At 56.3% G+C, this 57671-nt stretch carries 51 protein-coding genes and 3 pseudogenes (1 of these 54 running past the window's edge); 29 read left to right on the forward strand and 25 right to left on the reverse strand.

The window, feature by feature from the left end:
• The first annotated feature begins 271 nt into the window (after window positions 1-271).
• The gene (locus DU506_RS09035; protein ID WP_220254335.1) at window positions 272-1714 is read left to right on the forward strand and encodes an ATP-dependent DNA helicase; all 1443 of its coding nucleotides are present in this window, start codon (window positions 272-274) and stop codon (window positions 1712-1714) included.
• Window positions 1715-1883: 169 nt separating this feature from the next.
• On the opposite strand, the gene DU506_RS09040 is transcribed toward DU506_RS09035, so the two are convergent.
• Window positions 1884-2897, reverse strand: coding sequence for an isocitrate dehydrogenase (locus DU506_RS09040; protein WP_114486615.1), 1014 nt, complete (start codon window positions 2895-2897; stop codon window positions 1884-1886).
• A gap of 383 nt (window positions 2898-3280) precedes the next feature.
• Here DU506_RS09040 and DU506_RS09045 point away from each other — a divergent pair, with 383 nt between their 5' ends.
• Both DU506_RS09045 and DU506_RS09050 read left to right on the forward strand, forming a co-directional pair.
• Window positions 3281-3547: a hypothetical protein gene (locus tag DU506_RS09045; protein ID WP_114486616.1), complete on the forward strand. Its 267-nt coding sequence runs from the start codon at window positions 3281-3283 to the stop codon at window positions 3545-3547.
• Between the two features lie 56 nt (window positions 3548-3603).
• Window positions 3604-3861, forward strand: coding sequence for a hypothetical protein (locus tag DU506_RS09050; protein ID WP_114486617.1), 258 nt, complete (start codon window positions 3604-3606; stop codon window positions 3859-3861).
• Between the two features lie 171 nt (window positions 3862-4032).
• On the opposite strand, the gene DU506_RS09055 is transcribed toward DU506_RS09050, so the two are convergent.
• On the reverse strand, window positions 4033-4524 hold the full coding sequence (locus DU506_RS09055; protein WP_114486618.1) for a hypothetical protein: 492 nt from the start codon (window positions 4522-4524) through the stop codon (window positions 4033-4035).
• 6 nt (window positions 4525-4530) lie between these two features.
• Window positions 4531-4872, reverse strand: coding sequence for a TraR/DksA family transcriptional regulator (locus DU506_RS09060; protein ID WP_114486619.1), 342 nt, complete (start codon window positions 4870-4872; stop codon window positions 4531-4533).
• A 268-nt stretch (window positions 4873-5140) separates the two neighbouring features.
• Between DU506_RS09060 and DU506_RS09065 the strand changes: the two genes are divergently transcribed.
• A complete protein-coding gene (locus DU506_RS09065) occupies window positions 5141-5845 on the forward strand; it encodes a TVP38/TMEM64 family protein (RefSeq protein ID WP_114486620.1) in 705 nt (234 codons plus the stop codon).
• On the opposite strand, the gene DU506_RS09070 is transcribed toward DU506_RS09065, so the two are convergent.
• The 6 genes from DU506_RS09070 to DU506_RS09095 form a co-directional block, all read right to left on the reverse strand.
• Entirely contained in the window at window positions 5818-8052 is a 2235-nt protein-coding gene (locus DU506_RS09070; protein ID WP_114486621.1) for a glycosyltransferase, read from the reverse strand. The genes DU506_RS09065 and DU506_RS09070 overlap by 28 nt on opposite strands.
• A 97-nt stretch (window positions 8053-8149) precedes the next feature.
• Window positions 8150-8617 carry an S-ribosylhomocysteine lyase gene (locus DU506_RS09075; protein WP_114486622.1) on the reverse strand — a complete coding sequence of 156 codons (468 nt, stop codon included), beginning with the start codon at window positions 8615-8617 and terminating at the stop codon, window positions 8150-8152.
• A gap of 94 nt (window positions 8618-8711) precedes the next feature.
• Window positions 8712-9932, reverse strand: a complete 1221-nt coding sequence (metK, locus tag DU506_RS09080; protein WP_114486623.1) for a methionine adenosyltransferase — start codon at window positions 9930-9932, stop codon at window positions 8712-8714.
• A 39-nt stretch (window positions 9933-9971) separates the two neighbouring features.
• Entirely contained in the window at window positions 9972-11129 is a 1158-nt protein-coding gene (cfa, locus tag DU506_RS09085; protein WP_114486624.1) for a cyclopropane fatty acyl phospholipid synthase, read from the reverse strand.
• A gap of 196 nt (window positions 11130-11325) precedes the next feature.
• Window positions 11326-12180, reverse strand: coding sequence for a universal stress protein (locus DU506_RS09090; protein WP_114486625.1), 855 nt, complete (start codon window positions 12178-12180; stop codon window positions 11326-11328).
• Between the two features lie 13 nt (window positions 12181-12193).
• Window positions 12194-13684, reverse strand: a complete 1491-nt coding sequence (locus DU506_RS09095; RefSeq protein ID WP_114486626.1) for a SulP family inorganic anion transporter — start codon at window positions 13682-13684, stop codon at window positions 12194-12196.
• A gap of 644 nt (window positions 13685-14328) precedes the next feature.
• Here DU506_RS09095 and DU506_RS09100 point away from each other — a divergent pair.
• Window positions 14329-14751 (forward strand): CBS domain-containing protein, encoded by a 423-nt coding sequence (locus tag DU506_RS09100; RefSeq protein ID WP_114486627.1) that lies wholly within the window; start codon window positions 14329-14331, stop codon window positions 14749-14751.
• 64 nt (window positions 14752-14815) lie between these two features.
• On the opposite strand, the gene DU506_RS09105 is transcribed toward DU506_RS09100, so the two are convergent.
• From DU506_RS09105 to DU506_RS09115, 3 genes are read right to left on the reverse strand one after another with little or no spacing between them, the layout of a single operon-like run.
• A complete protein-coding gene (locus DU506_RS09105; RefSeq protein ID WP_114486628.1) occupies window positions 14816-16933 on the reverse strand; it encodes a HelD family protein in 2118 nt (705 codons plus the stop codon).
• Between the two features lie 56 nt (window positions 16934-16989).
• A complete protein-coding gene (locus DU506_RS09110; protein ID WP_114486629.1) occupies window positions 16990-18606 on the reverse strand; it encodes a peptide chain release factor 3 in 1617 nt (538 codons plus the stop codon).
• A gap of 54 nt (window positions 18607-18660) precedes the next feature.
• Window positions 18661-18882 carry a hypothetical protein gene (locus DU506_RS09115; RefSeq protein ID WP_114486630.1) on the reverse strand — a complete coding sequence of 74 codons (222 nt, stop codon included), beginning with the start codon at window positions 18880-18882 and terminating at the stop codon, window positions 18661-18663.
• 230 nt (window positions 18883-19112) lie between these two features.
• Between DU506_RS09115 and DU506_RS22930 the strand changes: the two are divergent.
• From DU506_RS22930 to DU506_RS09125, 4 genes and pseudogenes are all read left to right on the forward strand, one after another.
• Window positions 19113-19157: pseudogene (locus tag DU506_RS22930) on the forward strand (hypothetical protein); the annotation flags it as partial.
• A gap of 76 nt (window positions 19158-19233) precedes the next feature.
• Window positions 19234-19287, forward strand: a pseudogene (locus DU506_RS22470) (hypothetical protein); the annotation flags it as partial.
• 3 nt (window positions 19288-19290) lie between these two features.
• Window positions 19291-20055 (forward strand): S16 family serine protease, encoded by a 765-nt coding sequence (locus DU506_RS09120; protein WP_235825493.1) that lies wholly within the window; start codon window positions 19291-19293, stop codon window positions 20053-20055.
• Window positions 20056-20135: 80 nt separating this feature from the next.
• A complete protein-coding gene (locus tag DU506_RS09125) occupies window positions 20136-20759 on the forward strand; it encodes an MbcA/ParS/Xre antitoxin family protein (protein WP_114486631.1) in 624 nt (207 codons plus the stop codon).
• A 186-nt stretch (window positions 20760-20945) separates the two neighbouring features.
• Here the strand turns inward: DU506_RS09125 and DU506_RS09130 are convergent, their stop codons facing one another.
• On the reverse strand, window positions 20946-21182 hold the full coding sequence (locus DU506_RS09130; protein ID WP_114486632.1) for a helix-turn-helix domain-containing protein: 237 nt from the start codon (window positions 21180-21182) through the stop codon (window positions 20946-20948).
• 99 nt (window positions 21183-21281) lie between these two features.
• Here DU506_RS09130 and DU506_RS09135 point away from each other — a divergent pair, with 99 nt between their 5' ends.
• Window positions 21282-21893, forward strand: coding sequence for a hypothetical protein (locus tag DU506_RS09135; protein WP_114486633.1), 612 nt, complete (start codon window positions 21282-21284; stop codon window positions 21891-21893).
• A 32-nt stretch (window positions 21894-21925) separates the two neighbouring features.
• Entirely contained in the window at window positions 21926-23269 is a 1344-nt protein-coding gene (locus DU506_RS09140) for a DEAD/DEAH box helicase (protein ID WP_235825489.1), read from the forward strand.
• Between the two features lie 557 nt (window positions 23270-23826).
• Here the strand turns inward: DU506_RS09140 and DU506_RS09145 are convergent.
• The 3 genes from DU506_RS09145 to DU506_RS09155 form a co-directional block, all read right to left on the reverse strand.
• Window positions 23827-24042: a PA3496 family putative envelope integrity protein gene (locus tag DU506_RS09145; protein ID WP_114486635.1), complete on the reverse strand. Its 216-nt coding sequence runs from the start codon at window positions 24040-24042 to the stop codon at window positions 23827-23829.
• 183 nt (window positions 24043-24225) lie between these two features.
• On the reverse strand, window positions 24226-24663 hold the full coding sequence (locus DU506_RS09150) for a PAS domain-containing protein (RefSeq protein WP_114486636.1): 438 nt from the start codon (window positions 24661-24663) through the stop codon (window positions 24226-24228).
• Window positions 24664-24870: 207 nt separating this feature from the next.
• Window positions 24871-26184, reverse strand: coding sequence for an MFS transporter (locus DU506_RS09155; RefSeq protein ID WP_114486637.1), 1314 nt, complete (start codon window positions 26182-26184; stop codon window positions 24871-24873).
• A 90-nt stretch (window positions 26185-26274) separates the two neighbouring features.
• Here DU506_RS09155 and DU506_RS09160 point away from each other — a divergent pair, with 90 nt between their 5' ends.
• Window positions 26275-26544, forward strand: coding sequence for an Rdx family protein (locus tag DU506_RS09160; RefSeq protein WP_114486638.1), 270 nt, complete (start codon window positions 26275-26277; stop codon window positions 26542-26544).
• Window positions 26541-27422 carry a DMT family transporter gene (locus DU506_RS09165; RefSeq protein WP_114486639.1) on the forward strand — a complete coding sequence of 294 codons (882 nt, stop codon included), beginning with the start codon at window positions 26541-26543 and terminating at the stop codon, window positions 27420-27422. The genes DU506_RS09160 and DU506_RS09165 overlap by 4 nt, the downstream gene beginning before the upstream one ends.
• A gap of 32 nt (window positions 27423-27454) precedes the next feature.
• On the opposite strand, the gene DU506_RS09170 is transcribed toward DU506_RS09165, so the two are convergent.
• Complete coding sequence (locus tag DU506_RS09170; RefSeq protein ID WP_114486640.1) at window positions 27455-28141, reverse strand: arylesterase; 687 nt, start codon at window positions 28139-28141, stop codon at window positions 27455-27457.
• Between DU506_RS09170 and DU506_RS09175 the strand changes: the two genes are divergently transcribed.
• The 4 genes from DU506_RS09175 to glyA all read left to right on the forward strand — a co-directional run bounded on the left by DU506_RS09175 (window position 28140) and on the right by glyA (window position 34410).
• Window positions 28140-28904, forward strand: coding sequence for an ABC transporter ATP-binding protein (locus DU506_RS09175; protein WP_114486641.1), 765 nt, complete (start codon window positions 28140-28142; stop codon window positions 28902-28904). The genes DU506_RS09170 and DU506_RS09175 overlap by 2 nt on opposite strands.
• Window positions 28901-31489, forward strand: a complete 2589-nt coding sequence (locus DU506_RS09180) for an ABC transporter permease (RefSeq protein WP_181870725.1) — start codon at window positions 28901-28903, stop codon at window positions 31487-31489. The genes DU506_RS09175 and DU506_RS09180 overlap by 4 nt, the downstream gene beginning before the upstream one ends.
• Window positions 31490-31589: 100 nt before the next feature.
• Window positions 31590-33002 carry a hypothetical protein gene (locus tag DU506_RS09185; RefSeq protein WP_114486642.1) on the forward strand — a complete coding sequence of 471 codons (1413 nt, stop codon included), beginning with the start codon at window positions 31590-31592 and terminating at the stop codon, window positions 33000-33002.
• 142 nt (window positions 33003-33144) lie between these two features.
• Entirely contained in the window at window positions 33145-34410 is a 1266-nt protein-coding gene (glyA, locus tag DU506_RS09190) for a serine hydroxymethyltransferase (RefSeq protein WP_114486643.1), read from the forward strand.
• A 342-nt stretch (window positions 34411-34752) separates the two neighbouring features.
• Here glyA and DU506_RS09195 read toward each other — a convergent pair whose 3' ends face one another.
• Entirely contained in the window at window positions 34753-34989 is a 237-nt protein-coding gene (locus DU506_RS09195; protein ID WP_235825490.1) for a hypothetical protein, read from the reverse strand.
• Window positions 34990-35889: 900 nt separating this feature from the next.
• Between DU506_RS09195 and DU506_RS09205 the strand changes: the two genes are divergently transcribed.
• A complete protein-coding gene (locus DU506_RS09205; protein ID WP_235825491.1) occupies window positions 35890-37140 on the forward strand; it encodes an O-antigen ligase family protein in 1251 nt (416 codons plus the stop codon).
• 165 nt (window positions 37141-37305) lie between these two features.
• Window positions 37306-37641 carry a hypothetical protein gene (locus DU506_RS09210; protein ID WP_114486645.1) on the forward strand — a complete coding sequence of 112 codons (336 nt, stop codon included), beginning with the start codon at window positions 37306-37308 and terminating at the stop codon, window positions 37639-37641.
• Window positions 37642-37807: 166 nt separating this feature from the next.
• Here DU506_RS09210 and DU506_RS09215 read toward each other — a convergent pair whose 3' ends face one another.
• Genes DU506_RS09215 through DU506_RS09230 form a run of 4 tightly spaced genes read right to left on the reverse strand, consistent with a single transcriptional unit; the run spans window position 37808 to window position 41167 of the window.
• Entirely contained in the window at window positions 37808-38803 is a 996-nt protein-coding gene (locus DU506_RS09215; protein WP_114486646.1) for a site-specific integrase, read from the reverse strand.
• A gap of 14 nt (window positions 38804-38817) precedes the next feature.
• Window positions 38818-40356: a DEAD/DEAH box helicase gene (locus DU506_RS09220; RefSeq protein WP_114486647.1), complete on the reverse strand. Its 1539-nt coding sequence runs from the start codon at window positions 40354-40356 to the stop codon at window positions 38818-38820.
• Window positions 40353-40958 carry a hypothetical protein gene (locus tag DU506_RS09225; protein WP_114486648.1) on the reverse strand — a complete coding sequence of 202 codons (606 nt, stop codon included), beginning with the start codon at window positions 40956-40958 and terminating at the stop codon, window positions 40353-40355. The genes DU506_RS09220 and DU506_RS09225 overlap by 4 nt, the downstream gene beginning before the upstream one ends.
• A complete protein-coding gene (locus DU506_RS09230; RefSeq protein ID WP_114486649.1) occupies window positions 40955-41167 on the reverse strand; it encodes a hypothetical protein in 213 nt (70 codons plus the stop codon). Before DU506_RS09230 ends, DU506_RS09225 begins: the two co-directional genes overlap by 4 nt.
• 398 nt (window positions 41168-41565) lie before the next feature.
• On the opposite strand from DU506_RS09230, the gene DU506_RS09235 reads away from it, so the two are divergent.
• The 5 genes and pseudogenes from DU506_RS09235 to DU506_RS09255 all read left to right on the forward strand — a co-directional run.
• Entirely contained in the window at window positions 41566-42444 is an 879-nt protein-coding gene (locus tag DU506_RS09235) for an IS200/IS605 family accessory protein TnpB-related protein (RefSeq protein ID WP_235825492.1), read from the forward strand.
• A gap of 96 nt (window positions 42445-42540) precedes the next feature.
• Complete coding sequence (gene vapB / locus DU506_RS09240; protein WP_114486650.1) at window positions 42541-42771, forward strand: type II toxin-antitoxin system VapB family antitoxin; 231 nt, start codon at window positions 42541-42543, stop codon at window positions 42769-42771.
• Entirely contained in the window at window positions 42771-43181 is a 411-nt protein-coding gene (gene vapC, locus DU506_RS09245; RefSeq protein WP_114486651.1) for a type II toxin-antitoxin system tRNA(fMet)-specific endonuclease VapC, read from the forward strand. The genes vapB and vapC overlap by 1 nt, the downstream gene beginning before the upstream one ends.
• A gap of 102 nt (window positions 43182-43283) precedes the next feature.
• On the forward strand, window positions 43284-44333 hold the full coding sequence (locus DU506_RS09250; protein WP_114486652.1) for an IS110 family RNA-guided transposase: 1050 nt from the start codon (window positions 43284-43286) through the stop codon (window positions 44331-44333).
• A 333-nt stretch (window positions 44334-44666) separates the two neighbouring features.
• Window positions 44667-45274, forward strand: a pseudogene (locus tag DU506_RS09255) (RNA-guided endonuclease InsQ/TnpB family protein); the annotation flags it as partial.
• A gap of 447 nt (window positions 45275-45721) precedes the next feature.
• On the opposite strand, the gene DU506_RS09260 reads toward DU506_RS09255, so the two are convergent.
• The 3 genes from DU506_RS09260 to DU506_RS09270 are packed head-to-tail and all read right to left on the reverse strand — an operon-like array spanning window position 45722 to window position 51182.
• Window positions 45722-48049 carry a site-specific integrase gene (locus DU506_RS09260; RefSeq protein ID WP_114486653.1) on the reverse strand — a complete coding sequence of 776 codons (2328 nt, stop codon included), beginning with the start codon at window positions 48047-48049 and terminating at the stop codon, window positions 45722-45724.
• On the reverse strand, window positions 48037-50400 hold the full coding sequence (locus DU506_RS09265; RefSeq protein WP_114486654.1) for a hypothetical protein: 2364 nt from the start codon (window positions 50398-50400) through the stop codon (window positions 48037-48039). Before DU506_RS09265 ends, DU506_RS09260 begins: the two co-directional genes overlap by 13 nt.
• A complete protein-coding gene (locus tag DU506_RS09270; RefSeq protein ID WP_114486655.1) occupies window positions 50397-51182 on the reverse strand; it encodes a hypothetical protein in 786 nt (261 codons plus the stop codon). Before DU506_RS09270 ends, DU506_RS09265 begins: the two co-directional genes overlap by 4 nt.
• Window positions 51183-51813: 631 nt before the next feature.
• Between DU506_RS09270 and DU506_RS09275 the strand changes: the two genes are divergently transcribed.
• From DU506_RS09275 to DU506_RS09295, 5 genes are all read left to right on the forward strand, one after another.
• Window positions 51814-52176: an O-antigen ligase family protein gene (locus tag DU506_RS09275; protein ID WP_114486656.1), complete on the forward strand. Its 363-nt coding sequence runs from the start codon at window positions 51814-51816 to the stop codon at window positions 52174-52176.
• 251 nt (window positions 52177-52427) lie between these two features.
• On the forward strand, window positions 52428-54179 hold the full coding sequence (locus tag DU506_RS09280) for a type I secretion system permease/ATPase (protein WP_114486657.1): 1752 nt from the start codon (window positions 52428-52430) through the stop codon (window positions 54177-54179).
• An 8-nt stretch (window positions 54180-54187) separates the two neighbouring features.
• A complete protein-coding gene (locus DU506_RS09285) occupies window positions 54188-55585 on the forward strand; it encodes an HlyD family type I secretion periplasmic adaptor subunit (RefSeq protein ID WP_114486658.1) in 1398 nt (465 codons plus the stop codon).
• Window positions 55585-57099 (forward strand): TolC family outer membrane protein, encoded by a 1515-nt coding sequence (locus tag DU506_RS09290; RefSeq protein ID WP_114486659.1) that lies wholly within the window; start codon window positions 55585-55587, stop codon window positions 57097-57099. The genes DU506_RS09285 and DU506_RS09290 overlap by 1 nt, the downstream gene beginning before the upstream one ends.
• 184 nt (window positions 57100-57283) lie before the next feature.
• Window positions 57284-57671: the 5' portion of a hypothetical protein gene (locus tag DU506_RS09295; protein WP_114486660.1), read on the forward strand. Its footprint extends 398 nt past the window's final position; only the first 388 of its 786 coding nucleotides appear in the window; it begins with the start codon at window positions 57284-57286; the stop codon falls past the right edge of the window.

Genomic DNA, 57671 nt, shown 5'->3' on the forward strand with positions numbered 1-57671 from the left:
CTTTTTCAGGACGGCTGCTTTACGTTCTTCGGAATAACGTGGCACATGGACTCCATGCCGCTCCCTCTGGATTTGATTTAGGCGATAACGCCAACCGGACAACTAGGCTGACAGAGGGGGCAAGTCTGACCCATACAAACTGCTTCACTTTGGGCTGAGTTTTAAAGACGTAGACAGCATCCTGAACCATCGTTTTGGACACGCCTGGGAGCAGAAAAGATACCCCCAGGAGCGCATTCAGGCTGGGATGGTCCAGGCTCTCAAGGATCGAATGCGTGATGGTAGTACGTGGGTCAAGACTAGTCAGCTATTAACGCGAGCATCTGATTATCTGAAATCGTCCTCCAATTGTGAGGAGGGTATTGAGTGGCTGAAAAGCTCACCGGATATTGCTCTGTATCATGAGGATGGACGCTTTCATGCCACTGCCACTGCTATACAGGAGTTGGCTGTAGCTAGGCGCATAAAGCATTTGATTGATCTCAGAAAGCCACTCACCGGGGTTGAGGAAGGTATTGTAAATGACGTCATTGGCGAGCTGCCCTATGAGCTGACCAGCCAGCAAGAGCTTGCCATTTATACGAGTCTAACCGAGGGGATTAGTGCGATCACTGGAGGTGCCGGAACTGGCAAGACCACAGTGCTTTCGACCTTCCTGAAAGCCGCTGACCGCCTTGGGTACAGCATTCACGCTATTGCTCTATCGGGTCGCGCTGCAATGCGTCTGCATGAGTCAGTCGGCTACCTCACGATGACCATTGCACGATTCCTGCGAGAAGATCCAGTGACAGATAACAAAGCTTTGCTGGTCATCGATGAAGCTTCTATGATGGATCTGCCCACGATGTTTCGCATCATCAACCATATCAATCCCAGCTGTAAGTTGGTTTTGACTGGAGATCCCAGCCAGTTGCCACCCATTGGCATCGGAAAGATACTGCACGATATTGTCCTCTCGACGCACGTAACAAACACGACGCTGGACATTGTGAAACGCCAAAAGAGAACCACTGGAATACCTGAGTATTCGGCGACCATCAATGCTGGTGTGGTTCCGGAGTCACTCAGTGCAGGCAATATCTATTTTCATGAAGTTCTAGATCCTCGTCTGGCCAAGGAGAAGGCTGTAGAACTCTATGCCCAACAGCCTTGCGACTCTCGCGTAATTGCCGCAACGGTAACTCGCGTTGGTGAGATCAATGGTGAGATTCAGGAACAGATAAACGGTGACTCTCCGCTGCTCAACTTCAATCTTGATGGTGAAGATTTTTATCTGCGGCTAAGGCTGAACGACCAGGTCTTGTTTACTCAGAATCACACCAGCGCTGGAGTACAGAATGGGTCTCTTGGCGAGCTAATCAGCATTGATCAAGTCGATGATGTGATTGGCTCTGTGAGGTTGGATACAGGCGAAACGGTCGATTTGCAAGGTGGCTTGATTGATGCTTTGAGCCTTGGATATGCCATGACGCTCCACAAAGCTCAAGGGAGCCAGTTCGGGCGGGTCATCGTCCTTTTGCAAGACACTAGATTAGTGGATCGCAGCTGGATCTATACAGCGATCACAAGGGCAGTGTCCGAGGTCCACATAGTTGGCGACCCCCGCGTGTTTGAACGTTTCGTGAAAGCTTCACCGAAGGCCTTTCGACGGAAGACCATGCTCACCAATCTCATTAACTACCTACACAGTGAACAGGATTCCGGACACCGCTGAACAAGCTGAAAGGCTCAGTACGCAATTATAAGCAACCTTTTGATCCAGTTGGAAATGACGACTGGGAAGCCCTGCTGCTGGAAGGCCTGACGCCCGACACCCGAGAGTTGGAGGCCTATCTTGATGTGTCAAGGTAGGCCTATACGTGTTCAAGAGCGATAAACTGCTATCAGCCTTTTAGGTGTTCCACCAGCGCCTGGGCGAAGGTATCGGTGGTGCCGGTGCCGCCCATGTCTGGAGTCACCATATCACGGCGATTCTCCAGCACGGCGCGAATCCCTTGGCGAATTGCGTCACCCTTTACAGTCATGCCGAAGTGGTCGAGCATCTGGGCGGCGGCCAGCAGCAGCGCGCAGGGATTGGCAATTTTCTTGCCTGCAATATCCGGTGCCGAGCCGTGCACCGCTTCAAAAATCGCGGCTTTTTCGCCGATGTTCGCCCCTGGGGCTAGGCCCAAACCGCCCACTAGGCCCGCGCATAGGTCAGAGAGAATATCGCCGAACAGGTTGGTGGTAACGACGACATCGAACTGATGAGGGTTCATTACCAGCTGCATGCAGGCATTATCCACGATCATCTCTTGGAATTCGATTTCGGGGTATTCGCTGGCGACTTCTCGGGCAACGTCTAAAAACAGGCCTGAGCTGGTTTTGATGATGTTAGCTTTGTGAATGGCGGTGACTTTCTTACGGCCATTCTGCTTTGCTAGCTCAAAGGCGTAACGCACGATGCGCTCGGAGCCTTTACGGGTCACTTTGATCACCGAGATGCCGGTATTGCCGTCGTCGATCATCTCTTGCCCGTCCGAGAGGTAAGCCCCTTCGGTGTTTTCCCGCACGGTGATCAGATCAATGTCGTCGTAGTGAGAGCGGGTGCCCGGAAAGCTAACGGCGGGGCGAACGTTGGCATAGAGGTCAAAATGTCGGCGTAGCTGCACGTTGATCGACGAAAAGCCCTTACCAATCGGCGTAGTGAGCGGACCTTTCAGGGCAATGCCGTACTTTTCAATGGCATCCAACGAGGCTTGAGGAATCAGCGTGCCGTGCTTTTCAAGTGCCACCAGGCCCGCGTCGACAAACTTGTAGTTCAGCCCGCACTCAAGGGCGTCTAGCACTTGCAGGGTGGCGTCCATGATCTCAGGGCCGATGCCGTCGCCTTTAATCACTGCTACTGTCTGGCTCATCTATCGCTCTCCTCATGCTCGTTAATGTCTCTTTTAGTGAAGCAATGGTACGCCAAAATGTCGCAGCGGGTTACTCTGCCTAGAGTAGTGCAGAGGCACGGAGCAAGCATGGCGCCTGAGATGCCTGCTGCATTGCAGCAGAATAGCTAATACATTTATTCTGCATACCTGATCTATCTGATCGGTATTCTGGCGGGCCTGGCCATTGGGCTGGGCCTGCCGAACGTGACCTCACGCCTTGAAGCCTTTCCGGACGCTGCTCGGCGGCCTGCTCTATACCACCTTCACCCAGGTTCCATTGACGCGGCTCGGCCAGGGGCTCAGGGATTGGCGCTTTCTGGCGGCCCTGCTACTCGGACTTCGTGGTGATTCCCGGCGTCCTGATGACCTTCCTGGCCGATCAGGCCGGCGTGCTGTTGGTTCTGCTGGTCCCTTGCACCGACAGGTTCATCAACTTCACCCACCTGGGCAAGGGCGATGCTGGTCAATCCATCGCCGCCGCGCCAGTACTTCTACTCGTGCAGTTGCTGGCTCTGCCCATCCATCTCTGTCTCTTCCTGGGAGCAGAATGGCTTCAGGCCGCGATCAACACCCTCCTGCTCGTCGCCTTTATGGGATTAATCTCACCCCCCTGGCCCTGGCCTGGGTGACCGAGCGTCTGGCCAAGCGTAGCCTTAATGCCAGACGGTGAGTGCTTGGCTTGGGCATGCTGCCCGTTCCACTGCTTGTGCTGGTGGTCTTCGTCATCGCCGCCTCCCAGGTGACTGTGGCCAGCCCCAGTGGGATGTTGTTTTGCTGGTTGCGACTTAATCAGAAGGATCTTGCCAAAGAGCCTGGATATCATTGTATAGATATTCGGATTATCTGGTTGATAGATTCCATTTGTTCCTCCGGCCCCCTTGATCTTTCCAGCGAGGTTCAAAAAATCGAGGTTGAGAAAATGCTTGAGAACGACATCGCATAAAATGCCGGCGAATAGGTTGCAAAGGGAGGCAGGTGCGCTAGGGCGGGCTGGGGAAGGTATCGGTGAGTAATTGAGTCAATGTATTACTCCTCTTGCAGTTACCAGCGACCTCGGGAAAGGTAACTGGATGGTCAGGCAAATAAGCGCTTACGATAACAAAACCTTGAATGCCTATTCAGGCGAAGGAACATGGCCGCTTTGCACTTCAACAAGCCAGTTGGCATACAGCACTGCTTCTTGGTTGTCGTTGGCGATTAGATGAAGGTGCTTTAGGTGTCGGTGCTCCTTGGATTCGTTCCAGATCGTCAAGGAAAGCCTTGCTGCTAGGGCATCTTCCACGGGAGGCAGCCCAACTTGCTCCGGAAGCGGTAAGGCTAGCGACGCGATCTCGTGGATTTCCGCAACTCGCATGGCAAAACGGTAACACATGAGCAGTTCCTCCCATCCGCTCTCCGACACCTTGGCGGGTGGCATGAACTTGATCGTCTTGGGGGTCGTCTCACCAGGTGACCAAGTCATCCAAGCTTGACCCTCTGCCGCCTTGCCAAGGTCGCGTCGCTGATCTTCGGTGGCCGGCACCACCATGGCATCCAAAGTCTCTGCCTCAAGGTCCTGTTGTGTTCTGACCTCTATCGTTAAGTCGTTCTGTGTCAGTTTCAGCATGTCTCCTCACTCGGCACAATTGATGCATTTCAGCACGGTGGGATCCCACTCCAGCCGCTTGGCGGCAATCCATTCACCACACTCGCTACACTCACCAAACGTTTTCCGCTCCAGGCGTGCCAAAGCTGCGTCGATACGCCAAATCATCATTTGACGGCGATCCTCCCCAGCCTTGGCCATGGCTTGGCCCTGAAGGGCATCCATGCGCGATAGGCGGCCCACTGACTGCTGGTCCAGCATCACCGTGGCGCGGCTCTCCTTGCTCTCGAAGCTCTGATCGATCAGCAATGCCTTGGTGTCTTCCAACTGGCGGGTGATTTTCTCTATATCGATATCTGGATGATTCACATTACCAACCTCCTTATTTGAATCGCACCCGACCACCAAACCTATGGTCTGAAACCTCTTGATGGAGGTTGCGGTGTGCCTTTCAGCATACGACGAGACTAGAGTCTATATGGCATATGGAAAGAAGTGTAGACAGGCCTGGTTATGCCAGTGACACAGCAGCAACCGCACCGGATTGAAAGTCTCAAACGAGATCCTCTGTAACACTCCTTGGGACAAGGATTTTCTTAATGTAAGCTGTGCCCCTCTCGCCGCGAAGAATACTACTATGTCCCGCTCCCTCGGCATCGCCCTCGGCCTGTTGGCCGCACTGATCACGCTGGGCTTGCTCTGGCAATGGCTCGCCATGCAAGATCTGCTGTCCATCGAGCAACTCAAAACATGGATCGCAACTGCTCCTGCTTGGCGCGATAGTCCCTGGACCTTTCTGATAGTGATGGCAGGGTACGCTGGAGCTCTGCTGGTGATGTTTCCGCTGAGCCTGATGGTGGCCCTCACCGGCCTGGCGTTTGGCCCTACTTGGGGCTTCGTCTACGCCACCCTGGGGACCCTCACTTCCTCGGTGGCTTCCTATTGGGTGGGACGTTGGCTGGGACGCGACGTGTTAATGGACTACGGCGGGCGTCACCTGCACGGCATGTCGCGCTATCTGGCGAAGCGCGGCATCCGTACCATGACGGTGATTAATCTGCTGCCGCTGGCCCCCTTCACGCTCACCAACATGATGGCCGGCGCCTTTCATTTACGCTTTAGTGACTACATGATTGGCTCGACGTTGGGTATCGTGCCCGGTCTCGCCGTAGTAACACTGCTGGGCAGCCAGCTCGGGGCTCTGGTCACCGCCACCAGCCGCGAGGAGCTCGGATGGTCGCTGGCGGGCCTGGCGGCTGGCATCATCCTATTGGTGGCGCTGCGCCGCTATGTTACCCAACGCGGGCGACGAGATCAGCGCCGCCAGGGTCGACCGGAGTGATACTGTGCCAGTAAAAAGGCATAGAAGTCATGGACGCGTCTGGCGAAGGTGCTGACATCATGGGTTCCAGCAAAGATCCTTGCCTGTTTGCCGAGTCGCGAACGCAGAGCCGGGTCAGCCATCAGCGATTGTAGCCGTTCAGCCCAAACCTCGCGGTTTTCGGGGGTCTTGAAGCCATTTTCACCCTCTATCACCACGTCATCAATGCCGCTGGAGCGTACCGTCACCACTGGTAGTCCCGCCGCCATCGCCTCGAGGATCACCATGCCTTGGGTCTCCGACTTGGACGCGAACACGAAGATGTCACCAAGATGGTAGTAGAGTGGCATCTCGTCAGGGGGCACGGCCCCCACCAGCACTACCTGTTTGCCTAAGCCCAGTGCCTCGACCCGTGATTGGACATGTGAGCGTGCAGGTCCATCACCCACCAGCAGCAGCCGGAAGCGGCTCTCACCTTGCCCATGTAGCCCAGCCAAGGCCTCCAGCATGAATTCGATGTTCTTCTCCCGACTGATCCGCGACACGCTGATCAGTACCACCTCGTCGTCGGCGATGCCATGGATCTCACGGAGCTCCTTCAGGTGAAGTTCATTAACTTCGCTGAAATGTTCGACATCGATTCCCGTTGGCTGCACAAGGGTATTTGTTGTTACCCCGATGACCCGCAGATACTCCTCAGCCGAGTCGGTTGGTACTACAACTCCCTGACACTTGTTGGAGAAGCGCCGGATTAGATAGTGAGAGATCAGGTTGCGGAACAGCAGGCCTGGCAGCGGCACGAAGTGGGCGTAGTGCTCTAGGCGCGTATGGTAAGTGTAGACCACTGGCACTTTCAGCCGCCGTCCCATGAATAAGCCCAGTGACCCGAGCCAGAAAGGATGATGGACATGAATGATATCTGGCTTGAAGTCGCGCAAGCGGCGTCGCAGATGCCAACAGAAAAGGTTCGACAGGCGAAATTCACCCTTCTCGCCAAAAGCCAGCAGCGTCGGCGCACGCTCGATATCTCCGTTGACGTCGGCGGGCTCACGGTAGCGTGGCGCGAACAACAGCACCCGATCTCCCAGCGCCTGCAAGCCTCGGCGCAATCGCTCCACCGAGATCGTTACCCCCGAGACGAAGGGAAAATAGTTGTTGGAGTACATGCCGATCCGCAGTGGGCGCCCCTGAAATGGGGTGGGGTCCACGTCGAAGTCGGGGTAGTAGTCCCGTTCCTCCACCACCAGACGGTGTAGATGAATGGTGAGTAGGATCAATCCGCTAACAATCAACAAAAAACGCAGGTAGCTCACATAGAAGAACGAGTAAACGCTGTTCCAGATGCTATCTACAGTGCGCTGCCAAGCTGGGACGTTGACATCCAGCCGGACCGGCTCGATGGCAATACCCTGAGGTGACACGTCTACGTCGACATAATGGTGAAAGCTCGACTCGGTATCGAAGATCAATCCGCCCGCCCCGCCAGTGGTCACATACTCGACCCCATGGGTCTTGATCCGCGAGAAAAGGGTCAGGTTGGCCGAGAACACCACGTCGACCCCATGTTGCTCGAACAATGTGATCAGTCCTTGGCGGAAGGCCGGTTCATCGAGGTAGTGGTCGGATTCGAAGACCGGCGTCTCTTCCAGTTCCCGATGAAGGGGAAGACCGATGAAGACGATGCGATGAGCAGTGGTCGAGGCAGCGAGCTCGCGCTCCAGCCAGTCCAGCTGCCAGGAAAAGGAGGACTTGCCGGTGCCATCAAGAAACAAAAAGTGGGCATTGTCGACGACGAAGGAGAAGAAATGCGGACCAAACCGCTCGTAGAAGCGGAAGCTGCCGAAATCGCTCTCTTCATTGTCGCCAAAGGTCAGTAGATATGGCATCTCCAGCCCGGATAGCAACCGGTGAATAGTACGATAACTTTCTTCCTGGCCGCCACTGACTGCATTGCCGGCTGAGACCACGAAATCGTAGTCCGCGATATTGAGGCGCGGCACGATCTCCTCGCCAAACAGGCGGATCGAGTTGTTGATGTTGCCAACGACAGCGAAGCGGAAATCGCTGCGTCTCTCCAGTCGCTGGCGAATCTCCTGCACTTGAGTGGCATGCACGGATTCCTGATCCGGATCCGTCAAATGCAGATAGCCCTGATACAGGATCAGTCCTAGTAACAGCAACAAGTTGGTGTAATAAAGGGGACGCAGCCAGGTTATCCTCCGACGCATGGGGGCCGCTCCCTATGGTTTATCCGAGACATTCCTCTCACCATCCTGGCGAGTCGACCCATGGAAAAACAGCGGCTATCGCGCCCCCCTGATGGCATCAGGCGAATACCTGGGTCCACTCGCCACGCTTGGCCAACAAGCCGCGAGCGAGTTCCTTGGCACCCTCCAGGCTATGACTGGCCGCCCAGCCACATTGCATTTCGTTGCAGGCCGGTACCTCGGTGGCCGCGAGCACGTCCTTCAGAGTGTTCTCCAGAAGTGTAAGTACACCCTCATAATCATCGTGATTGATCACTGCCACGTAGAAACCGGTCTGGCAGCCCATGGGGCTGATATCGACAACCTTGTCGGAGTGGTTGCGCGACAGCTCGGCCATCAGGTGCTCCAGGGAGTGCAGCGAGGGCATATCCATGTGATCCTGGTTGGGCTGGCAGATACGCAGGTCGTACTTATGGATGCGGTCACCGTTCTCACCTGTCTTGATGTCGGCCAGGCGTACGTAGGGGGCCTTCACCTTGGTGTGATCCAGGGTGAAGCTTTCGACATTCATTTTTTGCTCGGTCATTGAGATTACCTTGGGGTTCTATGGCTAAAGGAGGCACGGCGTAGCCGCCAGTGCCGGTTTCGATAGTTTCAAGTTTTAGGTTTCGTAGGCGGGTTTAGATGCCGGCTGCCTGGCGAAGAGCGTCGGCCTTGTTGGTCTTTTCCCAAGGAAAAGCGGTAAAGATTTCGACTTGCTGCTTGCCTTGATCATCGATCCAGGCGTAGCTGGATTCGAACGGCTCGCGACCGAAATGGCCGTAAGCCGAGGTCAAGCGGTACATCGGATGCAGCAGATCCAGCATCCGGGTGATCGCGAAGGGGCGCAGATCGAAATACTCGCGCACCAGTTCGACGATCTTGGCTTCCTCGATCTTGCCGGTACCAAAGGTATCGATAGCCACCGAGGTCGGTTCCGCCACGCCAATGGCATAGGCCACTTGAATTTCGCATTTGTCGGCTAGGCCTGCGGCGACGATGTTCTTTGCCACATAACGCCCGGCATACGCCGCGCTACGGTCGACCTTGGACGGATCCTTGCCCGAAAAAGCCCCGCCGCCGTGGCGCGCCATGCCGCCGTAGGTGTCGACGATGATCTTGCGACCGGTCAAGCCACAGTCGCCCACCGGACCCCCTATCACGAACTTGCCGGTGGGGTTGATGTGATATTGGGTCTTTTCGTCGAGCCATTCCGCCGGTAACACATGCTCGATGATTTCGCTCTTGACCATCTTGCGCAAGTCTTCCTGCTCGATGTCCGGATCATGCTGGGTGGAAAGCACCACCGCATCGACGCCGCAGGGTCGGCCTTCAGCATTGTAGCGGAAGGTGACTTGGCTCTTGGCGTCCGGACGCAGCCACGGCAACATGCCGTGCTTGCGCAGTTCCGCCTGGCGCTCGACCAAGCGATGGGAATAGTGGATCGGGGCCGGCATGAACGTCTCGGTTTCGTTGCTGGCATAGCCGAACATCAAGCCCTGGTCGCCCGCGCCTTGATCTTCCGGCTTGGTACGATCCACGCCCTGGGCGATGTCCACGCTCTGCTTGCCGATCAAGTTGATCACCCCGCAGGTGGCGCCGTCATAACCGACATCCGAGGAGGTATAACCGATATCGGTGATCACCTCTCGCACCAACGCCTCCAGGTCCACCCAGGCGGTGGTGGTAATTTCACCGGCAATAATGGCTACACCGGTCTTTACCAAGGTTTCGCATGCCACGCGCGCCTGTTTATCGCGGGCAATGATGGCGTCCAGCACCGCATCGGAAATCTGGTCGGCGATCTTGTCCGGATGCCCCTCGGAGACGGACTCGGACGTAAACAGGGAATATTCGCTCATTTATCTCATCTGTTGGTAAAGAGTGAAGGAAAGAGGATATCAACTGACCCGATGGTAGCCGCCGATGACACCTTTCTTGCTGAGCACGAACTGCCAGAGCTGGATGTCGCGGGCGCGGAAGGCCCCGGCACAGCTGAGCAGGTAATAGCGCCACATGCGGTAGAAGCGCTCGCCGTAGACTGCAGCAAACTGTGGCCAGGCGGCCTCGAAATTCTCGTGCCAAGCCATCAGGGTCTTGTCGTAATCGGCACCGAAGTTGTGCAGGTCTTCGACCACGAACAGTTCCTCGGCAGCGTCGGTGACATGACCCAGAGCGGGCAGGTCGCCGTTGGGGAAGATATATTTGTCAATCCATGGGTCCGGCGAGGTGCCACGCACGTTCTTGCCAATGGTGTGCAACAGAAAAAGTCCGTCATCCTTCAGGCAGCGCTCGGCGACCTCCATGTAGGTTCGATAGTTTTTTCGACCGACATGCTCGAACATGCCGATGCTGATGATGCGATCGAATTGCTCGGTTTCTTCGCGGTAGTCCTGCAAGCGAAACTCCACCGGCAAGCCTTGCTTCATCAAGCTCTTCCCGTAGTCGGCTTGCTCGCGGGAAATGGTCAGGCCCACGCATTCCACACCGTAGTGTTCGGCGGCATAGGCCATGAAACTTCCCCAGCCGCAACCGATGTCGAGCACCCGCATGCCGGGTTTCAGCTCCAGCTTGCGACAGATCAGATCGAGCTTGGCCTCCTGGGCTTCGACCAGGTTATCGGCATCTTTCCAGTAGCCGCAGGTGTAGGTCATACGTGAGTCGAGCATGGCGGCATAGAAGTCGTTGCCGAGATCGTAGTGAGCCTCACCGACCTCGAAGGCACGCTTGGCGGTCTGCAGGTTAAGCAGACGGCTACGCAGATGATGAAAGACCAGCTTGCGCGGATTAATTACGTCGGGAAGCCGGGCACGCATCAGGTGATAGAAGAATTCATCGAGATGCTCGGCGTCCCAGGCACCGTTCATGTAAGCCTCGCCGAGGCCCAGATTGCCACGGGCCAGCGCCTCGTCAATAACACCGTGGGCATTGAAGCGGATGTCCCAGGGGCGGTCGCCGTTGATTTGGATGTCCGCCTTTTCCAGCAGCTCGGCGACGAAGCGCTGGGAAGAGGAGAATTCATCGAAGAAGGCAGAATGGCTGAAGGTAGTACTGTTCAATGGTTAATTCCTTGTCATGCCCTCCATGAAGGAGAGGCGCTGTCATAGGGAGACCTCATATCAAAGTAAATGGAAAATATCGCATGTCAGGGTGGGGTGAGCGTCATCTTGTTGACTCCTCTGGGTAATGCACTTGGCTTTAGGAAATAAAAAAAACCGGCGCACACCAAGGTCGGTGGGCCGGTTTCGGGGAAATCTATCGCAGCAGCAGGACCGGAATCGTCGCCTTGCGCAGCATCTCGGTGGTGGTGCTGCCCACCAACAGGTGGCGAATCCGTGAGTGGCCGTAAGCCCCCATCACTAGCAAATCTATATCCTGTTCTTCTTGATAGGCACGTAGCGTTGCCTCCACCTCACCGGCGCGAATGGTGCCCTCGGCCTCATGCCCAGCTTCGCGTAGCGTCTTCAACGCCCAGTCTAGCTGTGAGCGGTGGTCGCCGGTCTCGGCGCCTACGATCACCACATGTACTGGAATGGCGTCGAACAGCGGACTACGTGCCAGCATTTCCACTCCTTTGCGGGTGGTCTTGCTGCCGTCGAAGGCGAGCATTACCTTCTCCGGTCGCTTGAAGGAGCCGGTCACCATCAGGATCGGCCGGTGCAGGGTGCGTACTGTCCGTTCCAGGTTGGATCCCAGGTGATTGATGTCCTGATGAGCCGTCTCGCCGCGCTTGCCCATCACCAACAGCCGGATCTCGCTCTGTAGTTCCTCCAGCGTCTCCACTAAAGTGCCATTGCGCTGACGGCAGGTTGAATCACTCACCCCGTTCTCGATGGCGCGCTCCTTGGCCTCCTTGAGCAACAGGCGTCCCTGCTCCTGGGCTACCTTGGCGCGCTGCTCATCGAGGTCCGCCAGCTCTGCAAGCAGTTGCTCACGCGAGCCCAGACCGATATTGCCAGAGAGATTGCGCTCCTCTGGCGGTAGGTGGTTGTCGTTTACGTGCAGGAAGGTCAACGGGGCCTGGAGTACCAGGCTGGCCCAGGCAGCGTAGTCGCACACCTCTTCGGAAAACTGTGAGCCGTCGATGGCGGCCATTACCTGTTCTGTCATAGCGTACTGCTCCTTAATGGCCGCCCATCAATTTCTCGACGGCTTCGGGGTCGTCATGCACGGCATAGCGGTCGACGATGGTGGCACTGGCCTCGTTGAGACCGATCATCTCCACCTCCGTGCCCTCGCGGCGGAACTTGATCACTACCCGGTCCAGGGTCTGGACGGCGGTGATATCCCAGAAGTGGGCGCGCGACAAGTCGATGGTGACCTTCTCCACGGTTTCCTTGAAGTCGAATGCCTCGCCGAAGCGCTCGGAAGAGGTGAAGAACACCTGTCCCACCACACGGTAGATGCGTCGGCTTCCCTCGTCGGCTTCCTCGCTGCCGATGTAGAGGATGTTGCCGACCTTGTTGGCGAAATTCATGGCGGCAAGCAGCACACCGACGAAAACGCCAATCGCCAGGTTATGTGTGAACACCACGACGACCACCGTCGCCACCATCACCATATTGGTGCTCATCGGGTGATTCTTGAGATCCTTGATCGAGCTCCAGCTGAAGGTACCGATGGAAACCATGATCATCACCGCCACCAGGGCCGCCATGGGAATCTGGGAGACCCAGTCCGCCAGGAACACCACCATCAGCAGCAGCACAACACCGGCAATAAGCGAAGACATGCGACGGCGACCGCCTGACTTGATATTGATCACCGACTGGCCGATCATCGCGCAGCCCGCCATGCCGCCGATCAGGCCAGCGCCGATGTTGGCGATACCTTGGCCCTTGCACTCGCGGTTCTTATTGCTCTTGGTGTCGGTCAGATCGTCAATGATGGTGGCGGTCATCATCGATTCCAGCAAGCCCACCACAGTCAGCATCAGAGCCGTCGGCAGGATGATCATCAAGGTTTCGAGATTGAGCGGTACGTCCGGCCACAGGAAGATCGGCAGGCTATCCGGCAGCTCGCCCATGTCACCGACGCTGCGGATCTCCATGCCGGTGAGCATATAGACGGCGGTCAGTACCACGATGCAAACCAGCGGCGAGGGAATGACTTTGCCGATCACCGGCACATAAGGTAAGCCATAGATGATCGCCAGGCCGGCCAGCGTCATGGCGTATACATGCCACGTCACCCCCGTCAATTCAGGGAGCTGGGCCATGAAGATCAGGATCGCCAGGGCGTTGACGAAGCCGGTGACTACCGAGCGTGACACGAAGCGCATCAGCTCGGCGAGCCGCAGGTACCCCGCGATGATCTGCAACACCCCGGTGAGCAACGTGGCCGCCAGCAGGTATTCCAGGCCATGATCCTTGACCAGCAGAACCATCAGAAGCGCCATCGCGCCGGTGGCACCCGAAATCATCCCGGAACGACCACCGGTGAAAGAAATGATCACACAGATGGCAAAGGAGGCGTAGAGGCCGACCTTGGGGTCGACGCCGGCGATGATGGAGAAGGCGATAGCTTCGGGAATTAGCGCCAGAGCGACGACGATGCCCGCCAGGGTGTCGCCCTTGAGGTTGGAGAACCAACTTAGTTTCATTTTTTCGTACATGCTGCGGTCCAGTCAGGGGGTGAAGCAATTCAGCCTCGTGACACGATAGCAATGACGCACACAGCCACCCGGCACCTGGATAGATGCAGAGCAAGACAATGAAAAGTGAGAGTCACGTACGTGTCGGGGCAGAGGAGGCGCCATTGACGTAGCGTGATGATCAGGCGTGTCGCCTCGTTGATGGCGAGTCAGCCCGGAGAAGGAGGGAGCGCTAGGGCGGGGTCATCAGCCCTGAGAGAGAAGTTGTCATAGTGCTATAGCCTTTTATCGCGATGATCGACATTTTTCATAGAGCACCAGGGCCAGCCCGGTGTAATTACATGCCATCTCATGGAAACGAGCATTTTACCAAAATTCATATTGCATTGCACCCGGGCGTTGCATTGCTAAAAAGGAAGTAAATAACAATGCTTTTGATTGGAATGATAATCCACTGGGCAATCGTTCACCCATTAGGGATGCCTGGCTGGATGGTGGTGAAATAACCAGCATGAAGCCAATCAAATTGAAATTTCCGCCATGGACAACTAGCTTTTCTAGAGCATGCAAACTTGGAAGTACGAGTATTGCAGCAGCGCTGAAGTAACGGAAGCGCTTGGCTAATGCACTTCAAGTGATTGATAAAACGAAAAGGGAGACTAACGATGCAAGCCAAAGAAGTCATGACGACACGCCCTAAATACCTGAATACAGATGCCTCCATTCGTGAGGTGGCAGAATTGATGCGCGATACAGATTCCGGCTTCGAGCCTCTTGTTCGTGGTGATAAAGTGGAGGGAGTACTCACTGATCGCGATATCACCATTCGCGGCATTGCCGAAGGCAAGAAACCCGAAGACAAGGCAACCGATATCGCAACGCAAACTGCGCTCTATACTTTTTCAGACACGGATGTACTGGATGTGCTGAAAAATATGCAGGAGCAGGAGGTTCAGCGTCTATTGGTGCTAAAAAGCCCGGATCAGAAGGATTTGGTGGGCATTATTACCGTGGGTGATATCGCCGACCACTGCAACGATGAGGCCGTGCGCAAGGAGCTGGTCAATTGCGCCAAACATTATCGTTGAGCATTTTTTTGAGCTGTCCACAGGCTTTTGCAGCGAAGGACAGCCCCATTCATGCAATTTTCAGCTACTGATGAAGCGCGTTCACTTGATCTGCATCAACTGCACTGTGTGCATTTTCACCGGTGATGAATGTCGATGGCTGACCGATATAAGTGAGCGTTAAACGGTGCATGGCGCGTGTACAGGCCACGTAAAGCAGATTGCGCTCCATATCGGTGGTGTAGTTCTTTTCGCTCGCGTCCGGGACAACCACTCGGTCAAACTCCAGCCCTTTGGCCATGTGCGCGGTACAGACGACAATCCCTTGGCCAAAGGCCGCGCTATGTTCGCTTAATAGCTGCAAGCGTTTGAACTCGCCATCCAAGGCGTCAAACACCTTGCGCGCCTGCTTTTGAGTTTTGCACACAATGCCGAGGGTGTTGTGGTCGGATTGCGAAAAAACACGGGCCATGTCGGTAATGGCGGCTAGCTCGTCTTTGCGGCTACGGTAGCGCTCAACACTTGGCGGCTCGCCATGGCGTTCAATCGCTTCAAAATCGGGATTATAAGCAATTCTCTGGGCGAAATGGGCAATCTCGATGCTGGAACGGTAGCTTTTGTTCAGCGTGACGCATAGCGCTTGGCGCAGCACCTGGCGGATTTCCTCCGCCTTTGAGGCGCTATACGGGTTTACCGACTGGTAGGCATCGCCAAGGATGGTTTTCTTGCAGGAGAATAGCCGCCCAATTACGGCGTACTGCACCGGCGTGTAATCCTGCATTTCATCGATCAGCAGGTGCTTGACGTTACGCCAGGACGATTGCACGCCCTCCAGACGTATTTTGAGATAAATCAGCGGGAAGACGTCGGCGTATTCCAGCCGCCCGCGCGAGGCGGTTTTGAACATTTCCGGCTGCTCAATCCAGTCATAAAAGCCTTTGTACGTCTCGCGTAGCGTGGTCTGTTGGAGCATCTTTTTGACTGCGGCTTTGAGCTCTTTGCGCTCCTCTCGCTCCAGGTCGTAGTTGTATTGATTGCCGATCTTGCGCTCGATCTCCCAGCTGACCTGCTTCAAGCGCTCGTTGGTGGGCAGGTGACGATGCTTGCGAAACACTTCCTCAAGCAGCCAGGCGGGCACCAGGCGACGAGCGATCCATAGATCCTCGGCGACAAAGCGGTTGGCTTCGACGTGGGCGGCATAGCGGTCGAGTTGCGTTAAAAATGCGGGTGAGACTTTAAAGCGCAGACGCGCTTTCATCACGTCATCATTTTTCTCCAGTAGTGCAGTGGTCTGCTCGAAAAAGGTCTCGAAGCGATATGTGCCTTCCAGTAGCTCGTTGGCCAAGTCTTCCATGCCGATTTCATTCACCGTCTCTTCGCCAAGCTCGGGCAGTACGTTAGAGATGTAGTTGGCGAACACGCGGTTGGGAGAGATAATCAGAATATCTTTTGAGGTTAACGTGTCCTTGAAGCGGTAGAGCAAATAGGCGATACGATGCAGCGCAATCGAGGTCTTGCCCGAGCCTGCTACGCCCTGGATGATTAACGCATTCGCTTCATCGTTACGAATAATCGCATTTTGATCCCGCTGGATGGTTGCGACGATGTTCTTCATGCCCTCATCTGAGGCACGGCTGAGTTCGTCCTGCAGGACGTCATCGACCACGTGAACAGCGCTATCGATCATCAGTTCAATGGCACCGCCCTTGATGCGAAACTGGCGCTTGAGAGAGATTTCGCCAGCGACGTTACCCTCGGGGCTTTCGTACACGGCGGGGCCGGTTTCGTAGTCGTAAAACAGCGAGGCTATCGGCGCACGCCAGTCATATACACGGTTTTCCCCTGCCATATCGTCGCGAAAGTGGTGCACGCCGATATAAATCGGTTCCTGCCGGCCGTGGCGGGTAAAATCAAAGCGGCCAAAGTAGGGCGAGTCTTTGAGTTTTTCCAATCGATGGCGCCTTGTCAGCGCGTTATCCCCCGTCATCACCGCCTGCTGAATAGATTCGCGAGCAGAGATTTTTTCGATGTGATCCATCTCGTCGCGGCTGTTCCACAGATACTCTTTTTGCGTCTGAATATCATCCGCGTAGGCAGTGAGGCGTTCATCAAGCTCGGCAATATTGATGCTGATGCGCTGCAAAACATTTTCAAGATGATACTGTTCCGCATCGCGTTGGGGTTGATCGTTGGTCGTTGTCATTGCACCTGTCAGAAAATCAAATCAATCAATTGAAAAGAAAAGTGGGGCTATCCGCTTTAAACAGCACCGATTTCTCGTGTGCTTTGAAAGGTGATATCCGGCCATTTTTCCATAGTGAGTTCCAGTACGGCCCGGTTAGGAGACATAAAGGCTAGGGCACCTGCGGCATCGCGCGCCAAGCGGTTGGCGTTGGCTTGGGTAAATTTTTTCATGTGGGCGTCATCTCCCTTTACCCAAAGGGCTTTCTGTACCGGGACCCTATCAAAGGCGGCATCGATTTTATATTCCGTCAGTAGACGGTGGGCGACGGTTTCAAACTGTAGCTGGCCGACAGCACCGAGTACGATGCCGGTTTTTTCTAGTGGGTCAAACACCTGGATCGTACCCTCTTCGCCTAGTTCTTTAAGCGCTTTATTCAGCTGCTTGGCGCGCAGGGGGTCATTAAGCCGTGCGACTTTGAAGATTTCCGGTGAGAAGTGAGGAATTCCTTCAAGCTCAATCATATCGCCTTGGGTAATCACATCGCCAATGCGCAGTTTGCCGTGATTGGGAATGCCAATGATATCTCCAGCGTAAGCGCTGGAAAGATGCGCTCGTTCCTGAGCCATGAAGGTGATAGCGTGATCCAGACGAATGGGCTTGGCGCTGCGTACGTGCTTAACCTTGAGCCCTTGGCGGTACTCTCCCGAACAGATGCGCAGAAAGGCAATGCGGTCACGGTGCTGCGGGTTCATGTTGGCCTGAATTTTGAACACGATGCCGGTGAAATCGGGTGCGTCTGGGTATACGGTACGCTGCTTGGCTTCGCGTGGGCGCGGTGCCGGTGCCCACTCGACGAGGGCTTGGAGTATATCGCGCACGCCGAAATTATTGATCGCCGAGCCGAAAAACACGGGTGAGATATTGCCGTTCAAAAACGCCTCATGATCAAACGGCTCCGCTGCCGCTTCGACGACTTCCAGCTCTTCTTTAAAACTGGCATGAGCAATGGGGTAATGGTCGCGAAGAAAGGGATGGTCTGCGCCATCCAGTACCTCAATGGATTCATCACCGAGGTTGTTGACCCCTGGCATGAATTTGAGCATTTGCGCTTTGTGCAAGTCGTAAACGCCTGCAAAATCTTTGCCCATCCCTACCGGCCAGGTGATCGGTGCACAGCCCAGTTTCAGGATATCTTCAATTTCATCGATTAACTCAAGTGGTTCGCGGACTTCTCGATCCATCTTGTTGATAAACGTAATAACAGGCGTTTTACGTAGTCGGCATACCTCTAATAGTTTGATAGTTTGTGCTTCAACACCTTTGGCAGCATCAATCACCATCAAGGCGGCGTCGACGGCGGTAAGTACACGGTAGGTATCTTCGGAAAAATCTTGGTGGCCGGGCGTGTCTAGAAGATTAATCACACAGCCCTGGTGTTCAAATTGCATCACGGAGCTGGCAACGGAAATGCCGCGCTGTTTTTCGACTTCCATCCAGTCTGATGTGGCAAATTGGTTGCTTTTCTTTGCTTTGACTGTGCCCGCCGAGCGTATGGCACCGCCATACATCAAAAGCTTCTCGGTTAGCGTTGTTTTGCCCGCATCGGGGTGAGAGATAATCGCAAAGGTACGGCGGCGTTCAACTTCACGTTGCAGCGTTGTGGCACTGTTGTCAGCGTACTGAGAAGACATGTTACGAAACCTGGCTGAAGAAATGTATGTAGTGGGCCGGCTTTGTGTAGTTGATTAATCTTGCATGTATCGCCAAGTCTTTACGCCGCGCACTATTGCCCGGTTGGTCATGCTCAAAAAACGGCCTTTTTCTAGGATGGCCGAGGTAACACCGGAGCCGTGTATATCCTGATAGACGACGAGCAAAGGTTTTTTTGGATCAATGGGTAAATATTGATGGACGCTGATACCGCCATCGCTGGTTGAAAGCTGGACGATAGTTTCGTGGATATTCATACATTTCCCTTATAAATCAGGTGATTGATTTGAGGTGCTGCAAGCGAGCAGCATGAATAAGGAAAAGCTGAATAATTAGGGCGGCGTAAGCGGTAGGCGATGATGGAACACAGGGCGGGTGTCGTGTAGTAACTGTGACATGAGAAACCTCGTGCAGTTACCAGCGACCTTGGAGTTAAGGTATCTGGGAGAGTTAACAGGGGTAATGTTATCAGAATTGAGGCGAGGCGATCGATAGCCACTTCTCGCTAGGTAACAACCTCAACCAGCGCGATGTGATCGCCGTACGCAAGACAGTCTCCGGCCTGCTCAAGCTAATTAATATTTCCGCACGGTGGTTCTTCCCAAGGGCTGGACAAAGAAGATGTTCGCCAGTGTTTAGAATATACGTTGCAGGTGCGGCGCCGGGTGAAGGAGCAACACAAGAAAATCGGCGGCATGAAGTTCTACGACGTTCACTTCAGTTATATCGCCAAGGAAACACTGAAGGAGCATTTTGTTTCGGTGAAAGAGCCAGGCGGCGGACTGATTCCAGAGGGACAGGGCAAGCTCGGCGTTGTGCATACCATCGGGCTGAGTGACAAGGGGATACCAGGAGACTACCGCATCGAATTACAGGTCATGGCGGGCAGCGGCAAAATGGCCATGTCCGGTCTATGGAATTCCATGGTCGCCAAGGAACAGGTCAAAATGGCGTTTGATTACTTCAAGGCTAACGTCAGCCGCATCAGCGGCTCCAGCAAGGACATGGAGCGCAATTTTCACCTGCATGCGGATCACGCGCTGGCCAGCCTGGTGGCGTTCTCCTCCGGGCTGGTGGGAAAGCCCACCCAGAGCCAGATGGCCGTGCTAGGCGATATGAGCCTGGGTGGCAGCCTCAAACCCGTGGAAAGTCTCGCCGAGTGCCTGCAGGTAACGTTTGATGCGGGCGGCAAGCGCGTCACTCTCCCGATGAGCAGTGCCATGGATATCCCGACGATCCCCGGGGAGCTGTTCACCAAATTCCAGACCAGCTTCTACGCAGAGCCGGTGGATGCGGTGGTGAAGGCGCTGGGAGTAGAGTATAGGCCCATAGCGCATTTTCCCCTTTTTAAGGAGTTGCTTCACCATAACGAGCGCCGAGCTTGGGGCGACCTGAAGCCTGGAAGTTGGAATATGAGGGGAGAGTGCTAAGTTCTCACCGCTTAGGTAGATCCGTCTGCATCAGGGCTACACTGTTCATATTCACACAAGCGTCGGGGGAGGAGGTATTTATGGCACCGTCATCACAAGAGCTGATAGAAAATCCGCTAGAGCTGATTTTTGCCTACCGAGTCTTCGATCTTCGTGACCGCTTTCCTCAACCCCTGGAGACTTTTCGTGAGGCGTTGGAGTGCCTGCAAAGCGAGAGGGCCTACATGGCAGCGATGAGTGGTGAGATTGTCGCCTATCTGCGTGGTGGCTACTCTCTCACCATTCCAGAGCACTTTTTCCTTCGCCGCGCAGGTAATGATGTCACTATCGTTCCACCCGAAGAAAACGACGCCGTCTGTGTTGAAGTTGAAGCCTGGCTTCGAGAAACTCTCACGAAGCATATCGACACATTGGTGGTTCAGGACGCTTCAACGGTACGACCAAGCAGATTCGATTTGCTGCTGGATGAATGCGATCCTCAAGCATCAAAACCTGATACTGGTCACGAGGTTTTAGACTTGCTCAATGATAATAATGTATGGGCAGCCGCTATAGAAGTATTCGGCGGCAAGGAGGTGGCAAAGCGTTGGATGACCAGTCCGCTCGATATTTATGAAGGCCTTTCTCCAGTGGAGATGCTGCAAGAAGATCCGCAACGGGTATATGACTATCTGATCCGGATCGAGTATGGCGTATATACGTAAGGGGTTGCCTGCTTACGATCAAGGCCGTGTGAAAACACTCGGAGAGTCTCGGTTTCGGCCAAAAAGTGATCAAAAAAGCGTCCTCTCGCTCATTGTCGGGCTTCTGCCTTGTAAAACTTCTCCAGATTTCGCGCATGGAATCCATCGCCTGGCTGGCTCGAGGGAGTTTTCACACAGCCTCGGCCGTTAGCCCCCGTTCGGTCGCAAAGTGGTTTGGGCAGGCAGAAGAGAGGCAGGGTCGCAACCGAGCACCACGGCGATCTCGTATAACTTCTCTACGGTGATATTGACCTCCCCCCGCTCGATTCTCCCTATATAGCTACGGTCGATGCCGGTAGCCAAGGCAAAGGCGTCTTGGGAGAAGCCTTTCTCCTTTCGTTTTTGCCTGATGTTTCTTCCCAGTGCCGTTGCTAACTCTTCCATACCCGCCTCATTTCCTTTGGGCGGGACTATCCTTCGTTGCGGCCTATCTAGCCACGGACTATAATCCGCATTTCTTTTTGTCCCCCTACGGTGATGGCCATGTCGAGCACCTCTCCTTCCATTGATAAGCGAATTTTTGAATTCCTCCTGAACCCTGAAAATGCTCAGTTCACCGTTCGTAGCCTTCGGGATCAGTACATGGAGCAATACGGCATAGAAGCCCAGCACAGTACGGCTTTGCGACGCTTCATTTACGAACGAATCAGGGTTCTGATAACTGCGGGCTTAATCGAAAAGGACCGTGAACAGAGAAAACGTGATCAGCTTTTTCATGTCATGCCTTCCCTGAAGGAGGCTGAGCTATGCCTTGAGGGGGAATGCTTTGAAGCATGGCATCAGCGCCTCGCTCCTCACTTAGAGGAGAAGCAAAAAGCGTCAACAGTCAGTGAGAACACTGACCAGGAAAAGAAGGACGATGGTCATATTGAAAGTACCAGCTACTCCACTTTGGAGAAAAAACTGAAGGAGACAAAAAGTGATTTTTTTTCGGCGCTGGGTGAAGCAGAAACTTTTCAACAACTTATGAGTGATTATCCCGAACTCAAACCTGGTATTACCCTTGATTACCGCGACGCTCACGAGCGTAGCTCACGCCTGCTTGGCAATGTGAGCGCTCTAGAAAAAGCCCTGCACCGCCTGGGAGCTCCATAATCCAACCACTACGTAAATGGCAGTCAGACTGCTTGACGCAAGCCAAAGTACATTTTTCCAATCACAGTGACTTCTTCGTCCAAGCGACACCTGCTAGCGGTAAAACCCGGCTGGCTGCCGAAATAGCACAGTGGCTTCTTGAAGAAGGGCACATTGATTTCGTTATCTGCTTTGCGCCAACGAGAGAAGTAGTGGCCGGCATAGAGCGCACCTTTACTGCCGTATTGAATCAGCGGTTTGGCGATACGCTTGCCTCGGTGGGAGCTGCCTACACCTATCAATCCATGGAGTATCAATCCCCTGATTTTTGGACGTTATTCACGGCGTATCGCACATTGACCATTTTTGATGAGATGCATCACTGTGCAGGCCATGATCCGCTTCTCAGCAACACCTGGGGCCAGCAAATAATTCAGCGTATTCAAAATGCGGCGACATACACGTTAGCGCTATCAGGAACCCCTTGGCGCTCCGACAAGCTGCCAATTGCATTAGCCCGCTATACCGACCCCGAAGGCCAGCTGATCTGTGATTATCGCTATGACCTTCAAACCGCCATTCAGGATGGCGTGTGCCGTTCTCCGCGGATTACTCTGATCGACAACCCCCAGATCCAGCTGGTGGAAGAAAATGAAAATACGGCATCAGTACGTGCGTTCTCATCGTTTAAACAGCTGCTTGGCGAATCCCCAATCAGCTACGAAGACCTCTTGCGGCACGATGACATCCTTAACGCGGTGCTCGATGTCGGTATCGATCGACTTAGCGAGGTAAGGAAGACTGTACCCAATGCCGGCGGGCTAGTTGTGGCTACTGACATCGAACATGCCCACCAAATTGCGGAGCTGCTGAAGGCAAAGAACGAAGGCTATATGGTGGTAACTAGCCAAACACCCAGAGCTCACCAGCTGATTGATCAGTACCGGCATAACAGTACCCGCTGGATCGTCGCGGTCAGCATGATTTCAGAAGGGACTGACATACAGCGTCTATGTGTTTGCACCTACCTCAGCCGCATTCGCACAGAACTGCATTATCGGCAGGTGTTAGGTCGCATTCTACGAAAAATAGGCGCTGCAGATAACGAGGCGTGGCTCTATGTGATCGCCGAACCACTGCTTCGGAAATACTCTCAGAGAATCGCCGACGACCTGCCTGAGGATCAAGCAACGCTGCAGACCAAAAAACTCAATGAACGTCTGGAGAAAGCCCGTCTTGATCACGCTAACGGCTGTAGCGATAGCATTACCGCCACCAATGACAGCCATTCTCCAATCGAAGATGCTGACGAGAGTGAACAGCTGTCCATCGAGCCTCCGTTGCTAACGCTTAGCTTTTCTCAATACTACCGGCAGTACCTCTTGTCGCTGATATAACCACATCTATCCTCATATACCAGTTCCACCTAGTGCAATGAGCATGGACAAAGCTGCCTCAAACAAGCGGGAGTGACTCCCATCCCATGCGCGTGGAAATGCCCTTGAATGTATCGACGAATCGCCGCACCGGCAATTTATGGAGTGACTAAAAAGTTAAGTTTTGGGGCCTGTATTCATCTCAAGAATGAAAAAGTTAACTAAAATGCCGATTTTCTATAGATATTGAGCACGAAATTTTTGTGTAAGCGATCATTAGGTCCTTTGGTGTAGGGTCTTCCAACCCACCCACCCATCAAAGTTAACGAAAAAGTTATGGGATAGATCGACGCATTGCGCCATGGAAATCCGTTATGTTGAAAGATCGAAATAAGAAAAGGAATTGTTGCTGAAGGAAGATGATAGAGGCCGGCCAAGGGAAAGGCCAGCCGATGCCGCCTATTGCATGAATCAGACAGTGCCGAGAAAAGGTTGTTCAGGGGGTCATCAGGGCTAACGAATGATGCTTTCTATTATCATTACCGTTTTGGCCATTGCTGCTCTATTGCTTGTCTTCACTACTCTTCTTCGTCCCAGCTATCTTCTATGGCACGTTTCAGGCGGCGTTCTTCCAGCAAAGCTTCCACCCGTCGGCGAGCGCGCAGGGTATCGGTCTTGCTCGATGAACGGCTACGACCGTAGTGTTCGTCATTGACAGCTTCTGAGGTATCAAGTTCTTCGGAAGCGTCGTACGCTTCCTCGGTGAAATCACGATTCAAGGGGTTACGGCTCATAAAAGGCCCTCCAACCCAAAACCGGCTTGGCCGGTGACACAGCACTGCTTCAGCCTTCTCGACATGAAGCACCAAACGCTGCTATCAGCGCCTTTTTGCTATATATCGGTTCCGGAAAGTAAATGCAAGCCTTTAAGAGACGATTTTATTTTTCGAGTTATTCCTTGGCGTAATCCCTGGCGGTCAGTTTTCGATATTATGCTTTGCCTTCAGATGAGCCAGCGCATGCTGGGCTTCCACGCGTTCGGTCACGTCTTTCTGTACACCGATATAATAAGTCAGGTTGTCGGTTTCGTCGTACATCGGGGTAATGGAAAGCTCATTCCAGAACAAGGTGCCGTCCTTGCGATAATTACGCAATACCTCCCGGCACGGTCTGCCGGCCTTGAGAGCCGCACGAATCGCCGTCAAGCCTTCCTGGTCACGGTCTTCGTTTTGCAGAAAACGACAGTCGCGGTAGAGAATTTCGTCAGCACTGTAGCCGGTCAAGCGCTCGAAGCCCTTGTTGACATAAATGAGGATGTTCTCATCGCCTTCCTGTTCGGCAACCACAATACCGTCTTCCGAGGCGTCAATAATGCGTTCGAGTAGCGCCGGGTTGATCAAGGGGGATCGTTTCATCAAGGGGTTCCTGTTGCTGCTTCAATCCTTCCGGTGGTCTCGCGACCAGGCGGCATTTCTGGATATTTTCTGGAATATTTTTGCAAATATATTTGCGAATACAGTCGTGAATAGGATGACAAATGCTCCATCAAGCGGCTGTTATCCTGATGTCATCATGGCTAGCCGAGCCATGTATTGCAATTGGCATCGTTCAACAAAAAAACATCACTCCACTTCCGGCAGGCGCATAGCGCTCAGCATGGCGGCCACGGCGACAAAACTCAGTACCAGCAAAAGCATGGGGGTGCCCAGCCATTGAGCCAATGCCCCGAGTATACCCCCCACGAGTAACATCAGCACACCGGTCAAGGTATTGGAAAGCGCCACATACAAGGCCCGGTTGTCCTGGCCCGCCATATCGACAATATACGTCTTGCGCCCCAGGCGTACGCCATGATGGATGATCACCAGCAGCGCATAGACCAGGGCATAGGGCCAGATAGTCTCGCTCCAGGCGGCGGGCAGCCAGACGGCGACTGCGCCCAGCAGGCAGCACAGGCTGGTGCCCAGGGCGGCGTCGCGCATCACTCCCCGGCTGGAACGGTCGGCTCGCTTGCCCCATACCGGGCTCGCCAGCATGCCGGCAAGCCCGGAGACCACCACCATCAATCCCAGCCCACCCAGGTCGGTGCCACTTTGGCGCTGGCCGAGCAGGGCGATGTAGGGCAGGGCCAAGGCACTGGAAAGCAGCAGGGCTCGAGACAGATTGAAGTGCAGGAAGGTGCGATCCTCCCTGAGTAGCGATAACCCAAGCTTGATGCTGTCCCAGGCATTTTCGCCGCCTTCCACCGCGCCGGGCGTTTCGCGAATCCGGGCGGCGCACAGCGCATTGAGTACCCAGCCCAGCGCGGCCACCGCCAGCAGCACGGCGAGTGCCACTTCCCCGGGGCGGTCGTTGAGCAGCATCAGGATGCCACCCGCCACCAGGGTGGCCGCTCCTGCGACACTGCCGCTCCAGCCCATCAAGGTGCCGCGGCGTTTCTTGGCGATGGTCTTGCCCATCACATCTTTGGTGGCAATCGATGAAAGCCCGCGTGCCAGGGCCAGCAATGCGAGTACACCCAGCACCAGGGCACCGCCCAGGCTGCCGCGGCCAAACAGTGCCAGCAGGGCCAGTCCCAGCGCCGCCACAGCCTGCAAAAGGCCGCCGGTGACCCATACCCACTTGCGCCGGGGTTTCAAGCGAATGAAGCCGGCGACAAACAATTGCGGCAGCAGGGCGCCTGATTCGCGGATCGGTACCAGAAGCCCGACCATCCAGACCGGGGCACCGATCACCCCCATCAGCCAGGGCAATACCAGGCGAGCGTTGGAGAGTTCATCGGCCAGTTTGTTGCCCAGCGAGGCGACCAGGTGCAGGAAGAAATTGCGTGGTTGTTCATTGCAGGCGCTGTCGGCAATGTCGTCACACATTCGGCTGTCTTCATCGCCGGTCAGCCATTCGTACACCCGCGACTGGGAAACGTCCCGCTCGGCCATAGAGCCTCCTTGGCTGTTATCATTGCAGGTATTGTGGCGCGATAAATCGCCCTTAACCAGTACCCAAGCCATCGGATAGAAGGAAACCCAATGTCACGTATCCGGATTCGTTACTGTACCCAGTGCCAATGGCTGTTGCGCAGTGGATGGTATGCCCAGGAGTTGTTGTCCACCTTCGGCGAGGCGATTACCGAGGTGGCGTTGATGCCGTCTCACGGCGGTACCTTCGAGATCTGGTGTGACGATGTTCTGATCTGGGAACGCAAGCGCGACGGCGGCTTTCCCGACATCAAGAGGCTGAAACAGGCGATTCGCGACCAGCTCGAACCCGGGCGTGATCTGGGGCACCTGGACAGATGACCCAGGATAGACAAGCCATGCTTTATGGTCTGGGTGCGGTGGCCCTGTGGTCCACGGTGGCCACGGCCTTCAAGGTGGCCCTGGCTTGGATGAGCCCGCTGGAATTGATGTGGCTGGCCTCCCTGGTGTCCTGGGTGTTGATGGGCGCCTTGGTCGTGCGTCAAGGGCTGATAAATGAAGCCTTGCGCCGGGGCTGGCGTACCGCCGCCTGGGCAGGGTTGATGAATCCGGTGGCGTATTACCTGGTGCTGTTTGCCGCTTATGACCGCCTGCCGGGTCAGGAAGCGATGGCGCTCAATTATACCTGGGCGCTGACCATGGCGTTTCTGGCGGTGCCCCTTCTGGGGCACCGTTTGACTCGTATCGACGTGCTTGCCGGCCTGGTCGCCTATGCCGGGGTATGGGTGATCGCCACGCGTGGCGCGGTGTTCAATGTCGATTTTGCCGATGTCTGGGGGGTGGTGTTCGCGCTGGTCTCGACGCTTTTATGGGCGCTTTACTGGTTGCTCAATACCCGGGATGCCCGTTCGCCGCTGGTGGCCCAGTGGCAGAATTTCAGCGTGGGGATGCCGGTGCTGACGCTATTGTTGTGGATGGGACCGGGATTCGAGTGGCACGGCTGGTCGGCGGTGGGCGCGGGTGTCTACGTCGGGTTGTTCGAAATGGGGGTGGCTTTCGTGCTTTGGCAGCTGGCGGTGCACAAGATTTCACGCACCGCCAAGGTCTCCAATCTGATCTTTCTTTCGCCGCCGGTGTCGCTGTTTCTGCTTTACTGGGTGGTGGGTGAGCCGATCCTGCATTCCACCTTGCTGGGGCTGGGATTGATCCTCGCCGGGCTGGGCCTTCAACAGCGCCAGAAGGTGCCCGAGCCGGCATGACTCGGCCTTCTTGCCTTATTCCTGATTCAGCGCTACTCCTGATTCAGCGCTGTTTCTATGCCTTGCTGCTTCAGATACGGCTCCAGGGCGGGCCAGACGTTATCCAGAATGGCAGGCTGGGCGGCGGCCGTCGGATGAATGCCGTCGCTCTGCATCAGTTGTCTCTTCAAGGCGATGTTCTCCAGCAGGAATGGCACCAGGGTAAGCTCATAGCTAACCGCCAGGTCGTGAAACACCGTAGTGAAGGCGTCGCGGTAGGCCTGGCCGTAATTGGGCGGAATGTCGATGCCCAGCAGTATCACCTTGGCACCGGCTTGCTGGCTGGTCTCGATCATCTCGGCCAGATTGGCACGCATTCGCCCTGGTGGCAGACCGCGTAAGCCGTCATTGCCGCCCAGCTCGAGCAGAACAATATCCGGGTCGTATTGTCCCACCAGTGCCGGTAAACGCTGGGCGCCCCCAATGGTGGTCTCGCCGCTGATGCTGGCATTTACCACCTTCGCCTGTTCGTCCAGGCGTTCGGCCAACAATGTCACCCAGCCCTGCGTCTGTTCGATACCATAGGCGGCACTCAAGCTGTCGCCCATTACCAGCAGCGTGGGGCGCGCTTGTGCCCAAACCGTGCTTGTATTAAAGCACGCCGCAAGTATCAGCAAGACAAGCCAAGCGGTTACCATGCCTCTCAGCTCACGCTTTGCCACAGGGATGCCTCTCTTCATGTCCAACTCCTTTGCTCGAACGTCCGAAACCTCTGTCAACGATACATCCATTTTAGATACACCCATTCTAGACACACCCATTCTACATGCCGAAAGCTTGACCAAGAGGGTCGCCAGTGGCGAGCGACAGCTGACCATCTTGAGTGAACTGGATTTGACCGTGTTTCCCGGCGAAAGTGTCGCGATCCTGGGGCGCAGTGGGGTGGGTAAATCCACCTTGCTGGGATTGCTTGCCGGCTTGGATACCCCCACCGCCGGCGAGCTTTCGCTGTTCGGCCAGGCGCTCAGCGAACTCGACGAAGACGGCCGCGCCATGCTGCGTGCCGGGCGGGTGGGCTTCGTGTTCCAGAATTTTCAGCTGCTGCCCAGCCTGAGCGCCCTGGAAAACGTCCTGTTGCCGCTGGAACTTTCGCCTCGCGCGGGTGAGGAAGGAACCGCCAAGGACTGGTTGAATCGGGTGGGGCTGGGCGAGCGCATCACGCATCTTCCCAAGCAGCTTTCCGGTGGTGAGCAACAGCGTGTCGCGATAGCCCGGGCCTTCGTGACCAATCCAGAACTGGTGTTCGCCGATGAACCCACCGGCAACCTCGACCCGCAAACCGGCGCCACGGTGATCGAGCTGCTGTTCTCGCTCAACCAGCAAGAACGCACTACCTTGATCCTGGTGACTCACGACCACGCCCTGGCCGGGCGTTGCGACCGCTGCTTGCGTCTGGAAGAAGGGCGCCTGGTGGAATTCGATCCCAGCGAGGTGACAGCGTGAAAGCTCCCACTCTTCGCCTGGCCGCCCGTGGGCTGAAACGCGACCTGCGCGCCCCGGATGTGCGGGCCCTGTTCATCGCCCTGATGCTGGCCGTTGCCGCCTCGACCATGATCGCCTTTTTTCTCGATCGTCTGGATCGCGGGCTGGAGCGTCAAGCCGGGCAGATGCTGGGTGGCGACCTGGTGCTGGAGCAGAGCGAGCCGTTTTCCCCCGACTTGCGCCAGGAACTGATCGATGCGGGACTCGTGCTGAGCGACCAGGTGGACCTGGTCTCGATGATCAGTCGGGAGGGCCGCTTTCAGTCGGTGAGCCTCAAGGTGGTGGATGATGTCTATCCGCATTACGGCGTCTCGCATGTGGATCTCGGCGAAGGTGTCGAGGAGGTGGCCTCCGGCCCCGCAGCTGGTGAGGTCTGGATCGACCCGCGCCTGCGTGAGCTGATCGATCTGGAGCGGGGCGACCGGGTGCAGATCGGTGGGGCGGAGCTGCGGGTCAGCGGTATCATCGAGCGGGAAGCCGACCAGTCCGGCGGCTTCAGCAGTTTCAATCCGCGGGTGATGATGAACATCGCCGACCTGGAAGCCACCGGCCTGGTACAGCCCGGCTCGCGGGTGGAGTTCGAGATTCTCGCCGCCGGACCGCCGGAAGCCGTCAATAGCCTGGAAGACCGCCTGGCGCAACTGCGCCGTGATGGCGTTGAAGTGCGCGATGTGCGTCAGGATCGCCCGCAGCTGGGCAACGCTCTGGAACGGGCCGAAAGTTATCTGGGTATCGCCGGGCTCGCCGCGGTGCTGCTGGCCGGTGTGGCGGTTGCCATGGCCACGCGGCGTTATGTGGAGCGCCACCTGGATACCGCGGCGCTGCTGCGCTGCTTTGGGGCCACTCAACGCCAACTGGTGCATATTTTTGCCCTGCAACTCGCCGGACTGGCGCTGGCCGCCTCGCTGCTCGGGGCACTGTTCGGGGTGCTCGGCCAGGCGCTGCTACTGCGCCTTCTCAGTACTTTTCTGCCCATGACCCTGCCGGCGCCCGGCATCATGCCGCTATGGCTGGGGTTGTTGACTGCCCTGGCGGTACTGGTGGGGTTTGCCGGCCCCACGCTGTTGCGCCTCAAGCGCGTCAGCGCCCTCAAGGTGCTGCGCCGCGAACTCGACCCCTTGCCACCCTCGGCTTGGCTGGTGGTCAGCGTGGCGTGCGGGGTGTTCGGCGGTTTGCTGTGGCTTTATTCGGGCAGCATAACCCTGGCGCTTGGGCTGTTGCTGGGCGGCATCGTGGTGCTGATCGTCTTGTGGGGGGTGGGTACCGTCTTGCTGAACTTGCTGCTGCGCGGCATTCAAGCGCTTTCCGGGGACGGTGAATGGACCCAGGCGCTGCGCCTGGGTGGACGCCAGCTGGCACGGCGCCGCCAAGCCGGGCTGGGGCAACTGCTGGCGTTCTCGATTACCTTTTTCGCCATGGCGATGATCGTGCTGGTGCGCGGGGATCTTCTGACTACCTGGGAGGCACAGCTGCCCGAAGACACCCCCAATTACTTCGCCATCAATATTCAGCCCGGCGAGCGGGAGGCTTTCGATGCCGCGATTGTGGATAGCGTCGAAACCCAGAGCTCCCTCTACCCCATGGTGCGCGGGCGTATCACCGCGATCAACGACCAGCCACCGCGAGAGGCGGTGCCGGAAGAGGCCCGGGGCGACAACTCGCTGCGCCGCGAACTCAACCTCACCTGGCAGGCCGAGGTGCCCGAAGGAAATCGTGTGGTGGCGGGAGACTGGTTTGACGGCTGGGAAGCTGGCGCCACCGACGCTGCCTATTCACAAGGGGGCGGCGGCTGGACGGCCGCTGTAGACGCGGAGTCCCAGCCGCCACCGGTGCCCATTTCCATGGAGGACGGCTTGGCGCAGCGCCTGGGATTAAGCTTGGGCGACCAACTGACGTTCAGTATCGGCAGTGACGAGGTTCGCACGCAAATCACCAGCCTGCGGGACCTGAACTGGGATAGCTTCCGGCCCAATTTCTTCGTCATCTTTCCGCCGGGCGTGCTCGAGCGTTACGGCCATAGCTACATCACGGCGTTTCATCTGCCCGAAGAAGAGCAAGGCATCTTGCCGGCGCTGGTAAGCGAATTTCCCGGTGTCTCGCTGCTCAACGTGGATGCCATTCTTGGCCAGGTGCGCGATGTGCTCACTCAGGTGACGCGAGCCGTAGAACTGGTGCTGGGGCTGGTGTTGCTGGCCGGGGTCAGTGTGCTGTATGCCGCCCTGACTGCCAGCCGTCCGGTGCGTGCCCACGAAAGCGGTTTGCTGCGGGTGTTCGGCGCCGGCAATCGGATGATTTCCCGCATTCAAGGTGCTGAATTCGCCTTGCTGGGCCTGGCCAGCGGTCTGCTGGCCGCCGTGCTCGCCGAACTCGCCACGGCTGTGCTGTATATCTTCCTGTTGGACTTGCCGCCACGCCTGCATATCGAGTTGTGGCTGGTGCTGCCGTTAGGCGCGGCGTTGTTGATCGGAGTGATCGGCCACGCACTGTCCTACAGTCTGCGGCGCCAGGCACCGGCCGCCAGCCTCGGTTTGCTGGGGGAGGCGTGAAGCTCACCCCGCCAGACACCAAGGTGGTTTATTGCAGGCATCAGGAATATTCTTGACGCTAGGTTTTCCAGGATGTTTTCTCTTGATACGGAGGTTTTGCATGTCACAGTGCCTATTCACACGCAGTCTGGCCGGTAGCGGTTTGTTGATTGCCGCTTTACTGGCGACTACCCCGGCATTGGCCAGCACCGAGCGTCTCGAGGCCGAGCTGCGTGCCTTGTTCGCCGAGGGAGGCGAGCTGAGCATCGGCGATGTTTCAAGTGCCATGTTGCGTAGCCGCTATACCGCTGAAGACATCGTCTTCAACAGTGCCGAGGGCGAGCGTTTGATGATTGGCAGTTATGTCGTCGATGGCGACTACGACCAGCCTGAGCGCGTTACCCTGCAAGACATCCGCGTGGAAGACAGCCTGACCGAACTTGCGCTGTTGCAGGTCGAGGAAGTCGTCCTCAATGAACCTTCCCGAGCGGTATTTCCGCTTCGTGAGGCGATGGGAGGCCAGGACTTTCAGCTGGGCGGCTTGGAGATCGACCAGATCGTGGTGGATCTCGACTCCGAGCTGGCGGAAGAGTTTCTGCGGGATGCCGGAGTGAAACGCGGCCGAGGGCGCCTGGATATTGAACGACTCTATGGCGAATCGCTAAGTGCCGATGCCATCGGGTTGCTTGAAATAAACGGCCTGGCGGCCACCGGGGAAGACCTTGAGGAATTCGGTAGTGGTTCCCTGACGCTCGATTCATTGCGTATGGAACAATGGAGCGGGCTTGAAAATCCCGAGGTAAGCCAGTTGAACCTGCTGGTGATGGAAAACTTCGCGATCGACAGTGACCGCCTGGTGGGTCGGCTCGATGAGCTGCGTATCGATGGTGACCTTACCGATGGCGAAGGCGGCATGTGGCTGGAAGCCTTCGAGGTTGACCTTGAACGCATGATCGCCAACGCCCCGGTCGAAGAACGCACCCAGCTGCGCATGGCGAGTAACCTGCTCACCGATGGCAGCGGCACGCTCAAGCTGGATGCCGCCTTCAACGGTCGCTGGGAGCAGCACAACGACCACAGTACGTTGGGCGGCGACAGCCGCATCACCTTGCATGACGCCATGCAACTAGCCTTTGGCGTGAATCTGCCGGTGGTACTGCCCGAAAACACTCAGCCCATGGATGCCTTTCACGATTCCCGCCTGTTGGATGCCGCCACGCTATTGGGCGGAGACCTTTCGCTTACCCTAAGCGACATGGGGCTGTTCAGCCGCTTGGTCACGGTGGGCGCAGCCCTTGAAGGAATCACCGAAGCCCAGATGCTGGAACAGGCGCGCACCCAGGCCCAGGGGTTCGGCATGATGATGGGGCCGGAAGTCCAGGCGGTGCTCTCAGGCTTTGTCGCTCTGCTGGAAGGCAGCGCCAGCGAACTTGAAATCAACGCCACCCTGCCACCGCAAAGCAATCTGAAAACCTATACCGACGACCCCCTGGGCCTGCCTAGCCAATTGTCGCTGCAAGTGGAAACGCGCTGACGCCGTTTGTTCGATTTTTCTGTATGAATGCCATTCATGACCCACCTGACGCGGATTCGATGAAACCCGCGTCAGGCTGAGTTATCATTGCTGCCAGACTTTTCCCCCTAGCTTGTCCTTTCGTTTAACGAGGTTCCCGCCGATGTTCAGCCGTGACATGACAATTGCCGGATTCGATGATGCCCTGTTCGATGCCATGCAGAAAGAAGTGGTGCGTCAGGAAGCCCACATCGAACTGATCGCTTCCGAAAACTACGCCAGCCCCCGCGTACTGGAAGCTCAGGGCAGCCAGCTGACCAACAAGTATGCCGAAGGCTATCCCGGCAAGCGTTACTACGGTGGCTGCGAGTTCGTCGATATCGCCGAAAACCTGGCCATCGACTACGCCAAGCAGTTGTTCGGCGCCACCTACGCCAACGTTCAGCCGCACTCCGGCTCTCAGGCCAACGGTGCCGTCTTCCAGGCGCTGGTCAAGCCCGGCGATACCATCCTGGGCATGAGCCTGGATGCCGGCGGCCACCTGACCCATGGGGCAAAGCCCAATTTCTCCGGTAAGCATTACAATGCCGTCCAGTACGGCTTGAACGAACAGGGCCTGATCGATTACGCGGAAGTCGCTCGTCTGGCCCGTGAACACAAACCCAAGATGATCATCGCCGGTTTCTCCGCCTATTCTCAGATCGTCGACTGGGCCAAGTTCCGCGAAATTGCCGATGAAGTGGGTGCGTATTTGCTGGTCGACATGGCGCATGTGGCGGGCCTGGTCGCTGGGGGTGTCTACCCCAGCCCCTTGCCGCACGCGCATGTGGTCACCACCACCACCCACAAGACCCTGCGCGGCCCACGTGGTGGCCTGATTCTGTCAGCGGAAGGCAATGCCGACATCGAGAAGAAGCTTCAGTCAGCGGTATTCCCGGGCGGGCAGGGCGGCCCCTTGATGCACGTCATCGCCGCCAAGGCGATCTGCTTCAAGGAAGCCATGGACCCGGCGTTCAAGACTTACCAGCAGCAGGTGGTCAAGAACGCCCAAGCCATGGCCGGCGTGTTCATGGAGCGCGGTTTCGATATCGTCTCCGGCGGTACCGAAGATCACCTCTTTCTGCTTTCCCTGATCAAGCAGGGCGTGACCGGTAAAGACGCCGACGCCGCACTGGGTCGGGCGCATATCACCGTCAACAAGAACGCCGTGCCCAATGACCCGCAAAGCCCGTTCGTCACCTCCGGCTTGCGTATCGGCACCCCGGCGGTCACCACGCGCGGTTTCGGCGAAGCCGAATGCCGCGAGCTGGCCGGCTGGATCAGCGATATCCTGGATGCCCTGGCCAAGGGTGTCGACACCGCCGCCATTGAAATCGATGTTAAAGGCAAGGTCGAAGCCCTGTGCTCGCACTTTCCGGTCTACCGTTGAGCGAGGCCGGTATACCGCTGAGTGATAGGTAGCAATGGATTTGCAGCGGGCGCTGAAAGGGTTGTTCCGTTCGTCTCGGTGGGCTTTTCAGCATGTTCTTCAACCTGCTGGGGATGCCGGCTTGCAGGGCGAGCCCTTGGCTGGTTACCCCTTCGCGAGATAAATCGCCCTCCCGCCAGGCCAATCCCGCAGGCCAGTTCCATGGTGGGAGGCCCGCTTGTCGGGCGAACCCTGATGAGCCAGCTAGCAGGAATGCCCACCAGCATCTGCTACTTCCCTAACCTGCTAGACATTCGTTTGTTGAATCATCGTTTTGCGCGGGGTTCCCTGTCCGCGCCTCCTTTAGTGTTGAATGGAGGGTAGTGGGTGGTAGCCGTAGCCATCACCGCGTTGCAGCAGGGTGCAGTGGCGCCAGGAAATCCCCTGGACCGCGCCCTGTTCGGTCTGAATATTGAAACTGCCGGTCTTGCGAATCGCCACGCGCCCCGTGTGGCTGCCGGTCTTCTTGCCGGCCGGGACAATCGCCCTGACCCTATCGCCGGTCTGAAAGCCCTTCGTTTGTGGATGTTTCTGGCACAAGATCTGCGATGTGTCATCGCCGTAAGCGCTAGCAACAATGATTAGCGTGATAGGGCTGAGTAGCTGGCGTTAGTCATGCAGCTTAATGAGAAGCTTGGCAAACAACATTATGACAATGGTATGATTGGTGTACATCGACAATTATTTGCGAGCCACCTGTCCGCACAAACCTAGCCTCTGCTTCTGCACCTGTGTAGTATGTCCCTCCTTAAATTGCAGAGCTAGACTCATTGATTGGCTGAGCAATTCAGTTATGTATAGAGCCAGCTTGCTAGCCTGTTTAAAAAACTATTGATAGAAATTGTTGTCATTAGTTTACATAAATGCATCTCTGAATGAAGCGCTCAGCGGTGTGGAGTGTGCAAAGTACCTTCAGGCCTCGGGAATGTGCCATAAAATCTCGGGGCGGTAGCGTGCCTAAAATTAAATTTAAGGCCTAGAACTCTTTGATATCCCCATACTTATCGCCAATCTTCTGAAAAATCAGTGGGTTGGCGATTTTTTTGTTTGACGGGGAAAATAGGATCCTGCAATAGTGCAGGGCATTCGACGAAAGGGCATTTCCTGCAAAATTGCAGAAGTCAGGCGCCACTGGGCTTGGTGCCAATCGATACCATGCTGCAAAATTGCTAGATCACTCTGCAAAACTGCAGGGCCTTCGGTGAAAAGCGAATTCCTGCAAAAGTGCAGGAATTATTGTAGCTTGCTAATGATCTGGCGATGGCAAGCATGCAGCATCATCGCCCTGACGATCTTCAAAGGGTTTGTTAACCCCAATGCTTATTGTGAGGTAAATAACATGCGCGAGTGGTCAAGGTTGACTATTTCGATGCTAGAATGGCCAGCTTTTGAGCTGGCCATTCTTGTTTCTGGCCCACTGGTTTTCTCGTTGGATGCACCATGACCGCCATGACCTTTTCCCAGTCGGCCGAGGCGCTATCACCGCTGCGCCTGTATACCAGCCTTGCGGTTTTCCTGCTGGGCGCCATTGCCCTGATTGTGCCTTCCGGCTATTCGGTGGGAGCTGTGATGCTCTTGCTAGGCAGCATCGCATTGCTCATCAAACGGCCGGCACTGGGTTTGACCCATCGGGACTGGCTGGTAATCGCCGCGATGCTGGCCTACGCCACTGTGAGCATGCTGGAAGCCTGGTGGGATGGCCAAGGCACGCCTGGACTCGATAAGCCCAGCCGTTTCCTGCTTGCCATACCGGCCATGTTGTTGGTGATGGCCTATCCGCCGCGGCTTTCTTGGCTGTGGGCCGGCCTGACGCTCGGGGCTATCGGCGCTGGTGGTTGGGCCGGCTGGCAGAAACTAGTAGAGGGTGAGTGGCGTGCAACCGGCTACACCTATGTCATCCAGTTTGGCAACCTGAGCATGCTGCTGGGCATCCTTTGCCTCGCAGGGTTGGGCTGGGCCTGGGTGCAGCCGCGCCGGGTGCCTTGGCTGGCCCTGCTGTTGGTCGGGGCGCTGATGGGCATGCTGGGATCGCTGTTCTCCGGCAGCCGCGGTGGCTGGGTCGGCTTGCCGTTCGTGCTGCTAGTGCTCTACCGCGGCTACGGTCGCCACCTGCCGGGCCTGGTAAAGGGGACTGTGCTGGTCGCCATCGTCGCCGGGGCTTCGCTGGTATATGCCCTGCCGCAAACCGGCGTTCAGTCGCGAGTTAATCAGGCGTTCGATGACGTCTCGCGCTATGTCTCCGGCGAGAGCCTTACCAGCTCCGTTGGCGCGCGCTTCGAGATGTGGAAGGGCGCCTCGCAATTGATTCTGGAAAAGCCTCTCATCGGCTGGGGGGATAATGGTTACCAAGAGGGTATGCAGGCGCTGGCAGATGAAGGTGTAATTCATCCTTTTGTAACGCGTTATGGCCATGCGCACAATGAGTTCATCGATGCCTGGGCCAAGCGCGGCCTGATCGGGTTGGTGGTTCTACTGGCGCTCTACCTGATTCCCATGAAGTTCTTTGCCCGCCACCTTGATAGTCCTGACCTGGAATTGCGTTCTCTGGCGGTGGCGGGCGTGTTGTTGTCAGTGGCCTACATCGATTTCGGGCTGTCGCAGGCATTCCTGACCCATAACAGTGGGGTGATGATGTTTGCGTTTTGGCTGGCGGTACTGTGGGGAAGCTTTGCGGTGCGTAGCAGGGCTTGATCGCTTCTTCGGGCTGATGTGGACAGGTTCAGCAAAACGTGTGTGAAACCCTCGCTCAGTTCTGTCGGTAATGGAGCAATGCATTAGTGCGCTGTCGAGTTCTGGGTGGCTAATGCGCCCTGACACTCTTCGTCCTGCGCGATGCGGCGCTCCAGGTGAAGGTTCTTGGGCTGCCTCAATCACCTGACTTCCCGACTTTTTCATCAAGCGCTTGACCTCGCGCTCCATGGTGCGCAATCGTTCGGCCAGCCCCTCCAGGGAGCGATAATCCAGCGGGGCATTGCCGCTCTCTTTGACAGCCAAGATATACTGGTCGGCATCATCCACCAACTGATCGAAGGATATCTGGGCGTTACGCACCAGGCGCTGGAAGCTGTCGTCCCTGGGCTGGGCGCTTTCCCGCGTGTCCGCGATACGCTGGATGAGTCGACCGGCGTTGTTGGCCAAGTCAAAAGTCACTTCGAGCATGTGCTGGACAAAGGGGTTGTGGACAGTGGTTAACATGATTTCTACCTCCCACCGTGATATAGGGTGGCTGACAATAAGTCTAGTTGCTCCGCAGGCTAATCCCGCGATCTCGGCGCATTGGCGCCGAGCATAGCATTACCCGGCATTCACTCAATGGGAGGCTTCACGCTTTTCAGACAGAAACGAGGTCGTCCTCCGCTTACCCCTCTAACGAAAAGAAATCCCCCGCATTATTCTCGAACTCGTCGGCGATACGAATGTAGCGCTCGAAAGTGTTCTGGTCACGGTGACCGCTTACCCGCTTGATTTGTACATCGCTCTTGCCGCGCAGGTGTGCCTCGGTGATGAATCCTGCCCGAAAGCTATGCGGTGTGTACCCCTGCGACACCAGCCCCGCCTGCTCAAGTATCTTTCCCATCCTTATGTACAGCGTCTGAGCTACCATCCGCCCGGCTCCCAATTGCCCTCTGGAACTAATGCCGCGAAAGATCGCTCCTTTGGTAATACCCGAGGCCGCCAGCCAGCGCTCCAACATGGATACTGGGCAGTAAGGGTTGCCTGTCGGCGCTCGCATCAGGCTCTTGGTCTCGATCCGGCCCGAGCGGTTGGCCTTGCTGTGATGCAAGGTAATGATGATTCCCTCGGGACGCCATTCAATATCCTGGCAGGTGAGTACCACCACCTCGCTGCGTCGGAACGCCCCATAGAAACTGAGCAGAAACATGGCGCTGTCCCGCAGGCCATGCAGAGTCTCGCGATCCACGGCATCCAGCATCACATGCAGCTCTTTGAGACGTAGCGCCGGCGCCGAGGCCTGGCGCATGTCACGGCTCTTCTTTATACCGCGCAGTACACTGCGCACGACCATGGTTTTCACCGGCGAGGGCAGGTTCATGTAGCGGTGCCACATGTGCAGTGAGTTGGCATAGCGCTCCAGGGTGGCCGGCTTCTTGCCCAAGGCGTTCTGTGCCGACAGGTAGTTAGCGATATCGGTTTCCGTTGCAGGCAGTGCCCCCCCGGCCTGTTGATACACTTTCAGATCGGCGCGCATGGCTCGGACAGTATTGGGCGACACGCTTTCGGAAAGCAGGCGCCTCGCTTCACGCGACAGACCTGCGTTATCGATGTAAAGCTCCCCCCGGGTATTTTGATTCGTGCTTGGGATGAGTGGGTTAGGCTGACCGTGTGGCTCCATAAATCTTCTCCCGCTCAATACGTCAGACGTAGGGCTACCAGGCGCTCAAAAAACGCCTGCGAAAATGCCACGTCTGCCTCGGTGTTAGCCACAGCGCCGTGGTGAGCCTCCTGGAAGGTAAGCGCTACGCCCGCATTTTCCGCCACGGCATTATTGGTGGCGGACGAGGAAATTGGCGTCTCCGTCTGATCCGCCGCGCTCACCCCTTGATCACTTGCCGCTTTCACCTGGCTCGTATCGTCGGCCGCACGGGCGGTGTTGCCGACGGGTGTCACGTTGGCCAGATCATCGGGCAGGTCGTCATTTAAGCGTCGAGCAAACCGACGTAAGAAGGTTTCATTGAGCGCGTAGAAGTAGCACGTCCCATCCTCTGCGCCTCGACGGCGGATAATGCGCCCGAGCACCTGCCGAAAGAACTGTTCCGTGCGGACATGACTGAGGTAGCAGCAAACCCGGAGTCGCGGCAGGTTGACACCTTCGGACACCATGCCGACGGCTACAATCCAAGATGTTTCGGCGTCACGAAACGCCTCTAGTTGGGCGTGGGCGGTGGGGTCGTTGCTGGTGACAAGGCAAACCGATTGCTGCGCGTCTTCTAACCGCTGGGCAATTTCTTCGGCATGCAAAATGTCGGCCGCCACGACCAGTCCACCCGCATTCGGGTCCTGTTGGCGAAGCGCGCTCAAGCGCGCGATACCGAGCGATAACACATGCTGAAGAGGTGCCTCATCGCGGATGACGTCGGCATAGTGCACGGCGGGGTGTCGGAGAAGGTGCGGAATGCTGGAATATTGGCGTGCTTCCTTGCGACCGGTGCGTGGATGAAACCGTGTCAGGCCGATGGACCGATTATCGACAAGTTCGACATGCGGGTGGCGGCAAATCCCATCCTGAAGGGCATCTTTCAAGGTATAAACGTAGTCGGGCGTCAAGCGCTGTTGGGACGGGCGAGTTTGCGTGATGTCATCCTCGTCAGACGATGGGAGGGTGGCCTCAACGTAGCGCAGCAGCGGCAGGCAGCTGCCATCGGTGCGCCAGGGCGTTCCTGACAACGCAAGGGTGTAGCGCACATGCCGTTCCAATGCCATCAGTGCCAGCCCCCACTGATTGGCGTCGTTGATCTGCCCACCAGGGGCAGACGCATGATGGCTCTCATCCCAGATGAGCAACACACGAAAATTCCGGCAAAGATGTTTTAACGCAGCTAGACGGTTGGCCAGGGCATGGTAGGTCAGCGCCACGCCAATGGCGCCCAGCTGCCCATCCAGGGGACTATTGAGCACCTCACCTAGGGTGTCGCGGGCGTCTTTGACCACGGCCCGTGTCGGGCCGAGGTATACGACATAGTCGATAGCATCACGCGTGATCAACGCCTGGGCGAGCACGGCGGCCAGCAACATCTTCCCTGCACCGGGCGTTGCCTGGCAGAGAAAGTGTGGCGACTGTGGGGTAAGGTTGGCCAGGGCGCGCGCTAAACAGTCCGATTGCCATTGGCGTAGTGGCGGCACGGTGGCGTTGGGGTTATCCACCCCATGAGAAGAAGACGGGCTCATGCGCGGGTCTCCTTGCCGGTCAGCTGCCGCCGTAAGGTGAGGTTGGCATCCCATTCGCCTTTGAGGCGGTCACTTTGCTCAATAGACGTCTTGAGCAAAGGGGCAATACGCGCCTTCTCATGCGGGTAGCGGTCGAGCACTTTCTTGTAATACTCCGCTTCGCTGATGGCGACATGCATCCGGGTGCTTAGGTGATGACGGTCTTTTTCCAAAAAGGACAGCAGGTCATCAGTATCCGCCGGTGACGTGGAGGGTGTCGTCTCAGGCGTCGCCGCCTGCTCAGCAGTTTCTTCCGTGGCTTCAACGAGGGTCAGGCAATAAATCGTGCGATTTTCGCCCTCGACGCCCACGCGTTTGGCGAGCCCCAGACGTTCAAGGGTGTGCACGCGGTCGCGAACATAGTAGCGCAACTTCGTTTTGTCGCAATCTGCCAGCTCCGGCAGCGTCAGCAAGATGTCGCGCACCTTTGGAATGGTGAACGGGGTATCTGTTTGGGCAAAGTGCAGCAGCTGGTTATCCAGGGCTTCTGCGATCATGCGGCCCAGCGGATTGTTACGGCGTGGTTTACGCGGTGGTAGCAAGGAAGATGTCGGCTGGCTCATGCGCGCACCTCCTTGGTATGGCGAAGGCGGCATTCTGGCGCGGTGGCAGCTGTCAGTGCATTGACCGTGCGGATAGCGGCCAAGTCGCGACGAGAGTGACGTCGCTCGATGCAAGGGGAGGTGAGAGCGGTAAAAAAGACCATTACCCGGCGGTGAGCGGCGGCGCGCGCACGACGGTAACGGAAGAGGGACACGGTAGGCTTTACCATGGGTGAGCTCCTAGAGTTAATGGAGCCATCCCCGCTGTCGCCAAACAGGATGGGGGTGGCCGTACGCAGGTTGGCGAACCGGAACTCTAGGAAACCGGCAGACCCGAAGGTCTCCCACGCACGACCACCATAAACATGGCAAGCACAAAAAAAGCACTAACCATGGTAGTAGCGCTTACACGCCTAGAGTTGTTTGGGTCGCCAAAACCCTGTCGAGTAATTTGACTCGACAGCTGGAAAGGTATCAGGGCATTTTGGGCTTGTAAAGCACGGAGCGCCTGCAAAGTCCTTGCCTTCATTTCATTACCACTCTGCGCGTAAAGCATCGCCCGACTGAAGTGAACGCTGGGGCCACGCATGCCTTCATTAAGGTGCGTTGGCAGAACGACTGGATCTGGATGGGATTTCAGCTCAAGGGCCAATACCGCTTTCGCGGCAAGGGCCAAGCGAAATCACCCCTGCTGACCTATAACGGTCGCCACTGGCAGCTCTCGTTACCCGAACAGTTCAACCCACCGACGCCCACCAAAGGCACGCCTAATCGGGTGCTGGCGGTCGATGTCGGTATCAACACGGCGGCCACCTGGGCCGTGGTCGATGCTCAAGGCACTGTCCATGCACGCGGGTTTATCTCGCGCACGGATAAAGACCGTGAGTATCGGCTCATGCAACGCATCCGTCGCGCTGCGCGCAGACACGCCCGCCACGGATGCCGTTTGCCGGTGGGCTTTTGCCGTCGGGATCACCAGCGTTTAACTCACCTGGCTGATAACCAAGCCCATCAGATCAGTCGGCAGCTGGTGAACCTGGCGCTCAATCATGACTGCCAAGCCATGGCCGTCGAAGACCTCAAAGGCTGGCGCCCGAAAGCAGGCAAAAAGCGCACGCCGATGAAAGCGCGCTTTCACCGCTGGTTTCACCGCCAACTGGTTAATCGTATCGACAGCAAGGCAGAAGAAGTCGGCTTAAAACGTGTGCACGTGTATGCGCGTGGCACGTCGCGGCAAGCGTTTGATGGCTCGGGGCCAGTGAAACGAGACGTTGCCAATTACAGTCAATGCATGTTTTCAAGCAGCAAACGGTATCACGCCGATCTTAATGCCGCCTATAACATGGCCGCTCGCGGCCATGTCTACTTCCAGGGCGGTCAGCGCAAGCAGACCGCCCGTGTGAGGTCGCAGACGTCGACCCACGCACCGAGAATCCTGGTAACCCTCTCCAATGCTCTGGCAACAGGGTGGGTGAGAGGGATTAGAATCCGCGATTCTATTCTGTGAATGAATCGGCGGAGGGTTCAAGGAATATACCGTTGACATATCCCTCGTTTAAATTACTATGGGATATACCTTCAAGATATACAGTGGAGATCAAAAATGGAGCAAGGTGCTGTATTTAAGAGCAATCGTAGCCAGGCAGTGCGGCTCCCCAAGGCGCTTGCCTTGCCAGATGGCGTTAAGCGCGTTGATATTGTAGCTATTGGTCGCGTACGTATTATTACACCCGCAGGCGAGGCATGGGATAGCTGGTTTGATGGCGAAGGCGTTACGGCAGACTTCATGCCAATGAGGGAACAGCCCACCGCTCAAGAGCGAGAGGCGCTTTGATGCTGAAGTACATGCTCGACACCAACATTTGTATCTTCACAATCAAGAATCGCCCGCAAGAGGTTCGGGATGCGTTCAAGCAGCACCATGGGCAGATGTGCATTAGCTCTGTGACATTAATGGAGTTGATCTATGGTGCCGAAAAATCTGGTTTTCCCGAGCGGAACCTAGCCGACATAGAGGGGTTTGCTGCTCGGTTAGAAGTGATGAATTACGACGATGCTGCTGCGACGCACACTGGACAGCTTCGGGCAGAGCAAGCTAAAGCAGGTAAGCCTATTGGCGCGTATGACCAGATGATAGCGGGGCATGCCCGTTCACAAGGGCTGATTTTGGTTACAAACAACCTGCGTGAGTTCAAACGGGTTCCTGGTTTACGAGTAGAAGATTGGGTAAGTCCAGATCAGTAAGTGACTGCTGCTCCCCAATGAAAGGGACTCCTCCCCTCCTGAAGCTTCAACGAGCTACATTGATGGTGAATACACGCCTATCAATGAAAAAGGGGAAGAGTCATGAATCAGCATACGGCGATTGGAATTGATTTGGCAAAGCGAGTTTTTCAAGTGTGCATCATCGACACACGTAACCAACATGTGCATGTCAATAAGGCGCTAAAACGACATGAGCTGCTCGATTTCATCCGTCAGCAACCACGTTGTCGTGTGTTTATGGAGGCTTGCGGCGGGTCGCACTATTGGGCACGACAGATAAAGGCGATAGGACACGACGTCGGTCTGATTTCACCTCAGTTCGTCACGCCTTTTCGCAAAGGCCACAAAACGGATGCTAACGATGCGCTGGCCATTGTCGAAGCAGGCCTACGACCCAACATGCGTTTTGTGCCTGCTAAAGGAATAGAGCAGCAAGATATCCAGAGCCTGCATCGCATTCGTGATCGCTATATCAAGCAGCGTACTCAACTGATCAACCAGGTACATGGCTTATTGCAGGAGTACGGCATGATCAGCGGTTGCGGGCAAAAATCACTGACGCAGTGTGTCTGGCGAGCGCTGGAAGATGCGGAAAACGAACTGACCATGGTGATGCGCGACTTGCTTGCTGACCAGATGGAAGAATTGGATCGACTCAACGAACGGCTTCAGAGCCTTGACCAGCGAGTAGAGCAAGTAAGTCGCGCGTTTGCGCCTTGCCGTCAACTGATGGCGATTGAAGGTGTCGGGGTGGTATCAGCGACGCAACTTTACAGTGCGTTGGGTGACGGTCGAGCTTTCCAGAACGGGCGCCAGGCATCGGCTTATATCGGCCTGACGCCGAAACAATATAGCAGCGGCGGCTCTGCCAATATGCGAGGCATCGGGCGTACGGGGCAGGTATCACTCAAATGCGCCCTCATACGAGGTGCACATGCCGCCATTCGTGTCGTAGGCGATAAACAAGATGCCAGAAGCCAGTGGTTACGTGCATTAGTCAGTCGTGTTGGCAAAAACAGGGCGGCCGTTGCCTTGGCCAACAAAAACGTACGCATTGCGTGGGCGATGCTTTGCCGGAAAACGCCTTACCGTAACGATTTTCATACGGTCCATGACGTGATGGCGATATAAACCGCCGTCCCCGCCACGTTAGCGAGGTAATTGGGCCGTCACCGTGTTGCCGAGCACTGAAAGATGAAAAACAGGTCAGACCGACCTTCTCAAAACCTGTTGCGGGCGTGGGCTGAAAGAAGCCGCCTCCCCGTTGAGGAGAGAAGGTGCGCGACGTTCATTAGGGTCAGGGGTTAGCTACCCCAACAAGAGACCGACTATACGCACGCATCGGCTTACGTTTTTCAAACATCGGGGCTTGCAACCGGGGAGGAGTCCCTATACGCCCGTTGGGCGAGGCTTCCAACTTCTTAGGCAGCAACCGGCGCGTGGTCGGATTTACGCAAGCCTCCATTCATTAGCTGCCTGTGCAAAGTGGACGCCGAATCACTGCCCATCACGCCCAAGATGGTGGGTATTGATCTCGGGCTGAAAGACCTGTTCGTGACCAGTGACGGAAAGCGGGTCAATAACCCCCGCCATACGGCGCGTAAGCAAAAAGGCTCGAACAATCGGGCGAAAGCCAAGCAGAAAGTGGCCAAGCGCCATGCGAAAATTGCCGATGTCCGGCTTGACCACCTTCATAAACTCACCCGGCAGATCGTCAACGAGAACCAAGTGATCTGTGCTGAAAGCCTCGCGGTGAAAAACATGGTCAAGAACCGGTATTTGGCGAAAGCCATCAGCGATGTGGGCTGGGGGGGATCTGGTGCGCCAGCTCGACTACAAGGCCGCATGGGCGGGGCGCCAGTTCGTCCAGATCGACCGTTGGTACCCCCAGCAGCAAGCGCTGCCATGGCTGCGGGTTTGTACTGGAATCCCTGTCGCTCAATGTTCGCACCTGGGACTGCCCGGATTGTGGCACCCAAGGCATCGACCGCGACGTAAATGCCGCCCGCAACATCCTACAAGCCGGCACCGCGCTGGCAGGGCTATCGCAGTTAGAAATAATTGCTTTCTAAGGTCTTGGCTTCATACCAGACATCAAGTGCTTGGCAATAGTCTGAACAATAGATTCGAGCACCCATCTGCCAACTGCGATAGCCCTGACCGCGCTGGTAGCCGGTGCCGAAAGTTGAAGAGTACCGTGGGGCACTCGGGAAGTTACGCCTGTGGAGTTTGTGTAAGACCGGCAATGCCAAAGCATTGAGGCGACGGACAACGAAACAGGAACCTGGGAGGTAACGATCAAGGAATTCCCTTCCACAAGCACGCTAGCGCTGAAGGTGGGGGAGGATGTCAAGAATGTCAAAACCCAAGTATACAACCCTAGTCTGTTTTCCGTGCTGACACAGGAGGATGCTTGATCTACTCCAAGCTTCCTTCCACCCAAAAAACCGCAGGGTACCCATACCGATCAAGGTGTGGCCAGCATCACAATAGTGGCCAGTGAGATAAAGGCCGCACGGCTATTTAGCCTTCGGCGCCAAGATGTCGCTGTGAATAAGCCCCAGCGTGTGGGCATAGTTCTCCAGCAGCGTGCCAGGCTCGCGATGGCCTATCCATTTTGCTACTTGCAAGAGCAGGGTGCCTCTCGCTAGCGTGTCATGCGCTTCGGCGCCACAGAAATGTGACAAGGTCATCTGCAGCGTCTGTGGCTGAAACATCCAGTGATGACGATGCTGTAATGTATCTCGAAAGCTTGGATGCTGCGCGGCATGCAGCCTCAGCAACGTCCATGACACGGCGGCGTGGCGCAGGCCATGAAAATCGATGTCGTCTCCCAGCAGATAACGCATCCACTCGATGACGGGCGTGATCAGCGATGCCCGAGTGAAGGTCTGCGGCGAGTGCCGTGGACCGAACAGGGCAACCTCAGCCAGTGACCATTTGGAGCACTCAGTGAGTCGCTCCTCCACCCACTCATGTAAACATACAACTACCGCGGCTGGGGCCATGACATGGAGCGCGATACGCCGTCTAGCCGCTGCGGTCTTGCCGCCCAGAATCTCGACCCAGCAGGTACGGTGACCTTGCTCATCGGCAGCACCGAATATCACCGAATTGAGCGTTAAAGATTCCACTTCCGAGGCACGAAGGCCTGCATAGAACCCCAAGGCAATCACCAGGCCCATCATCTGGCGTGGATCTCCGCTAGGCACCTGGCGGGTAAGTGTTTCCCACACCATCTGCATATGATCCGGTGACAGTATCCGCGTGCGCAGCACGCTGGGGGCAAGAGACCCTGCATTTGGTTGTGGAAGTGTGACCTCCTCCAGCATGCCATGGCGTTGGCAGAATCGCATGAATTGTCGAAAACTGGCCTTGAACCTTTCCAGTGTGGTCGCTGACCACTGCGAGCCTGACTGGGCGTCGATCTGTAACTCCATTACCACCTCATCGTCCCAGTCATGCAGGTCAAGCACTGCCTCGTGCATTAGCATTGTCAGAGGTGTCAGCCGGGAGAGCTGTGTGCGTGCCGTGCTTAGCTTATTACCTTCGGTGCGCAGCTGATGATAAAGAAACTGCAACACCCAGCCAAGATAATGCCCGCTATGACCGATTAGCCTGTCGAGTCGCTTCTCATAGCGCACCAACAGCTTCCGCATGGGCTCTTCATATTTTTTGGCCGTCACTTTCTTAGGGGACAGCCGGGCAGCTTCTGCCAGGAACTGCTGCAGCAGGTTCTTGACCCGTCGTTGCCAGTCTGGCGGAAAATCTGTCGTGGTGATGACGGAAACCCCCGCCGGTCGCGTCTGCTGTCCGATATCTGGTAGAGGAGCCGGGGTCTTGTTGCGGACAGCCTCCCGAGTCGGCAGCCTGCCTTGGCTCTCCCCGGGTGCATACCGGTGGGCGGTATCGCTGTCGGCCAGCAGCGGAACCGGCGTGCAGGTGGGGAGCGGATATTGCCGGAGCAAGGTGGCCCATAACGGCGGGACGCCTCGCATGACGGTGACATACCGGCTGGCCGAGACCAGAGATGACCAGCTGCGCAGTGAGTGCCATTGCTCACTATCCGGGCAGTGTTGCAACGCCTTGAGGCAACGCTGAGAGGTCACCTTTAACTGCGTGCGTAACTGCTGTCGGCGTTGCGTATGGTCGCGTGCCTCGGCCTCCGCACTGGGGGCCAATAGCCACGCCGTTCTATCCCACGCCTTCGCCCGGCTGATAATCGCTCGCATGGGCACCCAGAGATCGTCGGGAAGGGTGAGGCGGTAATGGCCATCATGAGGCCACTTGGCGTCGGGTGAGGCGGGAATGTCCCAGTGCCGTCCGTCAACGTGCTGATGCGTCAGCGCGGCCAAGCTACCCAGCACCACGGTCTCGCTCATGCCCAGCCTCGTCATAAGGCGGAGTGCCAGTACCAAAAGCCACGCATCTTCTCCTCTATCTCTGCGGCACCACGAAAGCAGGTGACGTTCCAGCGTCACCATTTGTTCATACAATAAAAAGGTGCGAGGGGTAGGGGGGTGAGCCGTTGGCCGATGGACGGGGACCGGCTCGGGTATCAAGATAGCCTGCATGCTCGGCACTTCGTTCAGCGCTGCCAGCACGCGGTTGACACGCTTGTGAGCCTGCTGACGCGTGATGGCACGCCCGGTCGCTTGACGCCATTCGAACAAGTCCGCAATCAGCTCGCGGGTGTCATGGCTCACCAGCACAAGGGCCTTGACCGGTATGTCTCCGAGTGCGGCGTGCAAAATATGCGCGGTATCGTCGATCTGCGACGGCTGGACAAGAGAATTCTTTTCCTCTTTCCATTGTCCGATCAATCTTGCTGCGTTCAGTAGTGCCATGGCATGCACCTCCAGTTCAGGGGTCGATAACCGCACTCACGCAACCACGCTTGCAGTGCTCGTCGCAGTCGAGGCTGTTCGCCAATCGAAGCCTCGGCACGTGGTGATGACAGCATGCGCCCATGGCGTGCATGCCCAAGCAGCGCATCCACCTCGGCATCCGAAACGCGCTGTCGCAACCGGCTGGCAAGCGAATGCCGGGCGACGTTGATGGGCCAGTCAGGCAAACCTGGAAGAGCGAGTGACGATACGTCAGACCACGTCATGTCACGTAGCACGAGCTGCTGAGCTTGCTTGGAAGGGTGTAGCCATGCGGGTGTATCGCGTACCGCCGTGCGCTGGTCGTGGATGACAATGCCCTCTTGCGACGCGAGGTGCGTCAGCAAGATGGTCCATCGGTGTAATGAACGCAGGCTATCGCGTGTCTCTTTAAGTAACGGAATAACGCGAGATTCTATTCCGCGTGCCGAGTTTTTGTCGTGAACCCACTGCATTTTATCGCCCATGCGATTCTCACTGCTGTCGCCAATAGGGCGTGCGCCGGTCGATAATTGCCATGCCAGCAGCTCCTGGGCGGCAACGAGTTGATAGAGTGTGACCAGGGCATGGAGAGGAAAGGGCATGCCATGATACCAGCGCGAAATTTCCGATTTTGGAGTACGCATGGCATCGCGGATTTCCTCGAAAATGGCGACAAAAGCGTCTGGTGGCTGCGCGACGGCCGAACCCATCTGACTGCCTTGATTCGGCAGGCAGGCGCTGCCAGCATCGCAACGGGCAGCGGCAGCGCGCTCGGTAACACCGACGTCTTCCAGCGTATCATTCAGCAACTGCTGGATTTCGCCGCGAGGCAGCTGGCGATAGGCAGCCGGTGCCGAAAGAGCCAACCCGAACTGCCCTGATAGTGTCGTCGCTGCGACGTCATCGACGGCATGGGGGCGGCGATATAGCCAGCTCGTAGCGCTCAGTCGGTTTGCGGTAGGGAGGATGCCAGGGTGTTTTCTAAAGTGGCGCCGTAGCAGTTGATTAAGACGGCCACGTGCGCCACTGAAGGGGCGCTGAGCAGGTTGAGACGTCGCGTGCTCGTTGAGAACTGTTGCGAAAGCGGCGGGCAGGCGCAGCTGAACCCAGCTGCTCGCTGGATTCGAGTGGCGCACGGAAGGGCCGTCGAGTAATCGATAACACAGCACCCCAGGGTCAGGGCACCAATGTGGGCGTTCATCTCGCCGATCGCTTATCACCGCCTGGAGATGCTCACTGACCACAAGCTGCATCAATCTTCTGGCTGGGATGCCAGTGCTGAGCAAAAGGGCCGCAAAGGTATGCGTTAGCGCCTCCAGCGGGAGGCGCAACACTGCATGAACGTGCTCGGGCGTCAGCCGTGAAATGTCAGTGTTGGCAATGAGCGTCGTCGTTGGCGCGGCGAGCGTAAAGCGGCGCGTGAGCATGCGGTCGTCGCGAGGGGTCAGGCTTGATGGGGTGGTACGTTGCAGCGTGATGTGTTCCGTGGCTTCTTCCAAGTCCTTGCGTTTTTTGTCCGGGGCAGAACGGACCCCCATTGCGTGCGCTTCGGGGTCGGCATCAAGCGTTGTGTTACTCATGTCAGGTGCTTCACGCATCAGGCGGCGAGGGGGTGGCGGCGATTTGGCGAGACGGGAAAGGTGTTTATCATGCCAGGGGTCATGTTTTGTTAAACGTTTTGGCTCGCTTGATCGACCACCGCCGTGATAATCGCGTGTTTTTTCTCCTGGGCTTAGTTCGCCGTCAACCAGCATTGTAAAGACATCCATCTTGTCTTTTACTTGCAGGGTTCTCTGTGCATATAATGCATCGCTTTTAACAGCCATTAGCACATAGTTTGCAAATGGAGTGTCTTGTGGTTTTTCAGGATAATTGGCGTTAATGACTAATTTTATAATGTCACGCGCGGCCAGTACGTGGTGATAAAAATTTCCGCGTGATATAAGGTGTGTTAGCTCAACTTCCTTGAAAAAGTCACTCATAAACAAGCGTGACTGTGTTGCAAGAGCATTTGATTGTTGATTAAGCTGTTTGGGATGAGTGAGTGCGTAAAAGATGGGAAAGTTAGTGCCGATATGTTTTGGTGATGCATGCGAAATGGCGGAAGACTTCTTAAGTTTATCAATCAATTTTTCGTTATCACATGCGTCAATATCCGCTTCATAGACAGCGGAAGCTTTGGTCAGCGTCGCAATGGATAACGGCGGTTGAGCATAGATTACGATGTCCATGATATGATTTTTTTCATCAGAAGTTAGGTCCGATCGGCCAATGGCGGCCCACCAGACCTCGCGAATCTCGTGCGGATATGGGCGATCTTCGATCATCATTCATCGAACTCCACGATAAGTGATAGCTGGTTTTCAGCCCGCTCAGCAGTTTTTTTGATATTTTTTAATGGTCTGTTTAAGCCAGCTTTATTTTCTTTTCTTTTCAGGACTTCGCTCGAATCGTTCGGTGGCGAGATTGGTTTTTCACATTTTAATAATTGAACTTCGTTTTTTTCATTAAACGTTTTTTTGCTGTTATTTGTGTTGCTTTTTTTTGATTTTTTGTTGTCTCGTTTAGTTTTTTTAGCGCCTGATTTACGTGCAATCGAGCTTGCGCTAAGATTGGCGCCACGTAGCAATAGCACGTAGTGCCGGGTAGACAGTTCTTCGCCATTAAAAAGTGTTTTTTCTATGCAGAATTTAAGCGGTGGATTTTCTTTTATAGTATCAATGGCTTCTCTCCAGTTAAGGTTTCCCGAAGCGTCTTTTTTCTCATGATACAAACGCTGCAGAGGGCCAAAGAGACACCCCATCAACATGCGCATCTCACCGCTAACATTTGCCTCTTCAATTAAGCAAGCCACTAAGCTCTCCGGTATCTTGGTTCCTTTTTTACTTTTTTTCTTGTTTAAGTTTAACTGTGCCAAAACTGTTTCTCGGTTCAGCAAAACCTCTCCGCCGCCGTCCTGCACCAAAAGGACCGGCGGATGCATCAAATGTACGTTACTGCTCCCCTTGTTCTTTTTAGGTGAAATGCCTAGTAATTCCTGTGGCGAGCGCGTGACTAACCGCGCGTTAATCGTATAGGGGTGGCCGGGCAATGGTTGAATGTCAATGTTCATAGCTACTAGCTCCTGCGGATGATTGGTCGCTATGTCCATAAGGGGCACAGCAATGCAATTAACCCGGCCGATCGGGTAGATTTAATCGGCAATCAGTCCGCACCTAAAAGGTGGGCCAGCGTGAATCTTCGGCATACGTAAGCCCCCCGGTATGGCTCGTGGGGCTCGTATTGCATCAATTCATTTTTTCGAATGAGTGCGTGCAGGGAAAGCTCTTTGAACCCCCAGCGGCTGCGAACAGGCATACGCCAGCCGCATGGAGATTCCGCGCGCTTCAGAATGACTCGCTAAGAGAGTGAGTCAGGCATCATCTTTGAAATGGATTTCACCGCAGAAGATGCACTTATTGACAGAGCAGGTGCGCCAGAGGCAGAAATCAGTTGGCAACGCCGTGCTCAATCGTACAGGCACATTTATCTTGGGGGACTCCTGACACTCGAAAAACCAACGAATGGGAGCCAGTTTTAAGATAACGCAAGGCGAGGTGGTCACCTTGCGCTACAGAAGAGTAGGGTGCTCTTCTTTTATGGTCGTTGTTAGCGACATAAAGTCTGACATGACATTCAGACAGTCATTATTTTAGCTTATCTCATGCCAATATACTGATTGGGACGTTCTTGTCAAGGCCATCTTGCCTGATCAAGTCATTCAAAAAGATGAAGGTGTAATTCATCCTTTTGTAACGCGTTATGGTCATGCGCACAATGAGATCATTGATGCCTGGGCCAGGCGCGGCGTGATCGGGTTGATTGTTCTACTGGCGCTCTACCTGATTCCCATGAAGTTCTTTGCCCGCCACTTTGATAGTCCTGACCTGGAATTGCGTTCTCTGGCAGTGGCGGGCGTGTTGTTGTCAGTGGCCTACATCGAATTCGGGCTATCGCAGGCATTCCTGACCCATAACAGTGGGGTGATGATGTTCGCGTTTTGGCTGGCGGTACTGTGGGGAAGTTTCAGTCAGCGGTATTCCCGGGCGGGCAGGGCGGCCCCTTGATGCACGTTGTCCGCCGCCAAGGCTGGCGGCCACCACGCGCGGTTTCAGTGGCGCCTTGTGCTCGCACTTCCCCGTCTACCGTTGAGCGAGATGCGCTTGGTTCGATATGCTTAGTTCAAGGTTGAGCTGACACCTGTTTTTGCCTGGTGCCAGCCCGGAAACGCCCCTACCCGCTGTAGGGGCGTTTCTGTTATGCTGCCGCGATTAAATTCCTCACTTGACGTTCTCTCAATTCAACGGTGAACCACCCCATGGCAAAGCAACAGGAAGCAACGGATCTGCAGCGGGCACTGAAAGCTTGCAAGGGTTCGTTCGTCTCGGTGGGCTTTTTCAGCATGTTCGTCAACCTGCTGATGCTCGTCCCGCCCATGTACATGCTGCAGGTCTACGATCGCGTTCTCTCCTCCCAAAGCGTCGATACATTGATCATGCTCACCCTTCTGGTGATCTTTCTGTTCATGGTCATGGGCGGGTTGGAGCTGGTGCGCTCGCGCATGCTGGTACGCATCGGCAACCGCCTGGATACCAGCATCAATTCCCGGCTTTACGGCGCCATGTTCCGGCGCAGCCTGCATACCCAGGGAACGGCAAGCGCCCAACCGTTGAATGACCTGACCAGCCTGCGCCAGTTTCTGACCGGCAACGGCCTGTTCGCCTTTTTCGATGCGCCTTGGGTGCCGGTCTATCTGGGTGTGTTGTTCCTCTTTCACCCCTGGCTGGGCATTTTTGCCACCGTGGCGGGGGTCATTCTGGTGGGCTTGGCGATTGCCAATGAAAAATCCACCAAGACGTTGCTCGCCGAAGCCAATAGCGAGCACATCCAGGCGCAGAACCTGGCCAACTCCAACCTGCGCAACAGTGAAGTGCTCCACGCCATGGGCATGCTTCCCGGCATCATGGGACGTTGGTCCAAGCGCCACCACGAATTTCTGGCCAAGCAATCTCAAGCCAGTGACCGGGCGGGTGCCCTGACCAATACCTCCAAAGTACTGCGCATGATGTTCCAGTCGTTGATTCTGGGGCTGGGTGCCTTTTTGGTACTGAGAGGTGAGATGACCCCCGGCATGATGATCGCCGGCTCCATCCTCATGGGGCGCGCTCTGGCGCCTATCGATCAGATGATCGGTGGCTGGAAAGGGTTCGTGGGGGCACGTGGCGCCTACGAACGCTTGAATGAATTGCTGACCCAGATTCCTGAAGAACAGCAGCATATGTCACTGCCCGCACCGAAGGGCGACGTGGCGCTGGAAGGTGTCGCCGCCGCACCTCCCGGCTCGCGGATGGCCACCATTCGCGGCATCAATTTCAGTGTGCCCAAGGGTGAGCACGTCGGCATCATCGGCCCCAGTGCGGCGGGTAAATCCACCCTGGCGCGCGTCTTGTTGGGTATCTGGCCGGCCCAGGTGGGCGATGTACGTCTCGATGGCGGTGAAATCACCCATTACAACCGCGATGAAATCGGCCCCTACATTGGTTACCTGCCCCAGGATATCGAACTGTTCGATGGCAGCGTCAGTGAAAATATCGCCCGATTCGGCAACCTTGACCCGCAAAAGGTGGTCGAAGCGGCCAAGAAAGCTGGGGTGCATGAAATGATCCTGGACCTGCCGAACGGCTACGACACGGTGATTTCCTCGACCAGCGGCGCGCTTTCCGGTGGCCAGCGCCAGCGTGTCGGCTTGGCACGTGCGCTTTACGGCAATCCGGTACTGGTGGTGCTGGACGAACCCAACGCCAACCTGGACGACGCTGGAGAGCGTGCCCTGGCCCAGGCGATTGCCGGCTTGAAAGCCGAAGGCACCACGCTGTTCGTCATCAGCCATCGCACCAGTGTGCTCAAGAAGATGGACAAGCTGCTGGTAATGAAAGAGGGCCAGGTGAGCATGTTCGGCCCGCGCGATGACGTCCTGGCTCAGTTCGCCAAGAAGCCTCGCGCTCAGGTGGGTCAGCAGAACAATACACGCCTTTCGGCCATACCCGGTGGCCGTAGCGGCGAGGAGTGATAGAGCAGATGAGTGACAACGTGAACGACAAGCCCACCTCAGACAAGATGCCGGCGCGCCAGGAGATCGACGTGACCCCCAAGGGGCCGGCGACGCTTGAAGGCGAAACCGTGGAAGGTCTGCCCACCAGCGACAAAGGCTACCGCAAGCTAGGCTACGCCATCTTGCTGGTGGCGTTCGGTGGCTTCGGTACTTGGGCGGCGACGGCGTCTCTGGCGATTGCCGTGGTCGCCCCAGGTAGCGTATCGATGGAATCGTTCAAGCGCACCGTGCAGCACCTGGAAGGTGGCTTGGTCGATGAACTGATGGTGCAGGACGGCGACCATGTCGAAGCCGGAGACGCTCTGGTGGTGCTCAGCGATACCCAGGTGCGCGCCCAGTTGGAGATTGCCCGCTCGCAATACCTGATCAACCGTGCCATGGAGCTGCGCCTGCTGGCAGAGCAGCAGGGCGCCGAGACCCTGGAAATCCCCGCTGAACTTCAGGATGTCGATGATCCGCGTGTGCAACAGGTGCTTGCCGTGCAACAGAGCCTGTTCGTCGCTCGCCGTCAATCGCTTGCCAGCACCCTGAACTCGCTGGACGAGCAGAGCAACCAGATGCGCGAACAGATCGAAGGGCTGGAATCACGCATCGGTGTCAACAATCAACGCATTGCCTCCCTGCGTAGCGAGGCGGAAGACTTCCGTTCGCTCTATCGCGAAGGCCTGGGCGATAACCAGCGCATGCGCGAGCTCGAGCGTCAGATTCTGCAGTATGAAGGCGACAATGCCGAGTACCGTGCCAATATCGCCCAGCTGCGCTCGCAGATCAGCGAAAACCTGATGCAAAAGGAAATCCGCCAGCAGGAGTTCCAGGCCGAGATCGGTGAGCAGCTGCGCCAGGCCCAGGCCCAGATCGCCGAAGCCGAAGAACGCATCACCTCGCTGACCGACCAGGTCAAGCGCACCGTGGTCAGGGCACCGGTTTCCGGGACGGTCGTTGGGCTGCAGGTGCACACCATCGGAGCCGTGCTGCGTGCCGGTGACCCGATCATGGATATCGTGCCCAGCCAGGACGGCTTCGTGGTCGAGACCCGTGTGCCCACCCGGGATATCGACAACATTTACATCGGCCAGCACGCTGAAATTCGCTTTTCCGCCTTCAACCAGCGCCTGACCAACCAGATTGCCGGTGAAATCATCAATATCAGCGCCGACAGCTTCGAGGACGAAGCCACCGGGCAGGAGTATTACAAGGCGCGAGTGCGGGTGACCGACGATGGCCAGAAAGACATGACCGAGCAGATGCGACTCCTTTCCGGCATGCCCGCAGAAGTCATGATTCGCACCGGTGAGCGTACCTTTGCAAGCTACATCGCCAAGCCGATCACCGACATGCTGGCCCGTGCCATTCAGGAGGATTGATGTTGATAACCAGAATTGCCCCCTCGCCCAAGGTAGGAGGCCGGCTTGCCGGGCGATGGGCACGGCTAGGCGCCTTGGCGCTGGCTCTGATGCTTGCCGCCACGCCCGGCATGGCGCAGGACGACGTTCCCGCAGGTGATGAAGCCCTGGCCGAACTTGCCGCCATTGATGAAAACCGTGCTACCGGCGCTCGGCAACTGCCTTCGTTACCCGCGCTGTTTACCCTGGCGCTGGAAAACGATGCCGAACTCGCCCGCCAGCGTTTCGAACTGGAAGCCACTCGGGAAGAACGCCCGATGGCGCGCTCCCAGCTGCTACCGCAAGTATCCGCCTCCGGTTCATACCTGTGGCAGGATTCCACCAACGTTCAGACCTCACCGGATGATTTCGGACTCGATCAGGCCGCTCAACGCCCCGGTGAAATAGACGAAACCGTGTGGCAGGTGCAACTGCAACAGCCCTTGTTCAGCCTGGAACGCTGGCGCAAGCTGGACGTCGCCGATGCGCAGATCAGCGCTGCGGAGCTGCAGCTGGCGGTGGTCGAACGCGACCTGGCGTTGCAGGTCAGTGAAGCCTACGTCGAAGCCTATCTCGCCGCCCAACGCCTGGGTTTGCTCGAGACCCAGCAGGAATCCCTCGAGCTGCAAGTGCGCCAGGCGCAACGTGCCTATGACCTGGGTATCGGCAACCGTATCAATTTGCTCGAAGCCCAGTCACGCCTGGACCGTGCGATTTCCGATGCGGTGCTCGCGGAAAATGAACTGGATAACGCCCTGAGCGAACTTGAACGTCTGACCGGCACTTTGCCTGAATTTCGCGGCCTGGCCGTGGGCGAACTTTCGCGGGTAGAGCTGCAGCGCGAGTGGGGAGAACAGGACGACTGGTTGCAACGCACCGGGGAGAACCTGCGTGTGTTACTGGCGCAAGAAGAACGGCGTGTTACTAGCGCCGACACCGGTACCCGCCGCGCGGGTTACTTTCCCGAGCTCAACCTGAACCTCAGTTATTCCGACCGCCAGAGCGACGACCTGCTGCGCGAAAGTGAAGACTACCGCGCCAGTGTGGAGCTCAGCATGCCGCTTTATCGCGGCGGCTACACCACCGCCAGCGTGCGCCAAGGCGTGTTGCGTGAACAAGCCGGGCAACAGGCGGTCGAACACCAGCACAATCTCGCCGCTCAGGAAGTCCGCCTGCGTCTGCGTTCGCTCAATGGCAATGTGCGCCAGCTGGATGCCCTGGGCCAATCGATCGAATCCAGTGAATTGTTCTTGCAAGCCGCCGAGCGCGGCGAACAGCTCGGCCTGCGTGACCTGGTCGATGTGCTTGACGCCCGCGCCAGTCTTTATGACCAGCGCATTCAATACGTGGATACCATGGGCAACTACGCCCTGGACCTGTTGGCATTGCAATCCGCGGTGGGGGGCCTGGAAAGCGAAGATTTGACGAACGTCATGACATTGCTGGCATCGATCACCGAGGCGGCCAGCGTTCCCGGTAGCTCGTTAAGAGATTAGATTGAAATAAAAATTTCCCCACGCAAGTAGTTTGTCGCCGCATAGCGTTATGAAATTCTCTTGTAGCTCTATCATTAAGACGAAGAATACATTCGATTTAAATTAAGGTACTATCGCGCGCTTGCATTGTGGGTAATCCGGCATATGCTGCGCGATAGGTGTCAAGTACAAAGGACCTCTAATTATGATAGAGAATTCATCCTCGTCCGAACGCGGGAGATATGACGAAGCCATTTCTCTTGTGGACATGGTTGTAGCAGTACTACGCCATTGGAAGGTCATGAGTGTGATTTTAATTCTTGGCTCGGCCTTGACTATTTCCGTGGCATTGTTGATGCCTCAAAAATATATATTCACCAGTTTGTACAGCATTGCCGAATATGTCACTCCAAACGGCGAAACGAAAGGGCTTGAAGCACCAGAATCATTGATGGCACGTATCAGGAATGTCTATCTGGAGGCAGAAAGCCATCGCTTGCAGGAGACGAATGGCCTGACTTCATTGCCATTCGAAGTCGAGGGAAGTATTCCAAATAATTCTATGTTGATCGTGCTCCATACGGAGGCTAGTT

The organism is Vreelandella rituensis, from assembly GCF_003336665.1.
Classification (GTDB): domain Bacteria; phylum Pseudomonadota; class Gammaproteobacteria; order Pseudomonadales; family Halomonadaceae; genus Vreelandella; species Vreelandella rituensis.

Excerpts from the sequence above, each read along its gene's own strand:
- DU506_RS09035 (WP_220254335.1), top strand. The coding sequence starts at position 272 with ATGCGTGATGGTAGTACGTGGGTCAAGACTAGTCAGCTATTAACGCGA.
- DU506_RS09040 (WP_114486615.1), bottom strand. The coding sequence starts at position 2,897 with ATGAGCCAGACAGTAGCAGTGATTAAAGGCGACGGCATCGGCCCTGAG.
- DU506_RS09045 (WP_114486616.1), top strand. The coding sequence starts at position 3,281 with ATGACCTTCCTGGCCGATCAGGCCGGCGTGCTGTTGGTTCTGCTGGTC.
- DU506_RS09050 (WP_114486617.1), top strand. The coding sequence starts at position 3,604 with ATGCTGCCCGTTCCACTGCTTGTGCTGGTGGTCTTCGTCATCGCCGCC.
- DU506_RS09055 (WP_114486618.1), bottom strand. The coding sequence starts at position 4,524 with ATGCTGAAACTGACACAGAACGACTTAACGATAGAGGTCAGAACACAA.
- DU506_RS09065 (WP_114486620.1), top strand. The coding sequence starts at position 5,141 with ATGTCCCGCTCCCTCGGCATCGCCCTCGGCCTGTTGGCCGCACTGATC.
- DU506_RS09070 (WP_114486621.1), bottom strand. The coding sequence starts at position 8,052 with ATGCGTCGGAGGATAACCTGGCTGCGTCCCCTTTATTACACCAACTTG.
- DU506_RS09075 (WP_114486622.1), bottom strand. The coding sequence starts at position 8,617 with ATGACCGAGCAAAAAATGAATGTCGAAAGCTTCACCCTGGATCACACC.
- metK (WP_114486623.1), bottom strand. The coding sequence starts at position 9,932 with ATGAGCGAATATTCCCTGTTTACGTCCGAGTCCGTCTCCGAGGGGCAT.
- DU506_RS09090 (WP_114486625.1), bottom strand. The coding sequence starts at position 12,180 with ATGACAGAACAGGTAATGGCCGCCATCGACGGCTCACAGTTTTCCGAA.
- DU506_RS09095 (WP_114486626.1), bottom strand. The coding sequence starts at position 13,684 with ATGTACGAAAAAATGAAACTAAGTTGGTTCTCCAACCTCAAGGGCGAC.
- DU506_RS09100 (WP_114486627.1), top strand. The coding sequence starts at position 14,329 with ATGCAAGCCAAAGAAGTCATGACGACACGCCCTAAATACCTGAATACA.
- DU506_RS09105 (WP_114486628.1), bottom strand. The coding sequence starts at position 16,933 with ATGACAACGACCAACGATCAACCCCAACGCGATGCGGAACAGTATCAT.
- DU506_RS09110 (WP_114486629.1), bottom strand. The coding sequence starts at position 18,606 with ATGTCTTCTCAGTACGCTGACAACAGTGCCACAACGCTGCAACGTGAA.
- DU506_RS09115 (WP_114486630.1), bottom strand. The coding sequence starts at position 18,882 with ATGAATATCCACGAAACTATCGTCCAGCTTTCAACCAGCGATGGCGGT.
- DU506_RS09125 (WP_114486631.1), top strand. The coding sequence starts at position 20,136 with ATGGCACCGTCATCACAAGAGCTGATAGAAAATCCGCTAGAGCTGATT.
- DU506_RS09130 (WP_114486632.1), bottom strand. The coding sequence starts at position 21,182 with ATGGAAGAGTTAGCAACGGCACTGGGAAGAAACATCAGGCAAAAACGA.
- DU506_RS09135 (WP_114486633.1), top strand. The coding sequence starts at position 21,282 with ATGTCGAGCACCTCTCCTTCCATTGATAAGCGAATTTTTGAATTCCTC.
- DU506_RS09145 (WP_114486635.1), bottom strand. The coding sequence starts at position 24,042 with ATGAGCCGTAACCCCTTGAATCGTGATTTCACCGAGGAAGCGTACGAC.
- DU506_RS09150 (WP_114486636.1), bottom strand. The coding sequence starts at position 24,663 with ATGAAACGATCCCCCTTGATCAACCCGGCGCTACTCGAACGCATTATT.
- DU506_RS09155 (WP_114486637.1), bottom strand. The coding sequence starts at position 26,184 with ATGGCCGAGCGGGACGTTTCCCAGTCGCGGGTGTACGAATGGCTGACC.
- DU506_RS09160 (WP_114486638.1), top strand. The coding sequence starts at position 26,275 with ATGTCACGTATCCGGATTCGTTACTGTACCCAGTGCCAATGGCTGTTG.
- DU506_RS09165 (WP_114486639.1), top strand. The coding sequence starts at position 26,541 with ATGACCCAGGATAGACAAGCCATGCTTTATGGTCTGGGTGCGGTGGCC.
- DU506_RS09175 (WP_114486641.1), top strand. The coding sequence starts at position 28,140 with ATGTCCAACTCCTTTGCTCGAACGTCCGAAACCTCTGTCAACGATACA.
- DU506_RS09170 (WP_114486640.1), bottom strand. The coding sequence starts at position 28,141 with ATGAAGAGAGGCATCCCTGTGGCAAAGCGTGAGCTGAGAGGCATGGTA.
- DU506_RS09185 (WP_114486642.1), top strand. The coding sequence starts at position 31,590 with ATGTCACAGTGCCTATTCACACGCAGTCTGGCCGGTAGCGGTTTGTTG.
- glyA (WP_114486643.1), top strand. The coding sequence starts at position 33,145 with ATGTTCAGCCGTGACATGACAATTGCCGGATTCGATGATGCCCTGTTC.
- DU506_RS09205 (WP_235825491.1), top strand. The coding sequence starts at position 35,890 with ATGACCGCCATGACCTTTTCCCAGTCGGCCGAGGCGCTATCACCGCTG.
- DU506_RS09215 (WP_114486646.1), bottom strand. The coding sequence starts at position 38,803 with ATGGAGCCACACGGTCAGCCTAACCCACTCATCCCAAGCACGAATCAA.
- DU506_RS09220 (WP_114486647.1), bottom strand. The coding sequence starts at position 40,356 with ATGAGCCCGTCTTCTTCTCATGGGGTGGATAACCCCAACGCCACCGTG.
- DU506_RS09225 (WP_114486648.1), bottom strand. The coding sequence starts at position 40,958 with ATGAGCCAGCCGACATCTTCCTTGCTACCACCGCGTAAACCACGCCGT.
- DU506_RS09230 (WP_114486649.1), bottom strand. The coding sequence starts at position 41,167 with ATGGTAAAGCCTACCGTGTCCCTCTTCCGTTACCGTCGTGCGCGCGCC.
- DU506_RS09235 (WP_235825492.1), top strand. The coding sequence starts at position 41,566 with ATGGGATTTCAGCTCAAGGGCCAATACCGCTTTCGCGGCAAGGGCCAA.
- vapB (WP_114486650.1), top strand. The coding sequence starts at position 42,541 with ATGGAGCAAGGTGCTGTATTTAAGAGCAATCGTAGCCAGGCAGTGCGG.
- vapC (WP_114486651.1), top strand. The coding sequence starts at position 42,771 with ATGCTGAAGTACATGCTCGACACCAACATTTGTATCTTCACAATCAAG.
- DU506_RS09250 (WP_114486652.1), top strand. The coding sequence starts at position 43,284 with ATGAATCAGCATACGGCGATTGGAATTGATTTGGCAAAGCGAGTTTTT.
- DU506_RS09260 (WP_114486653.1), bottom strand. The coding sequence starts at position 48,049 with ATGGCACTACTGAACGCAGCAAGATTGATCGGACAATGGAAAGAGGAA.
- DU506_RS09265 (WP_114486654.1), bottom strand. The coding sequence starts at position 50,400 with ATGATGATCGAAGATCGCCCATATCCGCACGAGATTCGCGAGGTCTGG.
- DU506_RS09270 (WP_114486655.1), bottom strand. The coding sequence starts at position 51,182 with ATGAACATTGACATTCAACCATTGCCCGGCCACCCCTATACGATTAAC.
- DU506_RS09280 (WP_114486657.1), top strand. The coding sequence starts at position 52,428 with ATGGCAAAGCAACAGGAAGCAACGGATCTGCAGCGGGCACTGAAAGCT.
- DU506_RS09285 (WP_114486658.1), top strand. The coding sequence starts at position 54,188 with ATGAGTGACAACGTGAACGACAAGCCCACCTCAGACAAGATGCCGGCG.
- DU506_RS09290 (WP_114486659.1), top strand. The coding sequence starts at position 55,585 with ATGTTGATAACCAGAATTGCCCCCTCGCCCAAGGTAGGAGGCCGGCTT.